The sequence below is a fragment of the Rhodomicrobium sp. Az07 genome (assembly GCF_018619475.1).
GTDB lineage: Bacteria > Pseudomonadota > Alphaproteobacteria > Rhizobiales > Rhodomicrobiaceae > Rhodomicrobium.
The window spans coordinates 1-56860 of record NZ_JAHFZG010000007.1 but is presented as its reverse complement, the minus strand read 5'-3'; the positions used below and the strand labels follow the sequence as shown (position 1 = coordinate 56860).

Genomic DNA, 56860 nt, shown 5'->3' with positions numbered 1-56860 from the left:
GTGCGGCCTCGCGAGTATTTTACCGCGCCGCGATGCTGCGCTAAGGTCGCGAAGCTTTTCATTCGGCCAATCCGCAACCGCCGCCGGTTGCCGACACGGGATTCTTGCATGCGCGCGCTGCCCGTCCTCGTTTCGCTTGCCTTCGTGCCGCTCGCCGCGCTGGCGATGCTTCACGGCGGGCCGTGGCTTCCGGCTCTCCTCGTTTACGGCCTCGTTCTCGTTCCGGCCGCCGATCACCTCATCGGGTTTTGCGCGCAAGCCGCGCCCGCGAGCCGGATACAGCGCGCCTTCGCCTTCGCGTGGGTGCCGGTGCAACTCGCGGCGGTGCTCGGCCTCGCGGCGTCGGCGGACACGCTCGGCGGCTCGGCGCTGTTCGTCGCGGCCATCGGCGTCGGCCTCGCGACCGGCGGCGTCGGCGGCGCATCGGCCCTTGCGCTCCTCGAACGCGGCGGCCGCCTCAATCGCGCGGCGGCCGAACTCCTGACATGGCCGATCCTCTACGGCTCCCTCGCGGTCCGCCATGGCGGCGAAAACTCAGCGCTTGTCGCGACGCCCAAAGACCCCGCCACGCCGCGCTTCGGCGAAGGCTTCTACGGCTATTTCCTGCGCTCCACCTTCATCGGCCTGTTCGCGGCCTGGGACGCGGAGGAGGAGCGGCTTCACGCGCAAGCGCGCTCCACATGGAGCCTGTCGAACGCGTTCGTTCGCGCGTTCATCGCCTATGCCGTGCTGATCGAGGCGGCGTTCCTCATCGGCGGCGCGCTCGGCGCGATGGCGCTCGCCGTGCAGGCTTTCGTGGCGTGGGTGGCGATCGACGCGGGCGCTTATGTCGCGCGGTACGGGCTGCTGCGCCGTCCGCTGGGGCAGGGGCATTTCGAGCCGCTCGGGCCGCAGCATGCGTGGAGCGCGACGGGCGACGCGCCGCGCTTGCCCGGCGGCTTCTGCGCGATGGCGCTGCTCGCCACGCTCTGGCCCGAGCGCTTCGTCCGCCTCATGAACCCGCGCGTGCTCGCATGGCATGCCCGCTTTTGGGAGACGGCCACGCCGCCCGCGGCGCCCGAAGCGGCACTTGCGCCGGAACCCGTCGAAGCGAAGGCGTAAGCGGTTCCTGCGGCGCGCTACTTCACCTTCAGCATGTTGCGGAGCGCGAGGCCGAACAGGAAGATCATCAGCGCCGAGAACAGCTTTTGCGCGGCGCTCATGCTCGACACCGCGCTCGGCACCACCGCGACCGGGTTCGACCCGCCGTAAAGCTCCACGCCGTAGAGGCAGCCATAGGTGCGGTGCGCCGCGTCGCTCGACCCGTCGAGCACGATCAACGCGTTGCGGAACGCGAGGTGGAGGGCTTCGGCGGCGATGCCGGTATCTTTACGCAGCGTTTCAGTAAGCGCGCCGATATAGGGCGGCGCCTTCTCCGGATCGGCGGGCCGCGCCTCGCCCTCGTAGCAGCGTTTATCCTCGGTCCATGCGTCCCACGCCGCGCCGACGGTGGCAGCGAGCGCGGAACTGCCGCCCGAGCGGTTGGTCTCGCGCGCTTTCACGAGGTCCGGGCTCTGGCTCGCATAGACCACCGCGCCGATGGCAATGGCGGCGAGCCACCAGGCGAGCGGTAGCGCGAGCGAGCGCCCGTAATTCGAGGACAGGCCATAGGCGAGGCCGGCCCAGAAGCGTAAGAAGCCGACCCAAGAAACTCTCGGAAGTAGCCAGAACAGCGGCCAGTCGCTGAGATAGCGTTGCGAGCGGATTTCGCGCGTGTTGAACTCAAGCTCGCGCTCGGTGTCGTGGCCCTGCACGGCGAGCCGCTGCAGCGCGCGCCAGCGGCCCAGATTGTTGCTGTCGCCATAGCGGAGGAGTGTCCAAATACCCGCGATCTTGCGGCGCGGCGCGGTGCGGATGCGTCCGCCGACATGGCGGACTTTCCGCCACTGCCGGGTACGCCATGATGGGTCTTTGCCCTTCTCCTCCTCATACACCGGGCGGGGATGCTTCTCCGAAACGCGGCCCACAACCATTATATCGTCGAGGCGCGGCGCTTCCGCGAAATGCGCCTGAATGAAATCCGGCACCTTCTCGAACGTCGCTCCCGCCATGATGAAGGCCCCTTCGCAGTGGATAGCGCGGAACGAGGCCGGACCTTCGATGCTTACGCACTCGAAAGAAGCGTATTTCCTGAACCCGGCGAGCTTGAAGATCGCGGCTTTGTTGAACCGCGCATCGTCGAACGCGCTGTTGCCGGAAAAGGTCGCGCTCCGGAAGTTGGCGTCGCCGATGAAGGTCGCGCTCTGGAAGTCGGCGTCGCCGGAAAAGGTTGCGGTCAAGAAGCGGGCTTCGCCGAAAAAGGTCGTACGCTCGAAAGAGGCGTATCTTGAAAAGGTCGCTCTCTCAAAATAGGCGATGCCGGAAAAGGTCGTACTCGGGAAGACAGCTTCGCCGGAAAAAGTTGCTCTCCAGAAGGAGGCGGTATCGGAATAGGTCGCGCTAACGAAGGTGGCATAGCCGGAAAAGGTCGCCCTCCGGAAGGAGGCTTCGCCGGAAAAAATCGCCTTCCGGAACCTCGCGGGGCCGGAAAAGGTCGCGCTCAGGAAGGATGCGGGGCCGGGAAAAACGAAGCCGCCAAAGTCGATCAGATCGGCATCAACAGAAATCGTTTTGAAAGGCTCGCTGCCCGAAGCGTCGCCATATAAACGGATGCCGCCGAAGTCGATTCGGTCTGCATCAACGGAAATCGATATGACGGGCACGCTGGCCGAAGCATCACCTTCATTGTCTTTTTCCGGCGCGTCTTCGGTCTCCGTTTTCCCCCTTACGAGAAAGACGCAGCGGGAAAAGTCGGCGCGGGCATCTTCAAGCCATTGTCGCGTGTCGTCGTTTTGCGATTCCAACTCACCCCAAGGCAGTTTCCGCGCAGCCCACTTTCCTGCCCCTTGCAGCGCCTTGCGCTCGGCGAGCATGCGGTTTGCCCACGCGTTCCACGCCTCGCGGCCTCTCAGAAACAGCGCAACAGTCTCGTCCCGGTTCATGGCGGTCCCCCTCGCGCCGCGCAGCCGCGCGGCATCGCCCCCGGCTATGGTTAAGCCAGAAACTGCTTAGGTTCGCAATGGGGAAAGTAACTATTCGCTAAAACAGGAACGGCGGCGGCGCGCCGTCCGCGAACACCACGCGGTCGCCTTCGAGCCGCGCCGCGCCGGACGCCACGAGCCGCAGCGCCAGCGGGTAGAGCCGGTGCTCCATCGCGAGGATGCGGGCGGAGAGCGAATCTTCGTCGTCGCCGGGCAGCACCGGCACCGCGCCCTGCGCGACGATCGGCCCCGCGTCCATCTCCTCGCTCACGAAATGCACGGTCGCGCCCGCGATGCGCGCGCCCGCGTCGATGGCGCGCTGTTGCGGGTGCAGGCCGCGAAACGACGGCAGCAGCGAGGGGTGAATGTTGAGCTGGCGGCCGTGCCACGCGCGCACGAAGACGGGCGAGTGCAGCCGCATGAAGCCCGCGTTGCAGACGATGTCCACGCCCGCCTCGCGCAGCGCCGCCACCATCGCCTCGTCGAGCGCCTCGCGCGCAAGGCCCTTGTGCGAGATGATTCGGGTCGCGATTCCGGCGTCGGCGGCGCGCTGAAGGCCGCCCGCGTCCGCCTTGTTCGACAGCACGAGCACGATTTCGGCGGGGAAGTCGGGCGCGCGCGTCGCCTCGATCAGCGAGACGAGGTTCGAGCCGCGCCCCGAGATGAGCACGCCAATGCGTTTTTTGGCCGTCATCGCCCGCCCCCGAGCGAGCCGGAGAACAGCACTTGCGGCGCGCCTTCGCCGCGCGCTTCGATCTCGCCGAGCGGGAACGCCGTTTCGCCCGCCGCCGTGAATGCGTCGATCACAGCGCCCGCATCCTCGCGCGTCGCCACCGCCACGAAGCCGACGCCGCAATTGAACGTGCGCAGCATCTCGCTTTGCGCGACGCCGCCCGCCGCCGATAGCCAGCGGAACACGGGCAGATATGGCACCGCGCCGAGGTCGATGCGCGCGGCGAGCGCTTCCGGCAGCACGCGGTTGACGTTGCCGGGAAGGCCGCCGCCGGTGATATGCGCGAAGGCTTTCACCAGGCCGGTCTTATGCGCGGCGAGCGCGGGCTTCACATAGATGCGCGTCGGGTCGAGCAGCGCGCGGCCGAGCGGCCGCGCGGGATCGAAGGGCGCGGCGTCGGCGAAGGACAGGCCGTGGTCGCGGATAATCTTGCGCACGAGCGAGAAGCCGTTCGAGTGGACGCCCGAGGAGGCGAGGCCGATCACCACATCGCCCGCCGCCAAATCGTTGCGCGGAAGCAGCGTGCCGCGCTCGGCCGCGCCCACCGCGAAGCCCGCGAGATCGTAGTCGCCATCGGCATACATGCCAGGCATTTCGGCCGTCTCGCCGCCGATGAGGGCCGCGCCCGCGCGCTTGCAGCCCTCGGCGATGCCCGCGACGATGGTGGTGGCGGTGTCGATATCGAGGCGTCCGCTCGCGAAATAGTCGAGGAAGAACAGCGGCTCCGCGCCCTGCACGACGACATCGTTCACGCACATGGCGACGAGGTCGATGCCCACCGTGTCGTGAAGGCCCGTCTCGATGGCGATCTTGAGCTTGGTGCCGACGCCGTCATTGCCCGCGACGAGCACCGGATCGGTGAAGCCCGCCGCCTTGAGATCGAAAAGGCCGCCGAACCCGCCCAGCGCCGCGCCCGAACCCGCGCGCGCCGTGGCCTTCGCCAGCGGCTTGATGCGCTCCACCAGCGCCTCGCCCGCGTCGATGTCGACGCCCGCGCTTTTGTAAGAACCGTCCGAATCCGTTGTCATGCTTTCCGCAAGGCCGCCTTAATGCCCCGGCAAAGGCTTGCGAGGGCGTGGTCCACGATTTAAAGACAGGGGCTAACATCTTAGCCGCATGGTACACAAGCGCCACAAGCCTTACGAGCGGGGAGATCCTTTCATGGCGATGAAAAGGGCATTGACGAAGGCGGGTGCGTTGATCGCGCTCGCGTGCTTTGGTCTGGGGCTGACCGCCGCCGAGGGGATCGCGCAGACGCGGCCCGCGAGCGTGTTCGCGGTTTCGAACGTGAAGGTGTCGGCCGAGGCCGAGAATGCTGTCGAGGCGAAGAAAATCGCGCTAGGGCAGGCGCAGAGCCGCGCCTTCCGCAAGCTCGTGTCGCGCATCGTGGATTACCGCTCGCAGTCGCACATTCCCGACCTCGCGCTCAACGAGATCGAAGCGCTTGTTTCCGATATGGATGTGCGCGGCGAAGGGGTGAGCGGCACCCGCTATGTCGCGACCTTCGGCGTGAGTTTCTCGGAGCGCGCGGTGCAGGCGCTGCTTGCCCGCTACGGCGTTGCCGCGATCACCGACCGAGGGCCGGAAATCCTGATTGTACCCGTCTATGTCGAGGGCGGCGCCGCGCGCACCGCCGACCGCAACGCCTGGCGCATGGCGCTCACTTCGCTCGATCTTACGCACGCGCTCGTTCCGGCGAAGGTCGCGCCCGCGCGGTCCGACATCACCGCCGCGATCGCGAGCGCCTACATCGCAAGCCCCGCCGCAACCCTCGAAACGCTGAAGACGCAATATCGGACGCAGCAGATCATGTTCGCGCTCGCCGAAACGGAAGGCGATGGCGAGACCATCTCCCTGAAGTTGATCGGCCTCGATTCGGGTGGCCAGTTCACGGTGCAGCGCAAGGTCAAGGGGAGGGGCGCTGGTGAAGGAACGGCGCTCGACGCGGCGGCCGACCTTGCCTTCGACACGGTTCAGGAGCGCTGGAAACTGGCGCGCGAGGCGTCGGCTCCGGCTACGCCGGACGGCTATGGCGGCACCGCGCCCGGTCCTTATGACGGAAATTCCGCCCCGGCCTATGCCGGAAGCATGGAGACGCTTCAGGTAACCGCGCTTTATGCGGGCCTCAAGGAGTGGCAGACGATCCGCCGCCAGCTTCAGGGCCTTCCCGGCGTGCAGAATTGGGATTTGCGATCCGTCAATCCGAGGAGCGCCTCGATTGCGTTCGACTTTCCGGGCGGCGCGGCGCGGCTGACGGCGATGGCGGCCGGGCAGGGGCTGGACGTGGAGAACGGGCCGGACGGACTGGTGGTGAAGGTGCGTTGATTAATCCTCGCCCCCGCGTGCGGCACATACGGGGGGCGAGAATTGGTCGGAAAGCTTATTTCTGCACGCCCGGGATCGCCGGACCCATGCCGATATTGCGGAAGATTTCCTTCAGCATGCCTTGATCGCGCGTGTAGACGGGCGTTTCGCGGCGGATGAAGTCGAACACCTTGCCGTCCTTCAGCCCGTAATTGGCGATCTGCTCGACCTTGTCCTTCTTGTCGAAGTATACGGCCACGACGTGCCGGTCGATAACCTCCGGCTTCATGAAGGCCATGGGCTGTTGGGCGGTCTGGGACACGTAGTAATAGGTGCCGCCCGCGATGGCCGACTGCGTGTCCGGCGTGCCGAGCGCCAGGACGACCTCATCCTTGCCCATTCCGACGCGGACCTGATTGAGATCTTCTTCCTGAAACTGATGTCCCTGCTTGATGACGTTACCCGCGCAGCCGGGGAGCATGAAGCATCCGGCCGCCAGTGCCGACGAAATGGCGACAGCCCTGACGACCGTCTTCGCCCGCCGGCATTTTCGTCCGAATTCCTTCGAGGATTGATTTGACATTTCGCCCTCAAATTTGCTGTCTGCTGTCAGCGCCTCGCGTTCTGACCAAACATGCCCCGACGTGATTGCACCCTTTTTGGATGCGATTAAGGCTTTATAAGGTACGTTGCCCCAAGAGCGCAAAACTGGAGTCAGGCCGAACGATGTTCCGCTGGTTTGCAGAACGCTCAGCCCGCCGTGAGGCCGCTGAGAAAATATACGATTCGATAGTCGCGCAGTCGCGCAATCCGGTTTTCTATGTGCGATGCGGGGTGCCCGATACGCTGTCGGGACGATTCGACATGCTGGTGATCCACATGTTCATCGTCATGCAGAACCTGAAGCTCGGTGCGAACGAGGGGAAGCTCCTCGGCAAGGAAATCATCGAGGCTTTCGTGCGCGAGATGGATAGCATGGTGCGCGATCTGGGCATCGCCGACGCTTATGTGGCGCAGGAAGTCCGCAAGATCGCCGACCTTTTCTATCGCCAGCTCGTTGTCTATACGAATGCCGTCGAGCAGAAGAACAAGGCGGCGCTGGCCGAGGCGATCTGGAAGAGCTTCCAGTCCGGCGACGAGAACGCCGATGTCGCGGCCGACGAACTCGCCGATTACATCTTTCATTCCATAAAGAATGTTGGGGAAATGCCGCTCAACATGCTCCTGCAGGGGCACCTGAACTTCCCTGAAGTCTACGGCTTGAAGCAGGCGGTCTGACGATGCCGAAAACACCGCCGCTTCGCTGGTCGATCGATACGCATACGCTGACGCGCGCCGTCGAGAAGCTCTCCTTCGAGGCCGACGCTTCCGAGCGCGAGGCTCTCGCCACCTACGCCGAGGTGCGCGAGATCAAGAGCTTTTCGGCGTCTGTGCAGGTCGTTCTGCTGAACGGGGGCCGCTTCAGGGTCAGCGGACGGCTTGAGGCGGACATCGTGCAGGCGAGCGTGGTCGACCTCGCCGACGTGCCCGCGAGCCTCGACGAGAGCTTTCAGGTGGAATTCTGGCCGCCGGAGATGATCCGGGGCAATGGCGACGATGAGCCGTCTTTCGAGCAGGAGCCGCCCGAGGCGCTCTCGGGCGCGCAAATCCCTGTCGGCGCCTTTCTCTGCGAGCTGTTTTCGGTTTCGCTCGAACCTTATCCGCGTAACGAGGGCGACAGCCTCGCCTGGCAGGCGCCCGACGAAAGCAACGCGCATCCCTTTGCCGAACTTATCCGCCTTCGGCCGCGGACCGGCGACAGCGGGGATGGATAAGAAGACGCAGACCTAAATCGCGGCCATCTTTTTCGTTGTCACAAAACCGTTATACAGTATGGTGCCGCGTCTGTTGGACACGGTTAGAGCCTAGTCGGGGCAATGCGGGGCTTCTGGTTTCAAGCATGGGAACGCCAATCACGATTGCGCTCGACGCGATGGGAGGAGATTTCGGCCCGTCCGTGGTGATACCGGCCGCGGCGCTCTCGCTCATCCGGCATCCCGATACGCGCTACATCATATTCGGCCGCGAAGACGAGATCCGCGCGCATCTGTCGAAGGATTCGCCGCTGGCCGCCGTGTCGAAGATCGTTCACTCCGACATCGCCATTGCGATGGACGACAAGCCGAGTCAGGCGCTGCGCTACGGCCGCTGGAAGAGCAGCATGTGGATGGCGCTCGAAGCGGTGAAGCAGGGCGAGGCGCAGGCGGCGGTTTCGGCCGGGAACACCGGCGCTCTGATGGCGATGGCGAAATTCTGCCTGCGCATGCTGCCCGGCATCGAACGCCCCGCCATCGCCGCGCTCTGGCCGACGCTCAGGAGCGAGAGCATCGTGCTCGATGTCGGCGCGAATGTCGGGGCGACCGCCAAGGGGCTCCTCGATAACGCCAATATGGGCGCGGCGCTGGCCCGTGCGCTGTTCCAGGTGGAGAAGCCGACAATCGGCCTTCTCAACATCGGCTCGGAGGAAGTGAAGGGGCTCGAAGAGATCAAGCGCGCGGCGGCGGCGCTGAAGACGCCGGGACTGCCGATCAGCTATTACGGCTTCGTGGAGGGCACCGACCTCGGCAAGGGTGTCGTCGACGTGGTCGTCACCGAGGGATTCGCAGGCAACATTGCGCTCAAGACGGCGGAAGGCACAGCGAAGCAGATCGGCGCCTATCTCAAGGCCGCGATGACGCGCTCGCTGATGTCGAGGCTGGGCGCGGTTCTCGCGCAAGGCGCGTTCAAGGCGCTCCGCGCAAAGATGGACACGCGAACGATGAACGGCGGGATGTTCCTCGGTTTGAATGGCGTTGTAATAAAAAGTCATGGCGGTGCTGACGCGGTGGGCTTTGCAAGCGCCATCGACCTGGGCTACGACATGGCAGCCAGCGGTCTGGTCGCGGATATCCAGCGCGGCGTCGAGAGCTTCCATAACTCTCTTCAGGCCCAACCGGAACAAGTCCTGAAAGCGGTTGCCCAGTGAAACAAACGAGATCGGTCGTTCTAGGCTGCGGGTCGTACCTCCCGGCGCGCATGCTTACCAATCAGGATATGGCTCGCATCGTCGATACGTCGGACGAGTGGATCAGCGAGCGAACCGGCATCAAGACGCGCCACATCGCGGCCGACGGCGAGAACACCTCGGACCTCGGCATTGCGGCGGCGCGCGCGGCGCTCGATCACGCGGGGATCGATCCGCAGGCGATCGATTTCATCATTCTGGCGACGTCCACGCCCGACAACACCTTCCCCTCGACCGCGACGACGATCCAGGCAGCCCTCGGCCTCAACCACGGCTTCGCCTTCGACATCCAGGCGGTGTGCTCGGGGTTCTCCTATGCGCTGGCGACGGCGGATAATTTCATCAGGGCGGGGCAGGGCAAGCGTGCCCTTGTGATCGGCGCGGAAACGTTTTCCCGCATCCTCGACTGGGAGGACCGCGGCACCTGCGTGCTGTTCGGCGACGGTGCGGGCGCGGTGGTTCTCGAAGCAACCCAGGTGCAGGATCCGATGCGCGAGCGCTGCATCATCGGCTCGATGCTGTTCTCGGATGGCCGCCACAAGGACAAGCTCTATGTGGACGGCGGACCGTCTTCCACGAAGACGGTCGGTTATCTGCGCATGCAGGGCAAGGAGGTTTTCCGCTTTGCCGTCAATGCGATCTCGGACGTGGTCGAGCGCACGCTCGCTGCTCACAACCTTCGTCCAAGCGATATCGACTGGTTCGTTCCGCATCAGGCCAACAAGCGCATCCTTGATGGCACGGCGAAGAAAGTCGGCATAGCCGAGGACAAGATCGTCATCACGCTGGATCGCCATGGCAACACGTCGGCGGCGTCGATCCCGCTTGCACTTTCGACGGCCGTTCAGGACGGCCGGATCAAGCGCGGGGATCTCGTCCTGCTCGAAGCAATGGGCGGCGGGTTCACCTGGGGCGCCAACCTCATCCGGTGGTGAGCCGGGAATTTTCACAACATAAGGTTAACGTGCAGCGTCCCTGCGGCATTTTTGCCCAAAAATAGCTGTTTCCAAAGGGATTTTTACAAGATTAGTGTTTGCTATGGCACAGGCCGAGCGTTAACATTGTCTGCGCTTCGTTCTATGGGGAGGGACACGGCGCGTCATGGCGCTTAACGGGAAAACACTGACCCGAGCCGACTTGGCCGAGGCAGTCTTCGAGAAAGTCGGCCTACCTCGCAACGAGGCAGCTGAACTTGTAGAGTTAGTTCTCAAACAAATCGTTTACGCGCTTGAGCGTGGCGAACCAATCAAGCTTTCTTCCTTCGGTTCATTCGGACTTCGTCAGAAATCCGAGCGCGTTGGACGCAACCCGAAAACCGGCGAGATCGTTCCGATCACGCCGCGACGCGTGATCGTGTTCAAGGCCAGCAACATCATGAAAGACCGGATCAATGCCGGTCTGGCAAAGGTTGTGCCTCCTCCGCCTGCGGTGAAGGTTGCGCCGGCGAAGGCATCCGCTAAGGCGGGGGCGAAAGCGGCGGCCGCACCAAAGGCCGATGAAGGGCCGAAACCGAAGCCCGCGAAGGCGTCGGCGAAGGCGGCTCCCGTCGAGGAGAAGGCCGCGCCCGCGAAGGCGGCGCCGAAGGCGGAGAAGGCGAAGTCCGTCAAGGCTGCGCCCAAGCCCGCCGCGAAAGAGGCCGGCGTGAAGTCGGCTGTGCCGAAGGCAGCAGGAGGCGACGGTAAGGCCAAGGCCGAAGCCGCGCCGAAACGCTCGGCCACACCGAAAACCTCGTCGTCGAAAAAGCGCGTCGTCTCATCCTGATCGGCGCGTCATAGTGAAATCGGCCCGTTACAGTGCTTGACGGGCGGGCCGATTGCCCGCAAAGTGCGCGGCAACGGAGCGTAGCGCAGCCCGGTTAGCGCACCGGTCTGGGGGACCGGGGGTCGGAGGTTCAAATCCTCTCGCTCCGACCAATAAAATAGAGACTTAAGCTGGCTCGCTAAAAATCGCCGAAACACCCCTGCGGAGCGCCAGCGAAATAGAAGCCGCGTATGCGGCAGACCGCCTTACCCGCCATTTGGGCAGCCTACCCCCTCAGCCACGAGACGCCCCCGCGCTGGTTTCGAGCTATCCCCAACATCCGAGAGATCGACGATGGCGATTCTGAAGCCGTCGCGCCCGCCACACTGGCGGCAGCGGAGCTTGAATTGCAGATCGAAGATGAGCGTGTCCGAGGGCAGTCCACGCTTGCGCTGAAGGTAGCCATTGGGAAAATGGACGATCTTGCCGCATGGGCACTGGACTTCGATAACCTCACGCGGGGCGAGGTCGAACAGGCGCAGGAGGCGGGTTTCCTTATCGGGCATTCGGGCAGCATAGCACTTGGACTGGCGAGAACAATACACGAACGTCGTAAACGGCAAGCGTGGGGTGGGAGAGGAAGCGCGCTCCGCCGGGTCGGACATGGCTTCGCGCTTACGAGTCGGTGACTAAAACGCTCTCGCGTCGAGTTCCCGCTCAATGGCCGCGGCACACGCGCCCTTTTCACCGCTCGCATCGACGCGAAGCCAGTCGGCGGGCGGTTCGATCATCCGCAACTGGTGTTCGACCACCGCGATGTCGGCGTCGGAAGCATCGCCTTGGCGTGCGATGACACGTTCGCGAAGTATCTCGGGTCCAGCGTCGAGCCAGACGCCAAGGAATCCGGCGCCCGCCCGCTGCGCGACTTCCCGAAGCCGACTGCGCTGCATCGCTTCCGGGAACACCGCGTCCAGGATGACCGAATGCCCGCTGTCCAGCGCAACCTCGGCCTTCTTGATGACGCGGCGATAAACCTCATCGCGGCTTTCCGGGGTGTAGGTTTCGCGCGGCAGGCGGTGCGTGAGCTGGACGCCATGCATGCTTTTGCGCTCGACATCCGTGCGGATATGGAGCGCACCCGGGGCCGCGCCGATGAAGGGCGCCGCTTCGCGCGCGACCGTCGTCTTACCCGTGCCGGACAGGCCGCCGATTGCGACAAGTCGGGGCTGCCCCGGCTCGATCACACGCGTGGCGAAGGCAGCATATTCGCGAACCTCGCGCAGAATGCGCCCGTGGTCGCGCGGCGCGCAAACCGCCAGCCCGTGAATGCCGGTCATCGCGCGGATCGCCGAGCGGAATGACAGGAACAGCGGGAGCAGCGCCAGCCCCTTCACCTCACTGATCGCAGCCATTTCAAGGTAATGGTTGAGAATGATATTCGCCTGAAGTTTCAGCCCGCGTTGCCACAAGTCCATCAGGAGAAAAGCCAGATCGTAAAGCACATCGATTGTGGAAAGCCTGTCGTCGAATTCCAGCGCGTCGAACAGCGCGGGCTTTCCGTCCCACAGCACGATGTTCTTGAGATGGAGATCGCCATGGCAACGCCGCACGAAGCCCTCGCGCTGCCGCGCCTCAAGGAACGCAAGATTGTCGTCGAGTTCGCGCCTGAGTGTCGCGATGTAGGGGCAGACTTCCAATCCGTGGGATTTCGGTCCCGGGCCGCAAAGGGTGGCTTCCAGCGTATCCGCGACGCCGAGCAGCGACCGGGCGAAGCCCGAATTCGTCACGACGGACGCGTGCCGGTGGAAATGCTCCACCGTGTTGGCGAGGTCAACGGCAATCGCGCGGTCGAAGAGGCCGTCGCGGGCCAGCGCGTCGAGCAGGAGTGTCTCGTCGAAACGGCGCATGACCAGCACCCAGTCGACCGTCTCGCCGGGACCGCCGAGCGCGAGCGCGCCGTTCTCCCTGCGGGTCACCGGCTGGATCGACAGATAAAGTTCAGGCGATGCGTGGGAATTGATGCCGAACTCGCGTGAGATGATGGCGTGGCGCTTTTCGAGCGTCGAGAAGTCGAGATAGGGAAGCTTGACCGCGCGCTTGAGCTTGTAGGCGCGATCCCCGGCCAGAAAAACGATGGCCCCATGCGTATCGACACGCTCCACTTCGGAAACGCCGTAGGTCTCCGGCTCGGACAGAAAGGCGATGACGGGTGCCTGTCCGTCGCTTTCCGGATTGCCGTGGTGCGTGGCGTTCGACAAGGAAGATCGGCTCCCTTTCAATGACACCGGCCATCATCTTCGCGTTCACGCCCGCGCGCAACGGGAATCCCTGCGGCGTAGCGCGACGATTTCGGCTCCGCCCCGCAGCGGCGAAGATTCGGGGAAGCGCGTTGGTAAAAAAGAAAGGCCCCCGGAGTGGGGGCCTTCATTTTGGCGGTACGGGACCAGCCTACTTGAGCGGCGCGTAGACAGGAGCTTGCGACAGCTTGTAGTTGACGCCGAGCTTGACGGTGTCGACGGTGTAGCTGTCGTCGAGCAGGCGCCAGTCGTTGAAATCGTTCCAGCCCCAGCGATTATTGTCGAGTTCGAAGTTATAGTGCAGATACTCGACCTTCACCGTCCAGTTCGGGTTCAGCATGAACTCGAGACCGCCGCCAACCGTCCAGCCGGTGAGCGTATCGTCATAGGTGCGACGGAAGTACTCCGTTTCCCCCGGAATACCCAGCAGGTAGGGCGTCTCGGCAATAGAAACTTTGATCTCCGGCTGGATCCAGGCGAAACCGCCCTTCGCGTAAAGCAGCGTGTTGCCCCAAGTATAGCCGAGACGACCCGTCACGTCCCCGTAGAAGCCACCTTCGGATTTGACATTCACGATTGCCCGATCCGAGAGAAGACCACCCAAGATAAGCGTGTCGGCAACAAAGGTCCGCTGGTTCTCGCCACCGAGACCGCCGATGTCGACTTCGATACCGAACACGAAGTTGCCGCCCGTCTGCCAGTTGTAGCCGAACTGACCGCCACCGAAGGCGTTCTGGTCATTCATGCTACGTCCGCCGACGGTGCCGTAGGTGAAGTCGGTAATGGGCTCAAGGTCATTATAATACCAGTTGCGCTTCGTATCGAACGAGCCCCAGCCGGAACCGAGATGTCCACCGAAGTAGAAGCCGGTCCATGTCGGAGGAACAACGATGATCGGAGCGTCCTTCATGCTGGGCGTGTAGATGTCGGCAGCGTTGGCCTGAGCAGCGATTGCAAGCGTGCCGAGGGCCACAGTGCTGGCCAGAGCGAATTTCGTGAGAGTCATGTCTCTCCTCTTTCCCCGCGAGAGTTGTAACGTGATGTGAACTCAACTGGAACTTGTGATCGCACGACGTTTTTCTAAACTCAAGATTGTTGGGGTTGGTTGGCACACTTTTTCAGAGGCGGGGAAAGGCGACCTCGTGGAAAGCGCAATTATTTCAATCTGTTATAAAATGGTGTGACAAAAATCTGTTGAAAAACTGCAACAGTTTTCGTCCTCGCCGCAACCCCAGGGCCGGTAACAACGAGGCCAAATTCCAAGCGCGACCTCCCGTTCAGCGGCGAAAAGCCCCGGATTTTGAGTCGCAGACTCTCAGTTTTCGAAAGAAGAGATTCGGTTTCAGTATGCGTTTTCGGTAAAGACCGGGCGCACGTCGCCACCCCATTCGAGATGATAGCGCCGAAGCAGGACATCGGCCTGCGTGAGACCGCTTTCCAGAATGTCGTGAAGCGGCTTCAGAAAGGGGCTTTCGTCCCTGAAGCCGTGCTCGCGGGCGCGGGAGGTCAGGCCCGCTTCGGCGATCCTTACCGTTGCGCTGGCCAGCTCGCGCAGCGTGCCGCCACGGAACGGCGTGGCGAGGCCGAGGCGCGGAACATCGTCGCGAAGCTGCTGGCGCTCTTCGTCCGTCCAGTCCTTTACGAGATCCCACGCCGCGTCGAGCGCCGATTGATCGTAGAGAAGTCCGGCCCATAGCGCGGGAAGCACGCAGAGCGTTGCATGCCACGGGCCGCTGTCGGCCCCGCGCATTTCGAGGAAGCGCTTGAGGCGAACCTCGGGGAAGATCGTGGTGAGGTGGTCGGCCCAGTCCTCGACGGTGGGCTTTTCGCCCGGCAATTGCGGCAGCTTCCCTTCGAGGAAGGCTCTGAAGGACTGGCCCGCCGCATCGATATATTTGTGATCGCGGCGCACAAAGTACATCGGCACGTCGAGCGCGTAATCGACATAGCGCTCGTAGCCCATGCCGTCTTCGAAGGCGAATGGGAGCATGCCCGCGCGCGCGTTGTCCGTGTCGAGCCAGATGGCGCTGCGGAAACTCAGATAGCCGTTGGGCTTTCCATCCGTGAACGGGGAATTGGCGAACAGCGCCGTCGCGATGGGCTGAAGCGCGAGCGAGACGCGCATCTTCTTCACCATGTCCGCCTCGCTCGCGAAGTCGAGGTTCACCTGCACCGTGGCGGTGCGGTACATCATGTCGAGGCCGTAACGGCCGACCTTCGGCATGTATTCGGTCATGATCTTGTACCGGCTCTTCGGCATGCGCGGCGTTTCGGCGATGGTCCAAAGCGGCGAAAAGCCGAGCGCGAGAAACGAGATGCCGAGCGGATCGGCGATTTCCTGCACCTGCTCGAGATGCCGGCCGACTTCCTCGGAGGTTTCGAACAGCGTCTTCAGCGGCGCGCCGGAAAGCTCGAACTGCCCCCCTGGCTCAAGCGTGATGGAGCCGCCCGCATGATCGGCGGGCGCTTCGAGCGCAATCACTTTGTCGAGATCGTAGACCGGCTGCCAACCGAAACGCTCGGCGAGGCCATGAAGAAGGGCCGAAATTCCCAAATCGCCTTCATAGGGCACGGGTCTCAGCGTATCGCGATAAAACGGAATCTTCTCGTGTTCCGAGCCGATGCGCCATTCCGACTTCGGCTTTTCGCCCTTGGAAATCTCCGCCACAAGGTCGTCGCGGCTTTCGATCAAAGGCGCTTTATCGTGATTCGCTAACATGAAGGCCCGCCTTGTCGCCGCCTGGGGTTCCGGATTTGGCGACACTATAGTGAATCGTGCGACGCTTTTTCAACGCCGCCAGTCTCCCGCTGTCGCGTTAAGCAATGCGAGCACCGCGACGGCCGCCGTGTCCGCACGCATGATGCGCGGCCCGAGCGAAATCGGGCAAACGAAACTCCGCGCGAGGAGATCGGCGCGTTCATTTTCCGAAAAGCCCCCTTCAGGCCCGATAAGCGCCGTCACCTTCTTGCCCGAGAGCGCCTCAAGCGCGTCGAGGGGGGAGGCGACCTCCGCGCGTTCGTCGCAGAAGACCAGCGCGCGCTCCTTGTCGAACGCCTGGAGGAACGCCGCAAGCTTCATCGGCGCACCGATCTCCGGCAAGGTGAGCACGCCGCATTGCTCCGCCGCCTCGATGGCGTTCGCCCGCATCCGATCCGCACCGATGCGAGATACGGCGGTGTGCTGTGTGATCACCGGCTGCAAAAGGGACGCGCCCATCTCCACGGCCTTCTGCACCATGTAATCGAGCCGCGCCTGTTTCAGCGGCGCAAACGCATAATGAATGCCGGTCGGCGCGGTTTGTTCGCGCACCTTCTCCGTGAGGCGGATCGAGCAGGTGCTTTTTCTTGCCTTGACGATCTCGGCGAGCCATTCTCCGCTCGTACCGTCGAACGCCAGAAGCTCCGCCCCCTCCGACAGGCGCAAAACATGCAGCAGGTAGTGCGCCTGCGCGGAATCCAGCGCGATTTCCCCGTCGGGATCGAGTTTATTTGCGACAAATATCCGTTGCATGGTCATGGCGTCAAAATTTGATGCTTGGGTGTTGTGAGGACAGTGACTGAAACTTAGCATAGGAGTTGCTGCAATTTCGCGCGACGGGGAAAAAGCGGCCGGGAACGAGGATTCGATGCCAGCGACATGGCCTGAAACGGGAAACAAGGTGAGCGCGGGCGCGTCCCCCGCCGAGACGATTCCCGACGCGCCAAACCGCAATTTCGTCGACCGTCTGGCGCCCGAGAGCCTCAAGCCCTGGCTCCGGCTCATGCGGGCCGACCGGCCCATCGGAGTGTGGCTCCTGATGTGGCCCTGCTGGTGGTCGGTGGCGCTGGCCGCCCGATATCTCAACGACTTCCCGGACGTCGCATCGACGCTTCCCTATGTGTGGCTCCTCGTTCTTTTCGCCATAGGCTCCTTCGTCATGCGGAGCGCGGGCTGCGTCTATAACGATATCCTCGACCGCGATATCGACGCGAAGGTTGCTCGCACGCAAAGCCGACCGCTCGCAAGCGGACGCATCTCCGTCAAGGCCGCGTTCGCGCTGATCGTGGCGCTCTGTCTCGTCGGCCTCGCGGTGCTGATTCAATTCAACGCCTTCGCCATCGCGCTCGGTTTCGCGTCCATCGGCATCGTGCTCATCTATCCTCTGATGAAGCGCGTCACCTTCTGGCCGCAGGCGGTGCTTGGACTCGCCTTTTCCTGGGGCGCGCTCATGGGCTGGGCCGCCATTTTCGGCTCGCTCGGCGTCGCGCCGATCCTGCTTTACGCGGCGGCGGTGGCGTGGACCATCGGTTACGACACGATCTACGCCCATCAGGACAAGGAAGACGACGCCGTCATCGGGTTGAAATCCACGGCGCTGCGCTTCGGCAAGAACACGCCCGCGTGGCTCGCGCTCTTCTATGGCATCACCATCGTCGGGATCACGCTGGCGGGCTCGCTTGTGGGCGCGGGCTATGTCTTCTATACCGGCATGGCGCTCGCAGCCGGACATCTCATCTGGCAGATCGCGACGCTCGACATGGACGACGGGCAGAATTGCCTCGACCGCTTTCGGAGCAACCACTCGTTCGGCGCAATGGTCTTTTTCGCCCTGATCCTCGACATGATACCGATCCCGGGTTGACGCACATGACGGATGACCTCGCACGGGATTTCGACCTGGTTCGCGAGACGGCGCGCGAGGCAGGAAATCTTGCGCTGTCCTACTGGGGGCAGGGTATCCGCAGTGAAACGAAGGCGGACGGAACGGCCATCACGGAAGCCGACCGCGCGGTGGACGCCCTCTTCGCGCAGAAGCTTCGCGAGGCGCGCCCCGATTACGGCTGGCTGTCCGAGGAGAGCGCCGAGCATGAGTCGCGGCTTTCGGCGCGGTGCGTTTTCGTTCTCGATCCCATCGACGGCACGCAGTCCTTCATTCAGGCGCGGGACGACTGGACCGTCGCGCTGTCGCTCGTCGAGGATGGCGAGGTCGTTCTTTCGGCGGTAGTCAACCCCGTTCGCGGCGAATTCTATGAAGCGCGCCGCGGCGGCGGCGCCTTCCTCAACGGCCAGCCGATCTCCGTCGGCACGCGCGACGCCCTTGCCGGCTCGACGCTTATGGTCTCGCCATGGCACCTGAAAGGGAGCCGGTGGACCCGCCCGTGGCCTGAGGTGAACCCTGTCCACATTTGCTCGATGACCTATCGCCTTTGCCTTGTCGCCAGCGGCGTAGGCGATGCGTCTTTCGCGCTGCCGCCGAAATGGGAATGGGACGTTGCGCCCGGCTCGCTCCTCGTCGCCGAGGCTGGCGGCACGGTCACCGATGCGAACGGCAAGGCGTTCCGCTTCAACAACCAAAGCGCGAAGGTGCCGGGCTATCTCGCGGCGGGGCCGCTCCTCCATCCTCTCCTCGCGGAACGCATGGGCGACGCCCTCTGAGTCGCTCAAAATGAATAAGCGGCGCGCGCCGAAGCTTAGGGCTTTCATGCCGCTAACCTTTGGGCTAACACCGTCCATGCCTCAGGACATGATTGCAGCGATTGATGACGTCAGCTCCCCCAAAGCCAGAGAAACTCCTCCGACGGGTGCAGCAATCGAGTCTGTTCCTGGACACGATCAGCGGGCTGGCGGCAAGGCACGTCCGCATGGTGCTTGCCACGTCGAAGGTCGTTCGCGACCCCGTCGACACCGACGCGCGCCTGCTGGCTCACCATCCGTCCATCGTCGCGATGTGGCACGGCCAATTCCTCTGCGTGCCGCTGATCAAGCCGAAAACGATGCCGGTCAGCAACATGGTGGCCAAGCACGCTGACGGCGAGATGATCGGCCGGACGCTTCTGCACTTCGACATGGGGCTGATCCGCGGCGCGGGCGCGGGCGATTCCGGCAAGGATCGCGGCGGCGCGGGCGCGCTTCGGGCTGCGCTGAAAGCGCTGAAAGGCGGCACCACCGTCGCTATGACGACCGACATTCCGCCGGGGCCCGCGCGTGTCGCGGGGCTTGGCATCGTCACCATAGCGCGCATGTCCGGGCGGCCCATCCTCCCGGCCGCCGTCGCCACGGGGCGCTTTTTTACGCTGCCCACGTGGAGCCGCATGACGATCAACCTGCCGTTCACCCGGCTCGCCCTGGTCGTCGGCGATCCGATCCACGTGCCGCGCGATGCGGACGAGGCCGAGTTGGAGCGTTACCGCCAGTTGGTGGAAGACGCGATGAACGCCACCACGGTTCGCGCCTATGAACTCGCGGGAGGCGATATGACTCGCACGCTGCCGCAGGAAAAACGGCCGCCGCGCAAGTCGGGCTTCCTGCTTTCAGCCTATCGCGGCGCGACATGGGCGGCTCGCCCCGCAGCGATGACCCTCCTCAAGCGGCGCGCCGCGCGCGGCAAGGAAGTCCCCGAGCGGCTTGGCGAACGCCTCGGCATCGCGTCCGCGTCGCGCCCCGAAGGAGCGCTCGCGTGGTTCCATGCGGCGAGCGTCGGCGAGACGAACTCCGTCCTTGCGCTGATGGACGAGTTGAAGCGCCGCCATCCGTCACTGAACCTGCTCCTGACAACTATCACGGCGACCTCGGCGAGAATCGCGAAGGAGCGGCTTCCCGATGGCGCGATCCATCAGTTCGTGCCGCTCGACAATCCTGCGTTTTGCAAGCGCTTCGTCGAGCATTGGCGCCCCGATCTCGGCCTTTTCGTCGAATCCGAAATCTGGCCGAACCTCATCGTCGAGGCGAGCGACGTGGGCGTGCCGCTCGCGCTCGTCAATGGGCGCATGTCGCTGCGTTCCACGCAACGATGGCGGCGGCTTTCGAGCCTAAGCCAGCCGTTGTTCTCGCGCTTCGACCTCGTGCTTGCGCAGAACCGGCGGTTTGCGAAGCGGCTCAAGAGCATCGGCGCGCGCAAGATCGTCGTGACCGGCAATCTGAAATACGATGCGCCGCCGCCGCCTGTCGATGCCGCAGCGCTGAACGCACTTCGCCGCGCCATCGGCGAGCGCCCTGTCTTTCTCGCCGCGAGCACGCATCCGGGCGAAGACGAAATCGTGCTGCGCGCTGCCGAGATTCTTCGCGCGGCCATCCCGTCGCTTCTGACCGTGATCGCGCCGCGCCATCCCGAACGCGGCGAAGACGTTGCGGCGCTCGCCCGCGCGCGCGGCGATGCGGTCGCGCGGAGGACGACGGGCGACACCATCGACGACGCCACGCGCATCTATGTCGCCGACACGATCGGCGAGCTTGGGCTGTTCTATACGCTGGCTGAGGCTGCCTTCATCGGCGGCTCGCTCGTGAAGCATGGCGGACAAAACCCCATCGAGGCGATCAAGCTCGGCGCGGCCATTCTTTCCGGGCCGCATACCTTCAACTTCAGCGAAACCTACGAGACGCTTGCGCGGTTCGAAGGTTTCCGCCTTGTGGGCGACGCAGCCGAAATCGCCGCCGCCGCGCAACAGATTTTCGCCGATGCCGAGGCGGGCGCGCAAGTGAAGGGCAACGCTTCCGCCGCGATTGCCACGCTCGGCGGCGCGCTGGAAAAGACGCTCGAAGCGCTCGCGCCGTGGCTCCCGGCGTCCGCGCCGCGCGAAGCCGCGCCGCAACCCGAACTTCTCCCGCACGATGCGCCTTGAGCCGCCTCGCTGGTGGTACGGCGGCGCAACGCCGCTCGCGGCGTGGGCGCTCTGGCCCGTCTCGGCCGCTTATGGCGGCATCGCCGAACGTCGGCTTCGCAAGGCCGAGCCTTATCGCAGCACCTTGCCCGTTCTTTGCGTCGGCAATTTCACGATGGGTGGCGCGGGCAAGACGCCGGTCGCGCTGAAACTCGCCGCTCTGCTGCAAGGGATCGGTCGGCGCCCCGCCTTTCTCACGCGCGGCTACGGCGGCAGCGAACGCGGCCCTTGTCTCATCGACGGCGAGGCAGACGGCGCGGAACGAGTCGGCGACGAGCCGCTGCTTCTGGCCCGCGCCGCGCCAACCGTGGTGAGCCGGGATCGGCGGGCGGGGGCGCGGCTCATCGAGGCGATGGGCGGAGGGAGCGAGCCTCTTGCGGCGAGCGGAACCATCGCGCGCGGCTCGCAGGAAACGGCGCCGCCCGACACGATCATCATGGACGATGGCTTTCAGAACCCGTTGCTCGTCAAGGATTTCTGCGTTGTGGTGGTGGATGGCGGCGTAGGGATTGGCAACGCGCGCGTGTTTCCGCTGGGGCCGTTGCGCGCGCCGCTCGATGCGCAACTCGCTCGCGCCGATGCCATCGTCATCCTCGGCGGTTCGGCGGGGGCCTTTCCCGGCGACGACCGATTGAAGCGCGCCGGTGTACCCGTCTTCCGCGCGGAGATCGTGCCGCTGATCGACGACGCGCTACGGGGGCAGCCGGTGCTGGCCTTTTGCGGCATCGGCAGACCCGGCAAGTTCTTCGATACGCTGAAAGAGGCGGGCGTCCCGGTGGCGGAGGCGCGCGCGTTCCCGGATCATCATCCGTTCTCGGAGGCCGATGCGCGCGGGCTGCAATCGCGCGCTCGGGCACTCAGCGCCCTTCTCGTCACGACAGAGAAGGACCGGGCGCGGCTGAAGGGCCGTTCCGGCGCGCTGGCCGAGCTTTACGAAGCCGCCGCCGCGCTGCCCATCGACGTGCGCTTCCGGGCGGGCGACGAAGCCGCGCTGCTGGCCGCCATCGCGCGCTCAGTCCCGCGTCGCGACGCGTAAGATAAGGAGCGTGTCAGCCCTTCGCGCGCTGGCGTTCGAGATGGCGACGCAGCGAGGCCGCCGCGTTGATATACGGCTCCTGATACGCCACGCTCCAGTATTTCAGTTCCTCGACGCGGATCGGCTCGCCCGTGACAGCGCAGCGCACATAGGCGCCGTGCTTCAACACCTGAAACTCGCCGTCGAGATAGCGGATTTTAGCTTCCTGCCCGAAGGCGAAGGGGCGCTCCATGCGATTCATCTCTGTCGGTCCCTAAAGCAGCGTGCCCTGCCCGTCCTTGTCTTTGGAAGTCGCGCGCCGGGGTGGCTGTTGCGTGGTCGAGCGTCGACGCGTCGGCGCAGGCTCGGCTTCCGCATCGGCGGCGGCCCTGTGAGCCTGAACGTGACCATCCGCGAATTCGATGTCAAGGGCGGCGGCGGCGGGCACCGATGCGGCGCGGCGTATCACCCGGCCGTCAGCGCCGCGCACGAGCGCGAAGCCGCGTTCGAGCACGCTCTTGTGGCTAAGGCTCTGGAGAAGCTGGCTGAGTGCCGCAACCCGCTGCCTATGGCGCTGCGCGAGGTTCGTCACGGCCTGATCGGCGCGCGCGGCGAGCATGAGCATCCGCTCGATGCCGCGCTGGGTCGGCGTGGCGAGAAGGCCCGCATTGAGCCGATCGGCGCGCACAGTCCAGCGCTCGCGCTTGCGGACGACGACATCGCGGAAAGCCCGCGCGTTGAAGGTGGCGGCGCGGTCGAGACGCTCGCGAGCCTCGACGATGGGGCGAGCGACAAGGCGCGGCGAGAGGCGCACGGCGGACCGTTCGAAGCGTCCGCGCGAGCGCTCCGTGAAATAGATGAGGGCGTGGCCGAGCCGCGCGCCCGCCGTGTCGAGGCGCTGGCGCGGCACCTGAAGAAGCGTGTGCGGGCGTGGCAGCCCTCGTTCCGCGCCGCGAAATTCCGCGCGCATGCGTTCGAGGTTGCGGCGGACGCAGCGTCGCGCGCGCTCGATGCACTCGGCGAGGCGGAGGACGAGATCGGCATGCTTCGGCACGGCCCACTCGGCGGCCTTCGTGGGCGTCGGCGCGCGCGCATCGGCGACGAGATCGATCAGCGTCCAGTCGGTTTCATGGCCGACGGCGGAGATCAGCGGGATGGCGCTCTCGGCGACGGCGCGGACCACGGCTTCCTCGTTGAAGCCCCAGAGGTCTTCGAGGCTGCCGCCGCCACGCGCGACGATCAACAGGTCGGGCCTCGGCAGCGGGCCGAACCCGTCGAGCGCGTTGAATCCGCGGATCGCGGCGGACACTTCCGCGCCGCTGGTTTCGCCCTGCACGCGCACGGGCCACACGATGACGCGCGTCGGGCAGCGCTCGGTGAAGCCGTGCAGCATGTCGCGGATCACCGCGCCCGTGGGCGACGTGACGATGCCGACCACCTCGGGCCAGAACGGCAACGGCCGCTTGCGGCTCTCGTCGAACAGCCCTTCGGCGGCGAGCTTCTTCTTGCGCTCTTCGAGCAGCGCCATGAGCGCGCCCGCGCCCGCCGGTTCGAGTTGCTCGATGACGATCTGATAGCTCGACTTGCCGGGGAAAGTGGTGACGCGGCCGGTGACGATCACCTCAAGCCCTTCCTCGGGCTTGAACTTCAGGTGATTGAACGTGCCGCGCCAGATCACCGCGTCGATGCGCGCCTTGTCGTCCTTGAGGGAGAGATAGGCGTGGCCGGAGGAGTGCGGCCCGCGATAGCCGGAGATTTCACCGCGCAGGCGTACAAGGCCGTAAGCGTCCTCCACCGTGCGCTTGATGGCGAAGGAAAGCTCGGAGACTGTGAATTCCGCGATGTTCGAAAGAAGCTCCGCCTGCATGGGCGATAACATGGACGCGCCCGCGCGCGATGTCCAGAGACGGCGGCGTGTGAGGCGGTGGGTGGCGATGCGCGGCGCGGCGTGCGGTGGTACCGGGCGCTCGCCGCCGAGCGGGGAAGTGGGGAGCGGGCGCGCGCCCGCATCGTGCCTTCGCAGACACCCGGAAACAAAAGACGGCGCCTCTCGGCGCCGCTTCCGAAGTCCGGATGGGGTACGGACTATTTCAGGGGCTCGTAAACGTTGCCGCCGAACTTGTAGTTCAGGCCGAGCTTAACGGTGTGGAAGGTCACGTCGCCCTTGTAGTGGTCGGTGTCGAAGACATTACCGTTAGTTTTTTTGCCTATGACGTGAAAATCTTCGTCTCCAAGATCGACATACAGGTATTCCGTTTTCAGACTCCAGTTTCCGGTGAGTGCGGCTTCCAATCCGCCGCCAGCCGTCCAGCCTGTCAAAGTAGCGTCGGCGTTGCCCTTGTCGGTGACGGCGCCTTCACCATTGCCGAAAACGGTGTTATCCAACTCAACATGGCCCCAAGCGAAGCCACCGGTGACATAAGGCAGCACACCGCCGAACGCGTAGCCGATACGTCCACGCACTGTCCCAAAATAGTCGACCGTTGCATCAAAGGTCTTGGAGTAGGTGCCGGCCCCATTTCCCCAATAGGATTTAGTTGTGAAGGTGTCTTTCCCTTCGATGGCGCTCCCCGAAATGTCGGCTTCGATACCGAGGACAATGCTGCTGATCTGCTTGTTGTAACCGATCTGGCCGCCGCCGAAGCCGCCGTCAAACTGCGTCTTCTGCTTGTCAGCAATGTCGTAAACCGGGGTGCCCGGGTTATAATATACGCGACCATCGAGATCGCCGAAGCCGTAGCCACCATGCACGCCGAGATAGAACCCCGTCCAAGTCGCCGGAGCTTCGTAAACGGGCGCGTCCTTCAGGCTGCCGCCCTTGTAGAGATCGGCCGCGAAAGCCGAAGACGAGAGCGCAACGACGCTCGCCACACCCAAAATGATCTTTTTCATAAATCCCCCAAAAGCCGAGATTGCCACGCACAGGCGTGAGCTATTGAAAGGATTAGCCTCGGGGACATCGGGCGGTTACTAACGTGGGGTTGCGCAACAGGAGCGAGTTGTGCAACCTAAAATTGCCAAGAAAATACCTGCAAGAATTAGAAAGACTTACGCTGTCATGATAGGCCGCGCCTATGATGCAAATGGGCCACAGCTTCGGCTGAATAGTGAAGGTCTTTTGCATACCAGCTCATGGCGCGCTTGCGCGTCCTCATCCCGTTGATTTCGATCAAGAACTTTAGCGCCAAATCTATGGCCACGCCCGCGACCGGACTCCGCGATCAGAATCGTCTTCCCAATCTTGTCGACATGGGCTTTTGTAGCGGCATGTTTTCCCCTCGTCCGCGAGCCGTTCGCCGGGCGAAGCAAGCTTGCGCGCGAGCGCCCAACATCCGCGAAGAGCCCGAAATGTCCGACAAGAAGAGCATCAAGAAAGTCGTCCTCGCCTATTCCGGCGGCCTCGACACGTCGATCATCCTGAAATGGCTGCAAGTCACCTATGGCTGCGAGGTCGTGACCTTCACCGCCGACCTCGGGCAGGGCGAGGAGCTTGAGCCCGCGCGCCGGAAGGCGGAGCTGCTCGGCATCCAGCAGATCTACATCGAGGATCTGCGCGAGGAGTTCGTGCGCGATTACGTGTTCCCGATGTTCCGCGCGAACGCCGTCTATGAAGGCATCTACCTGCTCGGCACGTCGATTGCGCGGCCGCTCATCGCCAAGCGCCAGATCGAAATCGCGCATGAGACGGGCGCTGACGCGGTCTGCCATGGCGCCACCGGCAAGGGCAACGATCAGGTGCGCTTCGAGCTGTCCTATTACGCGCTCGACCCGAACATCACCGTCGTTGCGCCGTGGCGCGAGTGGGATTTCAAGTCGCGCACGGCGCTGATCGACTTCGCGGAGAAGAACCAGATCCTCGTGACGAAGGACAAGCGCGGCGATGCGCCGTTCTCGGTGGACGCGAACCTGCTGCACACCTCGTCCGAGGGCAAGCTGCTCGAAGATCCGGCCATCGAAGCGCCGGACTACGTCTATCAGCGCACCGTTTCGCCCGAAGACGCGCCGAACACGCCCGAAATCATCGAGGTCGGCTTCGAGAAGGGCGACGCGGTGTCGATCGACGGCGAGCGGCTTTCGCCCGCGACGCTGCTCACGCGCCTCAACGACTACGGCAAGAAGCACGGCATCGGGCGGCTCGACCTCGTGGAAAACCGTTTCGTCGGCATGAAGTCGCGCGGCGTGTACGAGACGCCCGGCGGCACGATCCTGCTTCAGGCGCATCGCGGCATCGAGAGCATCACGCTCGACCGAGGCGCGGCGCATCTGAAGGACGAGCTGATGCCGAAATACGCCGAGCTGATCTATAACGGCTTCTGGTTTTCGCCCGAACGCGAGATGCTGCAAGCCGCCATCGACAAGAGCCAGGAGTTCGTCACCGGCACCGTGCGGCTGAAGCTCTACAAGGGAAGCGCGCATGTGGTCGGCCGCGAAAGCCCGTTCTCGCTCTACAATCAGGAGCTTGTGACGTTCGAGGAAGGCGCGGTGGCCTACGATCAGCACGACGCGGCGGGGTTCATCAAGCTGAACGCGCTCAGGCTCCGCCTCACCGGCGCGCGCCGGAACAAGAGCGCGCTGTAAGGCATCCGGTTAGTCCGCCGCGATCGATTTTCATGCAATTCGAGCGTGAGGTCGGAAGGAGGAGGCCGCAGCACGAAGTGCGCATCGCCAAACCGTTCGCGGCGCACAAACGGACCCCGACTGGCAGCGGCACAGCGAGCCGGGATCAGGCCCGTCGAAAAAGACGGGGCGGGCTATCGGCTGGAGGTAGCAGAACGGTTCACCCGCCGGAGGAGGCCGCGTTCACGCTGCCGCCTCTCGCGTCTTGCACTGGCCCTCGGCTTGGCGTACCCATGCGAGCAAACGAGTTTCAGCGGCTCCGCCGTTCGGCGTGGAACGGGCGCGCCGCGGAGGCGGGCAAGGGAGCCGGAAATGGGCCGTTCAATTCTCTCGATCATCTTCGGATCGCGGTCTCCGACCGCCGATGACCTTCTTGCGTTCGCGCCCGTAGTGGAGGCTCCGGCCGCGCCCGTCCGCGTCGAAACCGGGGAGGAGCGCGCCGAGCGCGACCGGCTGGAGGCGCTCTACAAGGATGAAGGCCGGATCGAGGTCGACACGCCGCACCCCACGAACGAGCACGGGCAATGGTTCCTGCCGGGCGCGGGCAAGACCGAGTGGTTCAGGGACATCGAGCAAGGGCCGGAACTGGTCCTCGTGCCGTCGGGCCGCTTCCTGCAAGGCGCGCCGAACGACGAGCCGCAGCGCGAGGCGTGGGAGGTCGGCGCGGAGAGCCCGCAACACGAGACGACGATCCCGAAGCCGTTCGCCATCGGGCGCGCGGCGGTGACGCGCGGAGAGTTCAAGGCGTTCGTCGCGGCGACCGGCCACGACGCGGGCACGCTTCGCAGTCACGGCTTTGCGCAAGACGACAGTCACCCCATCGTCGGCGTGAGCTGGAAGGACGCCACTGCCTATGTCGAGTGGCTCGCCAAGATTGCGCGCAAGCCATACCGGCTGCCCTCCGAGGCCGAATGGGAATATGCCGCCCGCGCAGGGACGACGACGCCGTTCTGGTGGGGCGCGTCGATCACGCCGAATCAGGCGAATTACGACGGCACGCATGTCTACGAAGGCGGCGGCGAGGCGGGCGCGCACCGCAAGGGCACGGTGCCGGTGCTGGAGTTCGAGGCGAACCCGTGGGGCCTGTATCAGGTTCACGGCAATGTCTGGGAGTGGTGCGCGGACAAGTGGCACCGCGGCTATTGGGAGAAGAAGGACCACCTGAAGGCGAGCGGCGGCCCGCAGGTCAACGGCAATTCCGGTCATGTGCTTCGCGGCGGCTCGTGGAACGACGGCCCGCAATTCCTTCGCGCGGCGAGCCGCAGCCGCCTCTACGCCGACATCCGCCTCGGCAATTTCGGCTTCCGCGTCGCGCGCACGCTCGCCTGACGCACGCCGCCCGTCAGAGCGTCACGCGCTGACGGGCAACCGGTGCCGCTGCCTACCCCCGCAACTCCGCCCCCGTCGCCTTCTGCACCTGCGCGACGACCTTCTGCGATACGGCCTCAATCTCGGCCTCGGTGAGCGTGCGGTCCGGCGGCGTGAGCGTCACCTCGATGGCGAGCGACTTCTTGCCTTCCGGCACGCCCTTGCCCTCGAACACGTCGAACATTGCGACGCGGCTGATGAGCGCCTTTTCCGCACCCTCGGCGGCGCGCAGCACCGCGGCGGCCTCGACATCCTTGTCGACGAGGAAGGCGAAGTCGCGCTGGACGGGCTGGAAGCCCGAGATGACGAGCGCGCCCTTGGCGGTGCCCTTCTTGCGTGGCGCGGGCACGGCGTCGAGGACAATTTCGAACACGGCGACCGGGCCGGAAATGTCGAGCACCTTCAGCGTTTCGGGATGAAGCTCGCCGAAATGACCGAGCACGGTTTTCGGCCCGAGCTTCAGCGCGCCCGACCGGCCGGGGTGATACCACGCGGGCGCTTCGCGCGTGACCTGCACGCGGGCCGGGTCGAGCCCAAGCGCTTCGAGCACGGCGAGCGCGTCCGCCTTCGCGTCGAACACGTCGACCGCCTTGCCCGCGCCGTCCCAGTTTCGGCCAGCGCCGCCGAGCCGCGCCGTGCCGGTGCGGACGCCGCTCGCCGCGTTCGCCTGATCCTCCGGCTTCGCGCCCCGGAAAAACTGGCCGACCTCGAACAGCGCCGCATCGGCGAAACCGCGATTGGCGTTCGCGCGCGCCGCTTGCAGAAGGCCGGGCAGAAGGCTCGGCCGCATGTCGGTCATTTCGCTCGAAATCGGGTTGGCGAGCTTCAGCGCGGCCGCGCCGCCGCCGAAGTGCCGCGCCTCGGCCTCGGCGATGAAGGACCAGGTGACGGCTTCGACGAGGCCGCGCGTGGCGAGCGTGCGGCGTGCGGCAAGCACGCGCTTCTGGCTCTGCGTGAGCACGGCGCGCGCGATGCCGGGATCGCGCGGCAGCGGCGTTGACGGGATCCGCTCGGCGCCTGAGAGCCGCACCACCTCTTCCACGAGGTCGGCCGCGCCGTTGATGTCCGGGCGCCATGACGGCGGCGTGACGGTGAAAGTGGGCCCGGTGCCCGCGATGGTGAAGCCGAGATGCTTGAGCGCGGTGGCGATTTCCGCCCCGGAGAAGCGCGCGCCGGACAGTTTTTGCACAAGCGCCGGGTCGAACGCCACGGCGGGCTTGCCGGACGGCGCCACACCGGCCGAAACCGCGTCGCTCGGCTCGCCGCCGCAGAAATCGAGGATCAGCTTCGTCGCCAGCGCCAGCCCCTCGAACTGGCTTTGCGGGTCGATGCCGCGCTCGAAGCGGAAGCGCGCATCCGAATTGATGCCGGTCTTGCGGCCGGTGGCGGCGGTGCGCGCCGGATCGAAATAGGCGCTTTCGATGAAGATCGATGTCGTCGCTTCGGTGGTGCCCGACGCCTCGCCGCCCATGACGCCGCCGAGACCCAGCACGCGCGCCGCATCGGCGATCACGCACATCGTGTCGTCCACTTCATAGGTCTTGCCGTCGAGCGCGACGAAGCTTTCGGCTGGCCGACCGAGACGCGCCGCGATGGGGCCTTCGAGCTTGTCCGCGTCGTAGACGTGGAGCGGGCGGGCGCGGTCGTAGGAGACATAGTTCGTCACGTCCACCGCCGCATTGATCGGGCGCAGGCCGATGGCCTTCAGGCGGCGCTGCATCCATTCGGGCGAGGGACCGACCTTCACGCCGCGCACGAGACGGCCGACGAAATGCGGGCAGGCGTTTTCCGCGCCTTCGGGGAACGGCAATTCGATGGCGATGGGGGAGGGGAATGCGCCGCCCTCGAAGCCTTCCGGCGCGGGCTTCAGCGTGCCGAGCCCAGCCGCCGCGAGGTCGCGCGCAACGCCGCGCACGCCGAGGCAATCGGGGCGGTTCGGCGTGATTGCGATTTCGATCACCGGATCGTCGAGACCGGCGAAATCCACGAAGCGCTTGCCGACATGCTCCGTTGCCGCCTCCGGCAGTTCGATGATGCCGTTATGCTCGGTGGACAGCAGAAGCTCGCGCTCGGAACACATCATGCCGAGCGATTCGACGCCGCGAATGCTCGCCTTGCCGAGCGTCACGTCGAGGCCGGGAACGTAGGTGCCGGGCTGGGCAAACACGCCGAGGAGGCCCGCCCGCGCGTTCGGCGCGCCGCAGACGACCTGCAACACTTCGCTGCCGTTGTCGACCTTCAGCACACGCAGCTTGTCGGCGTTCGGATGCGGCTCCGCCTCCACGACGCGCGCCACGATGAAGCTTTCGAGCTTCGCGGCTTTGTTCTCGATGCCTTCGACTTCGAGGCCGATCAGCGTGAGCTTCGCCGCGATCTCGTCGAGCGTGGCGTCGGTGTCGAGATGGTCCTTGAGCCAGGAAAGCGTGAATTTCATGGGAGTGCGTGCCGTTGGAATATGGGCGGAAATTTCCCGACAGCTTTCCCACGAACGCCCGGCGCTTGCAACAGCGGCGGCACAACGCGCGGTTCAAAAGTGTCGCGTCAGCGTTTGCGCGCCGCCTCGATTTCGGCAATCGCGTCTTCCACCGCGTCGAAAACGAGGAGCGTGGACGCGTGCCGCGCCTTGTATTCGCGCACCATTTCGAGGATCGCGAGGTCGGCCCAGCGCCCGGACGGCGGCTCCCCGCCCTCCTTCAGCATACGCCGCATCTTTGCACCCACCGAGCGAAGCTCCGCCGCCGTCGAGCCGACGATGTTCGCGCCCATGACTGCGGCCGACGTCTGGCCGAGAAGGCAGGCGCGCACGTCCTGCGCATAATCGGTCACGCGGTCGCCCTCCATTCTGAGGTCGACTGTGATGCGCGAGCCGCAAAGTCTCGAATGCGCCGAGGCCGTCGCGTCGGGGGTTTCGAGACGCCCCGAGCGAGGCATGTTCGCCGAAAGCTCAAGCACTCTGCCGGTGTAGATGTCTTCCGGATTGGCCATCTTTGTCCTGAACTGGCGTGCCCGCCCGCCTGAAGCGCGGCGTTGCGGGCTTGCCGCCCTCTGCGTTACGATTATATGCTGTTTTGACGCGATGCATGCAATCGCCTCCTCTTCGAGGTGGTTGCGCGTCCGGTTTCACATCATGCGAGGCCCGTTTCGGGCCCTGTGCAGAGGTTCGCTTCATGGAAAGAAAAGCGTCAGAGCCGGTACCGCCAACGCGGGGACCGCAGGTGGGCTTGCGCGAACCAGGCGACAGGCTCCGTCCGACGCGCGAGGAAGCCGAAGCCGCCGTCCGCACGCTGCTCGCGTGGACGGGCGACGATCCGGCACGCGAAGGGCTGCTCGACACGCCGAAGCGCGTTGTCGACTCCTATGCCGAATATTTCTGGGGCTATGACGGCGATCCGGTCGACGAGCTTTCGCGCACCTTCGAGGATGTGCAGGGCTATGACGACATCGTCATGCTGCGCGACATCGATTTTGCGTCGCATTGCGAGCATCACATGGTGCCGATCATCGGCGTGGCGCATGTCGCCTACATCCCGGACCGGCGCATCGTGGGGATCTCGAAGCTCGCCCGCGTGGTCGACATCTACGCCAAGCGGCTGCAAACGCAGGAGACAATGACGGCGCAGATCGCCGATTGCATTCAGGAGACGCTGAAGCCGAAGGGTGTCGCCGTGATGATCGACGCGCTGCATCAATGCATGACGATGCGCGGCGTTCACAAGAAGGGCACGACCACGATCACCACGCGGTTCACCGGCGTGTTCGGTGAAGACAAGGCCGAGCGCGACCGCTTCATGCAGCTGGTGAACGGCACACGCGTTTTGGCGAGCCGATGAGGGAACAATGAGCACCGATAGCAAACTATCGTTCGCCGCGCCGTCTGCCAGCAAGGCGGAGCTTGAGGAAGGCGCCGCCTTCACGCCGCGCTTCGACGAACACGGCCTGATCGGGGCCATCGTGACGGACGAGGACGGCGGCGACGTGCTCATGTTCGCCTTCATGAACGCGGAGGCGCTGCGGCTCACCATCGAAACGGGCGAGGCGCATTTCTACAGCCGCTCGCGCAAGTCGCTGTGGAAGAAGGGCGAAACGAGCGGCAATGTCTTGCGCGTGCGCGAGCTTCTCACCGACTGCGATCAGGATGTGCTCTGGGTGAAGGTCGAGCTTCAGGGCGAAGCCGCCTGCCACACGGGCCGCCGCTCCTGCTTCTACCGGCGCATCGAGGCGGGCACGGACGGCGTCGCTCTCGAACTCGTTACAAAATAAGATGCTGCGGCAAAGACGTTTAATCCGTTTGTTATCGCAGGATCGGTTACAGTGCGGAGACACCGGTCGAAACGAAGGACCAATGTCAAGTCACCGAACTACAAACCACCGAACCGCGAACCACAGAACCGTCGTCAGAACGTCGCACTTGCTCCTTAAATCCCGTTTCTCATCCGCCGGGATGGCGATTCAGAAGCGGGAAAGGGCATGAGAAAGGCGCAGGTCGGACTTGCTCTCGGAGGCGGCGCAGCGCGCGGACTCGCGCATATCGGCGTGCTGGAAGTTCTGATCGAAGCCGGGTTCGAGCCGGACGTCGTCGCGGGCACGTCGATCGGTGCGGTCGCCGGCGGATATTACGCGGCGGGGCAGCTTGGCGACCTGAAAAGTTTCGCGCGCGAGATGACCATGCGCAAGCTGATCCGGTATCTCGACGTCAACCTCGCGGGATCGAGCCTCGTGTCCGGCAAGCGGCTGGAGAAGACGCTCGCGTCCCACATCGGCGATCTTCACATTGAGGAGCTTCCGAAGAAATTCGCGGCCATCGCCACCGAACTCGGCACTGGGCAGGAGGTGTGGCTTACGAAAGGTTCGCTCGCGGCGGCGCTTCGCGCATCTTACGCGCTGCCGGGCATTTTCAAGCCGGTGCGGATCGGCGGGCGTTGGCTCATGGATGGCGCGCTCGTGAACCCGGTTCCGGTGACGGCGGCGCGAGCGATGGGCGCGAATTTCGTGATCGCGGTAACGCTTCATTCCGGCCACTACGTCCGCAACACCCTGTTCCCCATCGAGGCAGAGGCGTCTTTCGACCAGCCAACGGAGCGAACCGATGTCGACGAGCGAGCGCGGAGAAGCCGTTTCGCGCTGGTACGGCGTCAGATGTGGGGCGGCGGCGGGCGCAAGCGCGACCGCGATGCGTCGCCCGGTATTCCGCGTGTGGTGCTCGAAGCGTTCAACATCACGCAGAACCGCATCGCTCGATCAAGGCTTGCGGGGGATCCGCCGGACGCCACCATCCAGGTTCATCTCGACGGCATCGGCCTGTTCGACTTTCACAAGGCGGAATTCGCCATCGAACAGGGGCGCCTTGCGGCGCAGCGTTATCTTGCGTCGCTTCGGCGCGAAGGCGTCGAGCGGCCGAGCATCAGCGCATAGAGGCGCTTTCGGATGACACGAAACCTCTTGAGCGACATCTTCGCAAAGCCGACGTCCATTTGCGGATCGTGCTCTACACAGCGTCGTGCCGTAAGCAGATGCGGCACCACGCTGTAATCCGCGCCCGCTTACCCGGCGGCGAAATACTGCCGCATCTGCGCCGCTTCGGCCTCCGCCACCTGAAGTTTCGCCTTCACCACGTCGCCGATGGAGACGATGCCCACGAGGCGCTCCTTCTCGGTGACGGGAACATGCCGGAAGCGATGCTCCGTCATCTCCGCCATGACCCAGTCGATGCTGTGATGCTCCGAACAGGTCGAAACGGGGCGCGTCATGTGGTCGGCGACGGTTTCATCGAGGGCGGCCGCTCCGCGCTCGGCGAGGATGCGCACGATGTCCCGTTCCGAGACGATCCCAAGCACGCGGTGCTGCTCGTCAACCACCACGACGGCGCCGATGCGGTTGGCGTGAAGCAGATGAACGATCTCGAAAACCGTTCGATCCGGCAGCACGCTGAGGACCTTGCGGCCTTTGCCTTTGAGAATTCCTGCAACGCTCATGGTATTCCTCCCAGAATACGGTAGCGGCGAGCCTGTTGCCGCGGTGCCCGCCGCATTTTTGCGTTTCGAGCAATCGTCATGATGCCCGCGAAGCGGGAAACGCGCAAGCGATGCCATCGCTCGGGTGTCGCTGACGCGCGCGCGAGGTGAACTTTCCTGTCTCTGTTCGGAAGCAATTCCCGGAACCGAGGAAAGCATTTCGCCCATGGCACTCTGGTGATGCGGTCGGGCTTCGCGGTTGAATGAGTTCGAAGATTTTTCGAACGTGCCGGAACCGTCGGGCGGCGGGGGCGTTATTCACGAAACCGATGGCGTCGGCTCCCTTGCCCCCCAAGTCCCGTCCCCGCCGGCGTCAAAGGAAAAGGCCGGTGCCTTACGCCAAAGCACCGGCCGCTTTTTTGTGTTCAGCTTTCGTGGGTGCCCGCCCACGGCAAACGCGCGATAGGGCTCTTGCGTTCAAACGCTCGCCGCGGCGAGTCCGGCCCGGAAGCGGCGCGCATTGGCCATATAACCTTCCGCCGAACGCCTGAAACCTTCGATCTCGGCCGCCGTGACGTCCCGCGCGATCTTGCCGGGCGCGCCGAGCACGACCGACCCCGCCGGGATCTGCTTGCCCTCGGTAATGAGCGCGCCTGCGCCGATGAGACAATTGTCGCCGATCACGGCGTGGTTGAGGATTGTCGCGCCCATGCCTATGAGGCAGTTGTCGCCGATCATACAGCCGTGCAGCGTGACATGGTGGCCGACGGTGCAGCCACGGCCGACACGCACCGGCGCGCCGAGATCCGTGTGAATCATCGTCATGTCCTGAATATTGGTGCCGTCGCCGATTTCGATGGGATCGTTATCGCCGCGCAAGACCGAACCGAACCACACCGAGGCTTCGCGGCCGAGCAGGATGCGGCCGAGAAGCACGGCGGTCGGGGCGATCCAATAATCGCCTTCGGGCGGCAGCTCGGGAGAAATACCGTCGAGAGCGTAGATCGCCATGGGGCGCCTTTCCTAGTCTTTCAGATCGTCTTCGAGGATAGCCATCTGGAATTGATAGCTTACTTCGTCGTCCTCGTCGTCCTTGTAGATGACGCCGATAAACTCCTCCTTGACGAATACTTCGACGGAGTCTTGCTTTTTCGTGCGTTTCTTGACCTCGATGGCCTCCAGACTGAAGGTTTTCCTGAGGTACTTTTCGAGGGTCTTGATCTCTGCGGGCGTCATTGTGTGCCTGTCTGTTCGGCGCTTTGTTCATAGCAGCCGCAATCACCGTTGAGGGCCTGATCCATCATCCGTGAGGGCTGCGCACAGCCCGCTTCGCCTACCACTCTCGCAGGCACCCCTGCAACAGTCGTTTTCGGCGGCACGTCCTTCAGGACGACGCTGCCGGCTGCGATGCGCGCGCAGTCGCCGACGCGGATGTTTCCGAGGATCTTCGAACCCGCGCCGATCATCACGCCACGGCCGATCTTCGGATGGCGGTCGCCCGTCTCCTTGCCGCTGCCGCCGAGCGTTACGCTATGCAGAAGCGAGGTGTTGTCGCCGATCTCCGCCGTTTCGCCGATGACAATGCCGGACCCGTGGTCGAACATGATGCCGCGCCCGATTTTCGCGGCCGGGTGAATGTCGATCCCGAAGACGCGCGACGACTGGCTTTGCAGATACATCGCGAAATCCAGCCGCCCCTGTTGCCAAAGCGCATGTGCGAAGCGCTGGGTTTCCAGCGCGTGGAAGCCCTTGAAATAGAGGAGCGGGTCGATGAGGCGGCTGCAAGCGGGGTCGCGGTCGTAGACGGCGGAAAGATCCGCGCGGAAGATCGCGCCGAGTTCTCTCTTCGACTCGATCACGCCGAGAAAAATCTGGCGGATGAGATCCGCATCGACATCCTCATGGCCGAGGCGCGAGGCCAGCCGGTGGCAAACCGCCTGTTCGAGCGTGCGCTGGTTCAGCACGGTGGCGTAGATGAATGCGGTAAGTTCCGGTTCGCGGCGCGCGATGTCGTGCGCCTCCTCGCGGATCACTTCCCAGACTGGATCGCAGGCCGCCACACCCGCAGATTTGCGCCTACGGTCGGTTTTCAGCATGTGGCGACAGTCCTCTTGACCCCGAAAAAGTTCCGCGCAGTCTATCCGATCGCGCGGAACTGTGCAAAGTTTTGCCAGTCCTAGACGTTGCATAGAAAATAATCATGGCTGCTCCCGCAGGAAGGCCAGCACGCCGTCCTTGAAGGCGCGGTCGCCGACAGCCTTCATGTGATCGCGGCCGGGAATGTCGAGCGCCCGCGCGCCGGGAATAGCGTCCGCGAGCGGCTTTGCGGGTCCGGCAATGGCGTCGTCGGTGCCGACCGCGACGAGAACCGGCATTTGCAGCAGAGCGAGTTCATCGCCGGAGACCCGGTCGCGCGATGCCACGATACAGGCGGCGAGCGCCGCGCGGTCGCTTCTTGTGCTGTCGGCGAAGATGCGGAATCCGCGTGCGTTCGGGTCGGCGATAGTGGCCGGATCGTCAGCGAGCAGCGCATCCGCGATGGGCTTCGGGTCGCCGACGCCGTGGATCATGTTCGCGCCGAGTCCCGCGAAGATCGCGCGCTTCACCCGCTCGGGATGCGCCAGCGCGAGGAAAGCCGCGATGCGCGCGCCCATGGAATAGCCCATGACATCCGCGCGCGCGATATCGAGATGATCGAGCAGGCGGCGCGCGTCTTCCGCCATCGCGGGCCCGGCGTAGGCGTCGGGTTCGTAGAACTTGCCGCTTGCGCCGTGGCCGCGATTGTCGAAGGTCACGACGCGAAAGCCGTTGCCGGTGAGCCACCCTACCCAGCCGGTATCCTTCCAGTTCGTGGCCGCGTTCGACGCGAAGCCGTGGACCAGCAGGATCGGGTCGCCTTCGCCCTCCACCGTATAGGAGATGTCCACGCCGTCGGACGTAAATACGCTCATGAAAGGGCCTCCAGCCGCGCCGCCGGAATTTCGGCGATGGCGGCGGAAAAGTAAAGCGGGCGGACCATCGTTGAGCGCCAATGTCCCCTTCCTATGCTTCCAAGCCATTTTTTTGCAGACCTGTGTTCAACTTGCTTGAAAAGCCTCTATTGTGGCGGACAGGGAAACAATGAAGCTGCCGCATGCACGGACATGATCACGGAAATGGCCACGGCCATTCGCACAACCACGGCCACATCCACGCCCCGCAAAACTTCCAGTCGGCTTTCGCCATCAGCGTGGCGCTTAATATCGCGCTCGTGGCGGCTCAGGTCGTCTATGGGTTGATCGCGAACTCGGTCGCGCTCCTCGCCGATGCCGGACACAACCTTTCCGACGTCTTCGGCCTTCTGCTTGCCTGGGGCGCGGCGACGGCGGCGAAAAGGCCGCCGACCGAGCGCTTCACCTATGGCTATCGCTCCACCTCGATCCTCGCCGCGCTCGCGAATGCCATCATTCTCCTTATTGCGGTGGGAGCCATCGCGCTGGAAGCGGCGCGCCGGTTTTTCTACCCCGAGCCGGTCGCGGCGGGCGGCGTGATGATCGCGTCCGCCATCGGTATCGTGATCAACGGCGGGACCGCGCTTTTGTTCATGCGCGGCCGACATGGCGACATCAATATTCGCGGCGCTTATCTTCATCTCGCAGCGGACGCGGGCGTGTCGGTCGGCGTGCTGCTGTCGGCGTTTGCGATCTGGCAAACGGGCTCGATGTGGATCGATCCCGCCGTCAGCCTCGTCATCGCCGGCATCATTGTGGCTGGAACCTGGGGATTGTTGCGCGATTCGGTGAACATGGCGCTGCAAGGCGTGCCGCCCGGGATCGATCCGGTGGCGGTGCGCCGTCATCTGGAAGCGCTGCCGGGCGTCGCCTGCATCCACGATCTGCATATATGGGCGATGAGCACCACCGAAACCGCGCTGACCTGTCATCTCGTCATGCCGGAAGGCCATCCGGGCGACGCGTTCATCGCGCGCGCGGCCCACGATCTGCGCGACGAATTCGGCATCGAGCATGTCACGCTGCAAATCGAGCGCGGCGATGCACAGTCCTGTGCTCTCGCGCCCGACAATGTCGTGTGAGCGCCCGAGGCTCGCCCCGCGCTCGCGTCCGTGAACGCTACAAGAGTTCGCGGCGATAACGGCCAAGCAGCCACAGGAAGAACGGTCCGCCGAGCGCGCTCGTGAGGATGCCGACCGGCAGTTCCGCAGGCGCTACGGCTGTCCGCGCGATGAGGTCGGCCGAGACGAGCAGCAACGCTCCGAGCAGCGCCGAACCCGGCAGCACCACGCGGTGATCCGCGCCCGCGAACAGGCGCACGATGTGCGGCGCGGCGAGCCCGACGAACCCGATGATGCCGGAGACCGCCACGGCCGCGCCCGCGCCGAGCGCCGACAGCATGATGACCTGATTCTTGAGGCGGCCCGCGTTCACGCCGAGATGTTCCGCCTCGCGCTCGCCGAGCAGATAGACGTTCAGCACCGGCGCGAGGCGCAAGAGCAGCACCGACGCCGCGATCATGGCGATTGCGGCCGGGATCAGGCTCGCCCAGTTCGTGCGGCCGAGGCTGCCGAGCGTCCAGAACGTCACCTGGCGAAGCTGTTCGTCCGTGCTCGCGAAGGAAAGATAGCCGAGCGCTGCGCCCGCAATCGCGTTGATCGCGATGCCTGCGAGAATCAGCGACGAGCCGGACAGCGCGCCCGCCCGCCGCGACAGGGTATAGACGCCGAGCAGCGCCGCGATGCCGCCGCCGAACGCGGCCACGGGAAGGGCAAACGGTCCGGCGATGGCAAGCGCGCCCGGCATGACGGCATTGCCAAGTACGATCACGAACGCGACGCCGAGCGCCGCGCCGCTCGACACGCCGATGATGCCGGGATCGGCCAGCGGGTTGCGGAACAGCCCCTGCAGCGCAGCGCCGGACAGACCCAGCACCGCGCCGACGCACAAGCCGAGCACGAGGCGCGGCATGCGGATCGATTGCACGATCTCGCCATATTGCCCTTCAGCGTCGTGAAAGGGCGAGAGCGAGCCGAAGACGTCCCCGAGCGGAATCGGAACCGCTCCGATGACCAGGGCCGCGAGGGATGCGACGCACAGCCCCCCCGCGAGGCACACGAGGAAAAGCCGTCTTGTCCGGATCTGCGCCGCGCGCATGTCGCGGATGCGGGCAGTCACGTCGATGGCGGCGCTTGTCACAGCGCTCCTTTCTCCGCCGCTTTCTCGCGGATGGCGTGGGCGAAGTCGGACAATGCCTGCGGCAGGCGCGGGCCGAAGCTCAGGAGATAACTGCCTTCGCGGCCGAAGATGCGCTTTTCCTTCGCGGCGGGTGTGAGCCGGAGCGCGGCATTGCTTGCGACGGCGTCGACGCCGCCCATCTCTCGAAGCGTCTGATCCATCAGCCCGATGGCTTCGGGTGATGCTGCTGCGGCGGCTTCGAGCGAGATCGGCTTGTAGCCTGTGTGCGCGGCGAAAACGTTCTCGCCGCCCGCGAGCTTGATCAGCGCGTCCGCCGCGGTTCCGGTCCCGGCGGCCATCGGCGGCCCGCTCCCGGCGGTGATGATGAAGAGAACGCGCGGGTGGCCCGGCATGCCGGCAACCTCGGATCTCGCCTTCGTGAGGTCTTGCTGAAGCTTTGCGGTGAGCGCGGCGCCCGCCGCCTTCGCGTCGAGCGCATCGGCGATGGCCGTCACTTTCTGGATAAGACCGTCGACGCTGTGCGGATCGGGGACGCGCACGACGCGCACGCCTGCGGATTCGATCTGTTTCAGCACCTCGGCGGGACCGGCCCCGGCGGAAGCGATCACGACGTCTGGCCTGAGCGAAAGCACGCCCTCCGCGCCGAGCTGGCGCATATAGCCGACATCGGGCACGCGTCCGGCCTCCGGCGGAAAGGTGGAGGTGGTGTCCCGCCCGACGACGCGCTCCCCTTCGCCGAGCGCGAAGACGATCTCGGTGACGTCACCGCCGACGGTGACGACCCGCTTTCCGCTTTCGGCCGCGCGTGCGGCGGGGAGCGTGGCCAGAACAAAAGCGGCCATAAGCAAAAGGAGCCGCAATGAAGTCGCAGGCTTCATTCGAACCTCTCTAAGCAGCATGAGGAAGGGGGAGGCTTGCCACGATCGCGTGCCAAACCGGGGATTGAGGGTGACCGGGGGCAAGGATCCGCACGATGCGGAGCCCTTGCGCGTCAAAAAGTTCGAGCGAGGTAACGATCCCGTCGGCGTATGGTTCGTGCACCACCCACGCGGCATCGATGGCGTCTTCATGCAGGTGCATGTTGAAGCGCGGGTCGAGGATGTTGTACCAGGGGCCGGTGGCCATGACCTTCGAGATCGGTCCGGTGTAGCTCTGGATCGCACCGGAATTTTCCACGACGACGCTGATCGGCGTGGCCGTTTCCGCCGCCTTTTCGAGCAGGATGCGGAGTGCGCGCGGCGCGACGCGGGTGCGGTCGCCGTCTGCGGGAGCGGCGGGCCTAGGCGCGTCCGCCGGCATCACGTCGAGTTCATCGGACTGTTCGGCATGCATGAAGCGCCCGACGATGGCATCGAAGGCGTCGCGGTCGGTATTCTCGGTGAGATAGACCTTGTGCACCGCAATGCCGCCTGCGTCGAAAAACTGAAGGCTGGTCATGATCATGCCCATCTCGCCCTCGTCGGTGAGCTTGTAGGCGTGCCGCCAGCGGTGCAGGAAGAGCTGGAGGTCCAGACCTCCGCCGCGCACGATGCCCCGCTCGCCTTCGATGGCGACGGTTTCGAACGTGCCGTGCTTCTCGTGGACGCAATGCTCGTTGCGCGTGAGCGCCAGCACCTCGCCCACGCCGGAAAGCGCGAGAAGCATACCGGGGAAATCGGGTTGCAGGCGGATCGCCTCGTGACCGACCTTCGCCGCCACGAACTCCGCCTCGCTGACGCCGAGACGCGTGGCGGCATCGCGCGCGCGAAGCTTTTCCTCTTCCCTCAGCCGAAGCATGGCTTCCCTGAGTGCGCCGCCCCGAAGCCGCTTGCCACGGGCCGGGATGTCGTCGTCCAACATCCGGTCCTCCTCGCCCTGAATTTGCGGCAGTATAGTCTGCCGCGAGGGCAGTTTTCAATGGTAAATATCTAATTTAGAACGATAATATGTTTAATATAGAGCAAATACTGCGTGGACCGGAAGCGCCGTCAGGCTGCGAAACTCGGCGCTCGGGCGAGGAGGGACGTGTGCTCAAAGATTTTGAACGATGGATCTTGCGTGAGGTTATCGCGCGGATGAGCGCGACCGCCGGAACGCCAAGCGTCAACCGCCGGTTGGCGGTCGCTCCGTCTCCTGCTAAAGCGGAGCTAGCGAAGCGCGCGGAGGCTGACGATGGACCTGATGGCGATTGCGTTCCCGTTCAACGACCCGGTGGCGGTGCATATCGGGCCGCTCGGCGTGCGCTGGTATGGCCTCGCCTACATGGCCGGGCTTTTGCTCGGCTGGCTCTATATGCGGCAGCTCTGCGCGAACGCGCGGATATGGGGTGGGTCATCGCCGATCACATCGTATCAGGCCGACGATTTCCTGTTCTGGGCGACGCTCGGCACCGTGCTGGGCGGGCGGCTCGGCTTTTTCCTCCTTTATGAACCGTCGACGCTTCTTGCCGATCCCTTGCGCTTTTTCCGCATCTGGGAAGGCGGCATGGCGTTTCACGGCGGGCTGCTTGGCGTCGGCTTCGCGATCTGGATTTTCGCGCGGCTGAACCGCATTCCCGTGCGCTCGCTGATGGATTTGTCGGCGGCGGCGGTGCCGTTCGGGCTGTTCTTCGGGCGGCTGGCGAATTTCATAAACGGCGAGATTTACGGGCGACTCGCCGATGTTCCGTGGGCGGTGGACTTTCCCGCGCGCGTGCTGCTGGCGGGCGACGCCGCCGGGCCGCGCCATCCGACGCAGCTTTACGAGGCCGCGCTTGAGGGCGTCGTGATGTTCCTTCTGCTGCGCTACTTCACGCACACGCGGCTTGCGCTGCGGGCGCCGGGGTTTGTGACCGGCGTCTTCCTCGCGGCGTATGGCGTATTCCGCATCATCGCGGAGTATTTCAAGGAGTGGGACTACGGCCAGTTCTTCACGACGGCGTATTTCTCGGAGGGCGTGGTGTATTCGCTGCCGATGATCGCGCTCGGGGTTTGGTTCGTGGCGACGGCGCGGCGGGGGAGGGCGGTTGAGCCCGTTCGAGTCTGAAAAGAGCAGGGAGGCAAGCAAGCGCGCCGGATTTTCCCACCTGCTTCTTTCGCGCTGCTGACCGGCGAGAAAGTTGCAGTTCATGCGTGACGCATCCAACCTTTTCAAGGCGCATCTGCTTTGGACGATGGCCTGAAGGGGCGCCAGTCTTGATCTCGCGCGCGCATGCCGGGTGCCGTGAACCAGCGCGCCGCCTTGCGATGGGTCTTTGTGGAAAGATTGGAAACGTCCCATTTTCGGCTTGATCGCACACGCGCAAGCCTAATCAATTATATTGATGATAAGATTTTAAGGAAGATAACCAGTGAATATGTTTTCTTTCTGGGCCAAATCGCGTCTCAAAGTTGACGGCTCGCTCGATTTGCACGCGCTCCCGTTCCATCTGCTCGATGTCGCGGCCGTTGCCGATGTCCTGCTGGATCGGCTTCCGAAGCACCTCGAACGGCTCGCGGAACTTCTCGATGCGGACCGCCAAGCGCTTCGCGGCCTTATTGTGCGGCTCGCCGCGCTGCACGATCTCGGCAAGTTTCATCCCGATTTCCAGTCGAAGCTTCCCGATCGCTGCCCGGAAGAACTGCGCCGCTTCGCGGGCACGGGAGAGGCACCGCTGCACCACACCGAACTCGGTTTCGGAATCGCCCGAGAACTCGAACTTGCGTCTCTTTTCAAGGAACAACTGCCGGGAGTCCGCGCCAGCGGCATTTCGCTGCTGTTGACCGCGGTTATGTCGCATCACGGGCGCCCGAAGGAAATCCCGGCCAACGCAACCCTCTGGCGCCGGAGCGTCGAAACGATCGCGCCTCCGATCAACGATTTTCTCGACCGCGCCTTCGCGCTGATTCCCTGCGATGGCCCCGTGCTTCGCGGCAAGCCGTCCGCAAAGCAACTCGCGGCATTTTCATGGGCGCTTGCTGGCCTCGTGGTTCTCGCCGACTGGATCGGCTCGAATGAAGAATACTTTGCATATCGCGAGACCGCCGACGATCTTTCGAGCTACTGGCTGCATGCGCGCAGCCAGGCGACCAAAGCAGTCGAAAAAGCCGGGATTTTGCCCGCCGCCGCGCGCGAGGCTTTCGATGCTTCGGACCTGCTGCCTATAAGCAGGGGGCATGCCGAACTGAGCCCGCTGCAAAAGGGTGCCGCAGCCATCCCGATTGCGGCCGGGCCGAATTTGTTCATCGTGGAAGATATGACGGGCGCGGGAAAGACAGAAGCCGCGCTGATCCTGGCCGAGCGCCTGCTCGCCGCCGACGCCGCAAGCGGCATTTACTTCGCGCTGCCGACCATGGCCACATCCAACGCCATGTACGGCCGAATGGCTGACGTTTATCGTCGGCTGTTCGCGCAGAATGCTGCGCCGTCTCTGGTGCTCGCGCATGGCCGCCGCGATCTCGACGACCGGTTCACCGGCTCGATCCTGGACGCCGACGCCTCAAAGCCCGTGAGCCATCCGGCAAGCGACGACGCCAATGAGACGGCGCAGCATGCCTGTGCAAGCTGGATCGCGGACGACCGGCGCAAGGCGTTCTTCGCGCATGTCGGCGTCGGCACGGTCGATCAGGCGCTTCTGGCGGTGTTGCCGCGCAAATATCAGGCGCTTCGCCTCTGGGCGCTCGCCGACCGCGTGCTGATCGTGGACGAGGCGCACAGCTACGACGCTTACGTTTCGCGCGAGCTTGAGCGTTTGATCGAGTTTCACGCGGCACTCGGCGGCTCCACGATCATCCTTTCGGCCACTCTCGCGGAGGATACGCGCAACAGGCTCGTCAACGCGTGGCGCAAGGGCTCGGGCGGTGAGCCCGCATTGCTGTCGAGCGCCGCCTATCCGCTGATCACCGCCGTGTCGCGCGGCTCATGCGAGGAGACGCCGGTCGAAGCGCGCGCGGAGCTTTGCCGAAGCGTTCCGGTCCGTCGCATCGCCTCGTTCGAGGAGGCCGTCGCGCATGTGGCGGCGTTCGCCCGTGACGGCGCGCCGGTCGCCTGGATCAGGAATGCGGTGGACGACGCCATCGAAGCCTGCGACGCGCTGGAGAAGGCGGGGCTTCAGCCGCTTCTTCTGCATGCGCGCTTCGCGATGGGCGACCGCATCGACCGCGAGGCGAAAATTCAGGCGAGGCTGGGGCGCGACAGCACGCCGGACGAGCGTCGCGGTTTCGTGCTCGTCGGCACGCAGATTCTGGAACAATCCCTCGACTACGATGTCGACGCGATGGTGAGCGACCTCGCCCCGGTCGACCTCATCATCCAGCGCGCGGGAAGGCTCTGGCGGCATCCCGGCCGCGAAGGCCGCCTCGCGCCGCGCGAACTGCTGATCTTCTCGCCGGACCCAAACAGCGCGGTGGATGCCGACTGGTATCGCGGCATGAGCAAGCGCGCAGCAGCCGTCTACGATCATCACGGCATTGTCTGGCGTTCGGCCAGCGCGCTGTTCGACGCAGGCGAGATCCGCGCGCCCGAGGGGCTGCGCGACCTCATCGCGAAGGTTTACGGCCCTGATCCGCTCCAGTTTCCGGACGCCTTGAACGCCGCGTCGATAAAAGCGGAGGCTGGGGCGATATCGGGCAGGTGCGTGGCCGGAATCAACCTTCTGACTCTCAAGGAAGGCTACGGCATCGACAACACTGCGTGGACCTCGGACGTGGAAATTTCTACGCGCCTCGAAGACGAACTATCGGTGACGCTCAGGCTCGCGCGGCTGGAAGGCGGGGCGGTGGTGCCGTGGTGCAAGCCGACAGGCAACTGTGCGTCGGCGCCTCGGCGTGCGTGGGCGCTGTCCGAGGTGCGCGTGCAGGAACGGCTTGCGAAGGGTGTGCCGAAGCCGGAGGGCGAACTCGCCCGCGCCGTCGACGCCGCGAAGAAGGACTGGGGCAGGTGGGAGCAGGAGATCCCGCTGTTGCTTCTTGAGGAATGCGGCGAGGGCGAACCGTGGCGGGGAGCCGTGCTGCGCAAGGATGGCCCGGCAGCGACGGCGGTTTACGATGATCGACTGGGGCTGCGGTTCGAGGTGTGAGCGGACGGGGGACGCGGAGGTGGATTCTGGGCTGCCGCTTTTGGAGAGAAGCCACCGGCAGCAGAGGTCATCGAATCGGTCAGCGTCCGGGCAGCCGCTTTTGGCGCACTTGCCTCGTGGCATATGCCGCACATCCCACTGGATGCCAGCTCGGCGTTTGACAGGTTTGCAGGAAGGCTTTAGCGTCCGACTTGTCCTCGCCCTCGCGGGGATGAACCGGCATACAGCGTCAACGATATGTAAGGCTGGTCTACGTTCCCCGCCCACGCGGGGAAAAACAGAAGGCATAGAGCGTAAGCGAGTAATGATGGGCTTGCGTTTATCTAAAATGCTGGCTATAAGAAAATGGTCGGCGAAATCCGGCACGAAAAAGCCGGATGGGAGTGGAGTCCCATTCCGGCTTGTGACCTCAAATTGATTGCGCAGCCAGCACAAATCGAAAAGGAGGTATCTCTTGGATACCGTCATCGACGTAGAACCGCAATGCAATTTTGCGGAAAACATCATTTTGTCTGAAGAACAGGTCGCGGAAATCAAGGCGCGGCATGAACGTCGTGAGACTCCGGCTCAGATCGGCATCGCAATGGAGTTGGCGCCGGAATTTGTATTTGCGGCCCTGACAGACGAGCGATACGCATACATTCGTGCGGTTGATCTCGGCCGCCTGCCACAGCCCGATGTCCATTTCCCGGATCCTAATCTCGTTCAGTTCCGGCAGTCGTTCCAGCTGATGAGCGAGGCGGCGCATCGTCTTTGCCTCATCTGACGACGCTCGCCTGATATACCAGTCGACAAGCCTGATCCGAGGCTTTCCGGTGAGCGCGACTCAGCGCTCACTGGCTGAATATTCGCGCCCATTTGACAAAAGAGAGTTTCATTATGACCGAGCCTTATTCGCTCGCAGTTGAGCCGTGGCTGCCCGTCGCCACGGTCGAGGGGGAGCGCAAGTTCGTCCGCCTTCGCGATATCGGCCGCGCCGACTTGCTGCGCATCGACACAGGCCGCGCCGACTGCGACATCAGCGTGACCGAATTTGTGATCGGCCTCATCGCCATCAGCATGGGGCCAACCGACAATGACGACTGGCCGGACCGCTTCGAGACGCCGCCCACGCCCGACGAGATCGAGGCGGCCATCGCGCCGTTCGCCCATGCTCTCGTGCTCGACGGAGACGGCCCGCGCTTCTTCCAGGATTTTGAAGATCTGGAGTTGCTGGCTGACGCCGCCCGAGAACCCATCGCTTCGCTTTTCATGGAGACGCCGGCTGGTCATTTCGTCAAGGAAGGGACAGTCTCGGCGCTGTCGAGGCGGGGGGCGGCAATCGCGCTGATAACCTTGCAGACGAGCGCGCCCACGGGTGGGCGAGGGCATTTCACTTCTCTCAGAGGCGGGGGAGGAGCCTCCACTCTCGTCATACCGCGTCCTGAGAAAAGATCCCCGACGCTCTGGCAACTGATCTGGGCGAATGTGCCCGACGACTACGTGATCCCGAAGGAGGAGGTCGAAGCCGCACTGCCGTGGCTTGCGCCTACGCGTTGCGCCGACAAGCTCGGCGGGACGACGACCGAACATGTGCACAAGTCCCAAGCGTTGTTCGGCATGCCACGCCGGATACGCCTCACCTTTGTGCCGGGCAACGGTGAGCGCTGCGCCATTACGGGCGATACCGACGATGTTGTCGTCAGGTCTTACGTTACTCGGCCGAATGGAACGAAGTATCTCACCCACACCTGGCGGCACCCGCTCAGTCCCTATTACAAGACGAAAGACAAGGTGCTTGGCGAAATATGGCTGCCGTTGCATTTCAAGGCATCGGGCGTCGGCTATCGCGATTGGGTGGGGCTGACGCTCAAGGAGAGGTCCGCCGAGTCCGACGTGGCGTCGCTCCCGGCGGATATCGTCACCGCTTTTTTGAGGAAGCGCGCGGCGGATATCGGCCTTGACGTCAGGCAGCCGAACAGCGTCGGCCTTCTCGCCGCGGGCTACGCCATGGACAACATGAAGCCGCTCGACTTTACCGAAGCGATGCTGCCGCTGATTTCCACCGGCGACGAGAAGCGCGACTATGACCTCGCAGGCTGTGCGACGGCGATGGTGCAGGCGGCCGAAGCGGCTTCGCAGTTGCTTCTCGCCGCCCTGAAGACGGCGCTCTACACCGACAAGAAGAAGGCTCAACCCGAAAGCGGCAAGGCGCCGCTCGCCGCTGCCCGCGCGCGGTTCTGGGCCGATACGGAGAACGCATTCTACGATACGCTTCGCGATCTCGCCAAAACCACCGAAGACGCCGACGGCAAGGTTTACGTCGAGGCAAGAAAGGCGTGGCGAGGGATGATTCGCGCCGCAGCGCTTGCCATTTTCGATGACCTGGCGCCGATCGAGGCGCCTGACAGCCCCGACCTCAAGAACATCGTCAACGCGCGCAGCATGCTGTTCTTTGGCCTGAGCGGGCCAATAATCTGGAAGGCGCTTGGCCTCGCGCCGCCGGATAAAGGAGAGAAGAAGGCCAAGCCGAACGGGACGCGGAGGAAAGCGGCATGAGCGAAGCATCGGCGAATACAGCGGAGGCGCAAATCGGCACAGCCGCCCCCAAAAACGGCGCGACGAAAAAAAACGCGATTGGAGACGAAGCCCGCAAATGGTGGGAGAGCCTTCAGCCCGCAAAGAGTGGCGAAGACGCCAATGGCGGCGGCAACCGCGCGGCGCTCGCCAAGCTGAGGCGTTGTTCAACCTGGATTGAGGCGGCGGCCGAGCGCGAAACGGCGTTGCTGTTCAGGCGCGTCGGCAGCGGCAACGAGCAAAGGCTCTGCCGCGCAGCGGTTCTGGCGGCTGTGCTCGCCCACGTCCGCGAGAACGAAACGACAAAAATTGCCTCTTCCGTCGGCCCGCAGAAGGGTGACGAGGCCACGGCGCAACTGAGTCAGCTTCGCCTTCGCCGGCTTCTCACCGCGAGCGGAGACGACGAGATCCTGACCGCGTTTCGCCGCCTCGTCGCGCTGAAGGGCGGCAAGGCCAACGTCGCCGATCTGGCCGAAATCATCCTGAACTGGCATCGCGAAGACAGGCGCATGCGCTTCGCCTTCGACTACTGGCAGGCGGGCGAGGCGGCCCCTCGCGAAACTCCGAAAGACGGAGCCTCCAACGAAACGCCCGCAGCCTGATCCCACGTCATTTCAAAGGAACTCATCATGACGAAATTCATTCAGCTTCACGCCCTCACTGTTTACGCGCCGTCCAACCTCAACCGCGACGACACCGGGCGCCCGAAAACGGCGAAGTTCGGCGGCGCAGAGCGGCTTCGCATTTCAAGCCAGGCCCTGAAGCGCGCCATCCGAACCTCGGCCAATTTCAAGGACCGGCTCGCGGGCAATCTCGGCGAGCGGACGCAGCGGCTCGGCGATTTCATTTCCGCGCATCTCAGGAAGAACAACGTGGATGACGCGAAAGCGCTCGAAATTGCGCGCCTCGTTGCAGGAGCCTTCGGCAAAATCGAAGACGCGAAGGATAAGCCGCAAACCTATATCAAGCAGCTTGCCTTCGTATCGCCGGAGGAGCGGATCGCCGCGTTCGAGCTTGCCGACAAGCTGGTCGCGGAAGGCGCGGACGCACTGAAAGATGTGAAGTCGTCCGACCTCGCGGCGAAGCTTCTGCGTCGCGCCGACACGGCCGCCGACATTGCCATGTTCGGGCGCATGCTCGCCGACAACCCCGACTTCAACCGCGAGGCAGCGGTGCAGGTCGCCCACGCCATCACCACGCACAAGGTCGTGGTCGAGGACGACTATTACACCGCCGTCGACGATCTGAAGACGAGCGCTGAAGACGCGGGCGCGGGCTTTATCGGCGAACTGGGTTTCGGCTCAGGCGTCTTCTATCTCTATGCCTGCATCGACCGCGAGTTGCTGCTGAGGAACCTCGGTGGCGATCCGGCGCTGGCGCGGAAGGCGATCGAGGCGTTTGTGGAAGGCTTCGCCAAGGCACGGCCATCCGGCAAGCAGAACAGCTTCGCGGCGCTCGCGCTCGCCAACTATCTGCGGGTGGAGAAGGGCGCGCAACAGCCGCGCAGCCTCGCGGCGGCGTTCTTCAAGCCGATCTGGGGCGACGATCTCCTTGCAAAGTCGGTCGAAGCGCTCGAAGGCGATGACCGCAAGGGCGGGCTGATCGCGCAGATGGACACTGTCTACGGTGCTTGCATCGAGGATTCCCGCACCATGCGCGTCATCCCCGGCCGCCCGTGGGATCACGCTCACGACCATACGCTTGAACAGATCGTCGCCTTCGCGGCGGGCGAGTAAAGCTCATGCGCAATTATCTCGTCTTCACCATCGCCGCGCCGATGGCGTCCTTCGGCATGAAATACGATCCGGGAGAGTGGCGCAACTCGTCGAACCGGCCATCGAAATCGGGCGTCCTCGGGCTCATCGCGGCGGCGCTCGGCATCGAACGCGACGAGCAGCATCGTATCGATGCACTCCAGGTGCTGAACTTCGCAGTGCGCGTCGATCAGCCGGGCCAACCCGCCTACGACTATCACACCGCGCAGGTGCCGCCGCAAAAGCGCAATCGCCGTTTCGCAACGCGCGCGGACGAACTCGCCGTGTCAAAGCATGAACTCAAGACCGTCCTCTCAACGCGTGAATATCGGACGAACGCTTTCGCGACATCCGCGCTGTGGTTCAGGGCGGGCGTCATCGAGGCTCCATTCTCGCTCTGGAGCATCTCCGCCGCGCTCAAGGCTCCCCGCTTCAATCTTTACGCCGGTCGGAAGTCGCATCCGCTGATGCTGCCTTGCGCGCCGGAGGTGGTCGCGGCTGGCGATGTGCTAGCTGCTTTCGCCGCCTACGATGACGCGACGAAGCGCGTAGCGGAGTTCAAAAGGAGTTATTTCGAGAGCGAGGGGCAGGCCGCACCTCAGCCGACCATCTATAGCGACGCCGACGACCCTGCGGCGGCTTCGAGCAGCCGCATCGAACAGCGCCGCGATGTGCCGGAAAGCCGGACGAAGTGGCGGTTCGGCGTGCGGCAGGAGGCGGTGATCGCGCCGCGAGGGGGGCAGACATGAGCGCTCTCTATTTTTCTCGCGCGCGGCTTCGGGCCGGGCGCGGCGAGGCGCTTGCGCCGCTCGCCCGTGCGCTTCTGGGCGCCACCAAAGGCGACGTCATCGCGCAGGCGCACCGCATCGTGTGGATGCTGTTCAACGACGGCAGCGACCGGCCCATCAACGCGGGCGGCGAAGACCGGTTGTTCCTCTGGCGCGAGAAATCTCCCGGCGAATATTACATCCTGTCGCGCGAGGCCCCCGACAACCGTCACGGCCTGTTCGATCTCGATACGCAGGAGTTCACGCCGAAGCTCGCAGCGGGCGACACCTTGCGTTTCACGCTCCGGGCAAACCCGGTTGTTTCGCCCAAGAGCGGCTGGGACGAAGGCAAGGAGAAGCGCGACGGCAAGGGACGCGTGCGCGGAAAGCGCTGCGATATCGTCATGGCCGCGCTGAAACCGTTCGAGGGGAAGCGGGACCGCGACAAGCGAACGGAACCGACCGACAAGGAAAGGCTGGAGCCCACCGAGCGGGCAGAAAAACGCGAGGCCGAGACCGCGAAGGCCGCGCGAGTGTGGCTCGAAGCACAGGGGCGCAAGGCTGGCTTCGCGCTGGTCCCGAATCCCGATGCGGATGAGGCAGACAGCGTTTTCCTCGCCGCCTCGAACTACGAAACCGTCCGCATCCCGCGCATTCGCGGCGACGGCGCAACCTTTGGCGTGCTCGACTTCGAGGGGCTGATCGAGATCACGGATCCGGCGCTGTTCCTCGCGCGGCTCGTCGACGGCTTCGGCTCGGCCAAGGCCTTCGGCTGCGGGCTGATGCTCATTCGCCGGGGGTGAGCCATGGCCGAAGCCGCGCCAGCGCCTTTCATTCCGCTGCGCCCGATCCCCATGCGGGACCGGGCCAGCATCGTGTTCCTGCAATATGGCGAACTCGACGTGCTCGACAGCGCGTTCGTGCTCGTCGACCAGAACGGCGTGCGCGTGCAGATCCCGGTCGGTGGGCTCGCCTGTCTCATGCTCGAACCCGGCACGCGCGTCAGCCACGCCGCCGTGGTGCTCGCCGCGCGCGTCGGCTGCCTGCTCGTCTGGGTGGGCGAAGGGGGCGTGCGGCTTTACGCGTCCGGCCAGCCCGGCGGGGCGCGCGCGGACAAGCTCCTCTATCAGGCGAAGAACGCGCTCGACGAAACGGCGCGGCTCAACGTGGTGCGCAAGATGTACGAGCTGCGTTTCGGCGAACCCGCGCCCGAGCGCCGATCGATCGATCAGCTTCGCGGCATCGAGGGCGTGCGGGTCCGCGAGATGTACAAGCTGCTTGCGCGCCGCTACGGCGTCGAATGGAAGGCGCGCAACTACGATGTGAAGGCCTGGGACAAGGGCGACCTTCCGAACCAGTGCCTTTCGGCGGCGACGGCGTGCCTCTACGGGCTTTCCGAAGCGGCCATCCTCGCGGCGGGCTATGCGCCGGCCATCGGCTTTCTGCATCGCGGCAAGCCGCAGAGTTTCGTCTACGACATCGCCGACATCGTGAAGTTCGAGACCGTGGTGCCGACCGCGTTCGAGGTAGCGGCGCGCGTCGCCAAGGGCCGGGGCGACGGCACGCCCGCCGAGCGTCAGGTGCGCGTCGCCTGCCGCGACAGCTTCCGCCGCGCGAAGATTCTCGACCGCATCATTCCGCTGATCGAGGACGTGCTCAAGGCGGGCGGCCTTGAGCCTCCGGAAGAAGCGCCCGAGGGCGTGGAAGCGGCAATCCCGCGCGAGGAGGCATCCGGCGATGATGGTCATCGTAACTGAGAACGCGCCGCCACGTTTGCGGGGTCGGCTTTCGCTCTGGCTGCTGGAGGTGCGCGCGGGGGTGTATGTGGGAAATTACTCCCGGCGCGCGCGAGAGCGAATGTGGGGCGAGGTTTGCGCGATGATCGGCGAGGGCAACGCCGTGATCGCCTGGACGGCGGTGAACGAGGCCGGGTTCGACTTCGCAACCGTGGGTGCGAACCGGCGGGAGCAGGCCGATTTCGACGGGTTTCTGCTGGTGAAGTTCAAGCCCGCGCCGCCTGCCGAAGACCCGCTGAAGCCGCCGTTTTAAACCGCTGGAACGAAGCGGGAACTTCGGTGGCGTTCTTTGACATCGTGATTCGTTCGTGCGATCAATTCGTTACGAGGAAGAGTGTTCCCCGCCCACGCGGGGATGAACCGCGCTTCGCGAGCTTCGGTTACAACATCGTCGGGTGTTCCCCGCCCACGCGGGGATGAACCGCGCAATCTGCTCGACGTTCGCCTTGCCGTAAAGTGTTCCCCGCCCACGCGGGGATGAACCCCACTCATGGCGCAGCATGGCGCGCGCGACAACGTGTTCCCCGCCCACGCGGGGATGAACCGGCCGTGGCGTCCTCCCGGGATAGGTATAGGCCGTGTTCCCCGCCCACGCGGGGATGAACCGGTCAACCATGCGCTGGCGGGCGTCGAAGGCGTGTGTTCCCCGCCCACGCGGGGATGAACCGCAATGACTTTCGTCCTAGGCATAGACCCGGGGGTGTTCCCCGCCCACGCGGGGATGAACCGTCCTCGAAATCCTCGTGGAAGTTTGGGGCTTCGTGTTCCCCGCCCACGCGGGGATGAACCGCCATAGCCGTGATACGTGACCTTGATCTGCGCGTGTTCCCCGCCCACGCGGGGATGAACCGATCCATGGGGATTTCGTCGAGCAGCATGTAACGTGTTCCCCGCCCACGCGGGGATGAACCGCAAAAAGAAAGCTCGCAAACGTTACCGCTTGCGTGTTCCCCGCCCACGCGGGGATGAACCGCACGCGGCAGAACCATTGTGCATCATTAACAGGTGTTCCCCGCCCACGCGGGGATGAACCGCGCGGGGCGAGTCGCGTGGAAGGCCAAGACGGGTGTTCCCCGCCCACGCGGGGATGAACCGGACACGGGCACAGCCTGGCAGGGGCTTAACACGTGTTCCCCGCCCACGCGGGGATGAACCGCGCTCGGCGTCAAGGCGTGGGCAAAGCACGACGTGTTCCCCGCCCACGCGGGGATGAACCCAACAGCAAAGGAATAAGACCATGGCACTCGACGTGTTCCCCGCCCACGCGGGGATGAACCGTCGTGGAAAACTATGTTCCGCCGCTCGCACAGGTGTTCCCCGCCCACGCGGGGATGAACCGATTAACAGTCAATGTATTAGTTGTGATTAAAAGTGTTCCCCGCCCACGCGGGGATGAACCGCTCATTTTCGCTCTGTATTTGAGCAATATTGCGTGTTCCCCGCCCACGCGGGGATGAACCGGCGGCCAAGTGGGCGCGGCACTTCGCGGACCTGTGTTCCCCGCCCACGCGGGGATGAACCGCCCTCGGCCGTCTTGGACCCGATGTCGCCGCGGTGTTCCCCGCCCACGCGGGGATGAACCGGTCTTGCCGTCGTAGCTGTGGGGCTGAATGATGTGTTCCCCGCCCACGCGGGGATGAACCGGTGGTGGTGATGGGCTTCCACATCGCTGCGCTGTGTTCCCCGCCCACGCGGGGATGAACCGGAATTGCTCAAGTCATGCCGCCTGAAAAAGTGGTGTTCCCCGCCCACGCGGGGATGAACCGCGTCGATGACTGGGCGCGCCGTCCAGAATTCGGTGTTCCCCGCCCACGCGGGGATGAACCGAACATGACGGCAAAGGCGCATTTGGCGTCACAGTGTTCCCCGCCCACGCGGGGATGAACCGCGAGGATCGTCGCATGACCAGCAAAATAGTCGGTGTTCCCCGCCCACGCGGGGATGAACCGACGATGTCGAGACCTGTTGGCGGGCGATGGCCGTGTTCCCCGCCCACGCGGGGATGAACCGAACGGGGACGCTATCGCCGACACGGCGGACGGGTGTTCCCCGCCCACGCGGGGATGAACCGAAACTTTTTGCCGACAGCCTGTGCGCCGCCCGGTGTTCCCCGCCCACGCGGGGATGAACCGGAGCACATTCCGCCTGAGAAGGTGGATGCTGTGTGTTCCCCGCCCACGCGGGGATGAACCGGAACGGTAGTTAGAGCAACTGTTCGTGTTTTCGTGTTCCCCGCCCACGCGGGGATGAACCGACCGCTACCGCGCCTGTTGTCGAAACCGCCGCGTGTTCCCCGCCCACGCGGGGATGAACCGACGAAACAGGACGCTCTTTACGAACGGGCTTGGTGTTCCCCGCCCACGCGGGGATGAACCGTGATCACGCGGAAAGACGCCGCCGATCTTGCAGTGTTCCCCGCCCACGCGGGGATGAACCGGCCAAGGGCGACCAGGCGGCGCAAAAAGCCGAGTGTTCCCCGCCCACGCGGGGATGAACCGGTTATTTCCATCGTGGACGCAGTTTTAGTGCTGTGTTCCCCGCCCACGCGGGGATGAACCGCGAACTGACCCGCTGAAGTGCCCTCGGCTGTGGTGTTCCCCGCCCACGCGGGGATGAACCGCGGGTGAAGGATGCTGACGGTCACTATATCAAGTGTTCCCCGCCCACGCGGGGATGAACCGCCCATCAGCGCACCGCATACGCGACGACGAAAGTGTTCCCCGCCCACGCGGGGATGAACCGAGCGGATACTACGGATTCCGAACCGTTCCAAAGTGTTCCCCGCCCACGCGGGGGGGAACACAGTTGCAGCCCGTTGCGCCGCGATCCGGGCGACGGTTCATCCCCGCGTGGGCGGGGAACACATCGTAAAGAGCCGCCTGAATCGTGTTTGTCACGGTTCATCCCCGCGTGGGCGGGGAACACTGCGGACGCGGAAGCAGCGAAGAAGAAAAACACGGTTCATCCCCGCGTGGGCGGGGAACACGCGCCATGGTCCGCAAGTTCCAGGGCGACAAGCGGTTCATCCCCGCGTGGGCGGGGAACACGCCCGAATGTGAGCATGCTCACCGCCTCTTTGCGGTTCATCCCCGCGTGGGCGGGGAACACTTTCGACTGTCATTTTCGTCTCCATCGTCGGGCGGTTCATCCCCGCGTGGGCGGGGAACACGACTGCATTGCAAACCGGATTTGGACCCTACGCGGTTCATCCCCGCGTGGGCGGGGAACACGAACGAGCAGCTACCCCTGTCCCATAGCGCACCGGTTCATCCCCGCGTGGGCGGGGAACACCGGATACCGCGCCAACCCCTATGAGGTCGAGGCGGTTCATCCCCGCGTGGGCGGGGAACACAAGCGCAACGCTTCGCCGACCCCGTTCAAATTCGGTTCATCCCCGCGTGGGCGGGGAACACGTGTCAGCGTATGACAGGAACAAGGCTGACGCCGGTTCATCCCCGCGTGGGCGGGGAACACGGTTTGTGTATTTTCGTCGTAGAATCAACGTCCGGTTCATCCCCGCGTGGGCGGGGAACACATCAAGGACCGTTTCCTTCGGGAACCGCTGTGCGGTTCATCCCCGCGTGGGCGGGGAACACTCCCCTAGACGGTGGGGCGGGTGATTAGCCCACGGTTCATCCCCGCGTGGGCGGGGAACACGAGCCGAAACAGATCGCGGTTGAGGATGAAGCCGGTTCATCCCCGCGTGGGCGGGGAACACACTCGTTGAGTTCAGCTACAAGGATTACCTAGCGGTTCATCCCCGCGTGGGCGGGGAACACGGTTTGCCAATCGCGGCCAACTCTGCAATCGTCGGTTCATCCCCGCGTGGGCGGGGAACACGGTTCTTCGACCCGCAGCGCGGCACGCAGAAGCGGTTCATCCCCGCGTGGGCGGGGAACACTCCGGTCGACGCGAGGACCGAAAGATATTCGGCGGTTCATCCCCGCGTGGGCGGGGAACACCCGGCAGCAACCGCTTCAGACCTAACCCATTCCGGTTCATCCCCGCGTGGGCGGGGAACACAAGAGATGGAAGACACGCTTCGTACAGAGAACCGGTTCATCCCCGCGTGGGCGGGGAACACGCTCTTATCTCGTGCTGCTACAGAAGCGCGGCCGGTTCATCCCCGCGTGGGCGGGGAACACCGTGCTCGCGGCAGCGATTTCGGTAGACCCGGCGGTTCATCCCCGCGTGGGCGGGGAACACGACATGGCCAAGATCAACGCACTGACGCACAGCGGTTCATCCCCGCGTGGGCGGGGAACACGTGATGTACGAAAGTAAACCAGGGGACGCGGCCGGTTCATCCCCGCGTGGGCGGGGAACACGTCGTAACGTTTAGTATTTTCAAGCGACAAATCGGTTCATCCCCGCGTGGGCGGGGAACACCAACTCGAAATTAGGTGTACCTCGCTCACGGACGGTTCATCCCCGCGTGGGCGATGAACCGGACGCCGATTTCCAGGTCATTCCGACAGCGTGGTGTTCCCCGCCCACGCGGGGATGAACCGACGACCGCTTCTGAGAAGAACTACATGTTCCAGTGTTCCCCGCCCACGCGGGGATGAACCGAGATCGGGCTAGTCGTCCGGTCATTGCCGCGCGTGTTCCCCGCCCACGCGGGGATGAACCGCTCGGCGGCACGACACGCAATGCCGTCATCGGGTGTTCCCCGCCCACGCGGGGATGAACCGGTCACTTGCCGAGGGCGTCGCTGATATAGGTGGTGTTCCCCGCCCACGCGGGGATGAACCGCCGCCGTTTCCCCATGAACAACATCGCACACGGTGTTCCCCGCCCACGCGGGGATGAACCGTGCATGGCGAAATCAAGATCGAAAGCAAGGAAGTGTTCCCCGCCCACGCGGGGATGAACCGACCTGCCCGCGCGCATCCTCACGACCGGCCATGTGTTCCCCGCCCACGCGGGGATGAACCGCAACAGCAAACAAAACTTAGCGAAGATGCAGAGTGTTCCCCGCCCACGCGGGGATGAACCGGCTAGTCCGATGCCGAGGTCC

Annotated in this window: 48 protein-coding genes, 1 tRNA gene, 1 pseudogene and 1 CRISPR repeat array; of the genes and pseudogenes, 28 read left to right on the top strand and 22 right to left on the bottom strand. The window is 64.5% G+C overall.

The genetic code is table 11. From position 1 onward, the window contains the following. Window positions 1-108: 108 nt before the first annotated feature. Window positions 109-1101, top strand: coding sequence for a hypothetical protein (locus KKP04_RS07010; protein WP_215028445.1), 993 nt, complete (start codon window positions 109-111; stop codon window positions 1099-1101). 17 nt (window positions 1102-1118) lie between these two features. Here the strand turns inward: KKP04_RS07010 and KKP04_RS07005 are convergent, their stop codons facing one another. The 3 genes from KKP04_RS07005 to purM form a co-directional block, all read right to left on the bottom strand. After that, window positions 1119-3020, bottom strand: coding sequence for a pentapeptide repeat-containing protein (locus tag KKP04_RS07005; protein ID WP_215028442.1), 1902 nt, complete (start codon window positions 3018-3020; stop codon window positions 1119-1121). A gap of 97 nt (window positions 3021-3117) precedes the next feature. Then, on the bottom strand, window positions 3118-3753 hold the full coding sequence (purN, locus tag KKP04_RS07000) for a phosphoribosylglycinamide formyltransferase (RefSeq protein WP_215028440.1): 636 nt from the start codon (window positions 3751-3753) through the stop codon (window positions 3118-3120). Next, entirely contained in the window at window positions 3750-4820 is a 1071-nt protein-coding gene (gene purM, locus KKP04_RS06995; protein ID WP_215028438.1) for a phosphoribosylformylglycinamidine cyclo-ligase, read from the bottom strand. The genes purN and purM overlap by 4 nt, the downstream gene beginning before the upstream one ends. Before the next feature lie 133 nt (window positions 4821-4953). Here purM and KKP04_RS06990 point away from each other — a divergent pair, with 133 nt between their 5' ends. Further along, window positions 4954-6117 carry a DUF2066 domain-containing protein gene (locus tag KKP04_RS06990; protein ID WP_215028436.1) on the top strand — a complete coding sequence of 388 codons (1164 nt, stop codon included), beginning with the start codon at window positions 4954-4956 and terminating at the stop codon, window positions 6115-6117. A gap of 55 nt (window positions 6118-6172) precedes the next feature. Here KKP04_RS06990 and KKP04_RS06985 read toward each other — a convergent pair whose 3' ends face one another. Beyond that, window positions 6173-6679, bottom strand: a complete 507-nt coding sequence (locus KKP04_RS06985; protein ID WP_215028434.1) for an outer membrane protein assembly factor BamE — start codon at window positions 6677-6679, stop codon at window positions 6173-6175. Window positions 6680-6930: 251 nt separating this feature from the next. On the opposite strand from KKP04_RS06985, the gene KKP04_RS06980 reads away from it, so the two are divergent. The 6 genes and pseudogenes from KKP04_RS06980 to KKP04_RS06955 all read left to right on the top strand — a co-directional run bounded on the left by KKP04_RS06980 (window position 6931) and on the right by KKP04_RS06955 (window position 11052). After that, a complete protein-coding gene (locus tag KKP04_RS06980; RefSeq protein WP_215028432.1) occupies window positions 6931-7374 on the top strand; it encodes a ubiquinol-cytochrome C chaperone family protein in 444 nt (147 codons plus the stop codon). A 2-nt stretch (window positions 7375-7376) separates the two neighbouring features. Next, window positions 7377-7910: a hypothetical protein gene (locus KKP04_RS06975; protein WP_215028430.1), complete on the top strand. Its 534-nt coding sequence runs from the start codon at window positions 7377-7379 to the stop codon at window positions 7908-7910. A gap of 125 nt (window positions 7911-8035) precedes the next feature. Beyond that, window positions 8036-9100 carry a phosphate acyltransferase PlsX gene (plsX, locus tag KKP04_RS06970; RefSeq protein WP_215028429.1) on the top strand — a complete coding sequence of 355 codons (1065 nt, stop codon included), beginning with the start codon at window positions 8036-8038 and terminating at the stop codon, window positions 9098-9100. Continuing rightward, on the top strand, window positions 9097-10074 hold the full coding sequence (locus KKP04_RS06965) for a beta-ketoacyl-ACP synthase III (protein WP_215028420.1): 978 nt from the start codon (window positions 9097-9099) through the stop codon (window positions 10072-10074). Before plsX ends, KKP04_RS06965 begins: the two co-directional genes overlap by 4 nt. A gap of 166 nt (window positions 10075-10240) precedes the next feature. After that, a pseudogene (locus tag KKP04_RS15495) lies at window positions 10241-10543 on the top strand (integration host factor subunit alpha); the annotation flags it as partial. Window positions 10544-10974: 431 nt separating this feature from the next. Beyond that, window positions 10975-11052, top strand: a tRNA-Pro gene (locus tag KKP04_RS06955). A 93-nt stretch (window positions 11053-11145) separates the two neighbouring features. On the opposite strand, the gene KKP04_RS06950 is transcribed toward KKP04_RS06955, so the two are convergent. The 5 genes from KKP04_RS06950 to KKP04_RS06930 all read right to left on the bottom strand — a co-directional run bounded on the left by KKP04_RS06950 (window position 11146) and on the right by KKP04_RS06930 (window position 16693). After that, window positions 11146-11445: a hypothetical protein gene (locus KKP04_RS06950; protein WP_215028415.1), complete on the bottom strand. Its 300-nt coding sequence runs from the start codon at window positions 11443-11445 to the stop codon at window positions 11146-11148. Window positions 11446-11568: 123 nt separating this feature from the next. Continuing rightward, window positions 11569-13137, bottom strand: coding sequence for a bifunctional aminoglycoside phosphotransferase/ATP-binding protein (locus KKP04_RS06945; protein ID WP_215028414.1), 1569 nt, complete (start codon window positions 13135-13137; stop codon window positions 11569-11571). Between the two features lie 190 nt (window positions 13138-13327). After that, the gene (locus tag KKP04_RS06940; protein ID WP_215028412.1) at window positions 13328-14182 is read right to left on the bottom strand and encodes an outer membrane protein; all 855 of its coding nucleotides are present in this window, start codon (window positions 14180-14182) and stop codon (window positions 13328-13330) included. A 336-nt stretch (window positions 14183-14518) separates the two neighbouring features. After that, a complete protein-coding gene (locus KKP04_RS06935) occupies window positions 14519-15895 on the bottom strand; it encodes a glutamate--cysteine ligase (RefSeq protein WP_215028410.1) in 1377 nt (458 codons plus the stop codon). A 69-nt stretch (window positions 15896-15964) separates the two neighbouring features. Beyond that, window positions 15965-16693 carry a 16S rRNA (uracil(1498)-N(3))-methyltransferase gene (locus tag KKP04_RS06930; RefSeq protein ID WP_215028408.1) on the bottom strand — a complete coding sequence of 243 codons (729 nt, stop codon included), beginning with the start codon at window positions 16691-16693 and terminating at the stop codon, window positions 15965-15967. Window positions 16694-16802: 109 nt separating this feature from the next. Between KKP04_RS06930 and ubiA the strand changes: the two genes are divergently transcribed. The 4 genes from ubiA (at window position 16803) to lpxK (ending at window position 21850) form a co-directional block, all read left to right on the top strand. Further along, window positions 16803-17798: a 4-hydroxybenzoate octaprenyltransferase gene (gene ubiA, locus KKP04_RS06925; RefSeq protein ID WP_215028406.1), complete on the top strand. Its 996-nt coding sequence runs from the start codon at window positions 16803-16805 to the stop codon at window positions 17796-17798. Between the two features lie 5 nt (window positions 17799-17803). Next, the gene (locus KKP04_RS06920) at window positions 17804-18592 is read left to right on the top strand and encodes a 3'(2'),5'-bisphosphate nucleotidase CysQ (RefSeq protein WP_215028399.1); all 789 of its coding nucleotides are present in this window, start codon (window positions 17804-17806) and stop codon (window positions 18590-18592) included. Window positions 18593-18738: 146 nt separating this feature from the next. After that, complete coding sequence (locus tag KKP04_RS06915) at window positions 18739-20775, top strand: glycosyltransferase N-terminal domain-containing protein (protein ID WP_371818726.1); 2037 nt, start codon at window positions 18739-18741, stop codon at window positions 20773-20775. Beyond that, window positions 20765-21850 carry a tetraacyldisaccharide 4'-kinase gene (gene lpxK, locus KKP04_RS06910; protein ID WP_215028395.1) on the top strand — a complete coding sequence of 362 codons (1086 nt, stop codon included), beginning with the start codon at window positions 20765-20767 and terminating at the stop codon, window positions 21848-21850. Before KKP04_RS06915 ends, lpxK begins: the two co-directional genes overlap by 11 nt. Window positions 21851-21863: 13 nt before the next feature. Here the strand turns inward: lpxK and KKP04_RS06905 are convergent, their stop codons facing one another. The 3 genes from KKP04_RS06905 to KKP04_RS06895 form a co-directional block, all read right to left on the bottom strand. Beyond that, window positions 21864-22091, bottom strand: coding sequence for a DUF2093 domain-containing protein (locus tag KKP04_RS06905; RefSeq protein WP_215028393.1), 228 nt, complete (start codon window positions 22089-22091; stop codon window positions 21864-21866). A 12-nt stretch (window positions 22092-22103) separates the two neighbouring features. After that, window positions 22104-23708: an exodeoxyribonuclease VII large subunit gene (xseA, locus tag KKP04_RS06900; RefSeq protein WP_251133954.1), complete on the bottom strand. Its 1605-nt coding sequence runs from the start codon at window positions 23706-23708 to the stop codon at window positions 22104-22106. Between the two features lie 206 nt (window positions 23709-23914). Continuing rightward, window positions 23915-24721 carry an outer membrane protein gene (locus KKP04_RS06895; protein ID WP_215028391.1) on the bottom strand — a complete coding sequence of 269 codons (807 nt, stop codon included), beginning with the start codon at window positions 24719-24721 and terminating at the stop codon, window positions 23915-23917. Window positions 24722-25177: 456 nt separating this feature from the next. On the opposite strand from KKP04_RS06895, the gene KKP04_RS06890 reads away from it, so the two are divergent. Together KKP04_RS06890 and KKP04_RS06885 are read left to right on the top strand one after the other, a co-directional pair. Further along, window positions 25178-26407, top strand: a complete 1230-nt coding sequence (locus KKP04_RS06890) for an argininosuccinate synthase (protein WP_215028389.1) — start codon at window positions 25178-25180, stop codon at window positions 26405-26407. Between the two features lie 351 nt (window positions 26408-26758). Beyond that, window positions 26759-27775, top strand: a complete 1017-nt coding sequence (locus KKP04_RS06885; RefSeq protein WP_215028386.1) for a formylglycine-generating enzyme family protein — start codon at window positions 26759-26761, stop codon at window positions 27773-27775. 52 nt (window positions 27776-27827) lie between these two features. Here the strand turns inward: KKP04_RS06885 and pheT are convergent, their stop codons facing one another. Beyond that, the gene (gene pheT / locus KKP04_RS06880) at window positions 27828-30248 is read right to left on the bottom strand and encodes a phenylalanine--tRNA ligase subunit beta (protein WP_215028384.1); all 2421 of its coding nucleotides are present in this window, start codon (window positions 30246-30248) and stop codon (window positions 27828-27830) included. A 107-nt stretch (window positions 30249-30355) separates the two neighbouring features. Beyond that, window positions 30356-30799 carry an iron-sulfur cluster assembly scaffold protein gene (locus KKP04_RS06875; RefSeq protein ID WP_215028382.1) on the bottom strand — a complete coding sequence of 148 codons (444 nt, stop codon included), beginning with the start codon at window positions 30797-30799 and terminating at the stop codon, window positions 30356-30358. A gap of 182 nt (window positions 30800-30981) precedes the next feature. On the opposite strand from KKP04_RS06875, the gene folE reads away from it, so the two are divergent. The 3 genes from folE (at window position 30982) to KKP04_RS06860 (ending at window position 33226) form a co-directional block, all read left to right on the top strand. Continuing rightward, window positions 30982-31644 (top strand): GTP cyclohydrolase I FolE, encoded by a 663-nt coding sequence (gene folE, locus KKP04_RS06870; protein ID WP_251133953.1) that lies wholly within the window; start codon window positions 30982-30984, stop codon window positions 31642-31644. A 7-nt stretch (window positions 31645-31651) separates the two neighbouring features. Further along, a complete protein-coding gene (hisI, locus tag KKP04_RS06865; protein ID WP_215028380.1) occupies window positions 31652-32074 on the top strand; it encodes a phosphoribosyl-AMP cyclohydrolase in 423 nt (140 codons plus the stop codon). A 207-nt stretch (window positions 32075-32281) separates the two neighbouring features. Continuing rightward, a complete protein-coding gene (locus KKP04_RS06860; RefSeq protein WP_215028378.1) occupies window positions 32282-33226 on the top strand; it encodes a patatin-like phospholipase family protein in 945 nt (314 codons plus the stop codon). 128 nt (window positions 33227-33354) lie between these two features. On the opposite strand, the gene KKP04_RS06855 is transcribed toward KKP04_RS06860, so the two are convergent. From KKP04_RS06855 to KKP04_RS06835, 5 genes are all read right to left on the bottom strand, one after another. Next, entirely contained in the window at window positions 33355-33786 is a 432-nt protein-coding gene (locus KKP04_RS06855; RefSeq protein ID WP_215028376.1) for a CBS domain-containing protein, read from the bottom strand. A 456-nt stretch (window positions 33787-34242) separates the two neighbouring features. Beyond that, window positions 34243-34776 (bottom strand): gamma carbonic anhydrase family protein, encoded by a 534-nt coding sequence (locus tag KKP04_RS06850; RefSeq protein ID WP_215028374.1) that lies wholly within the window; start codon window positions 34774-34776, stop codon window positions 34243-34245. A gap of 12 nt (window positions 34777-34788) precedes the next feature. After that, entirely contained in the window at window positions 34789-35001 is a 213-nt protein-coding gene (locus tag KKP04_RS06845; RefSeq protein WP_215028372.1) for a DUF3126 family protein, read from the bottom strand. After that, window positions 34998-35861: a serine O-acetyltransferase gene (gene cysE, locus KKP04_RS06840; RefSeq protein WP_215028371.1), complete on the bottom strand. Its 864-nt coding sequence runs from the start codon at window positions 35859-35861 to the stop codon at window positions 34998-35000. Before cysE ends, KKP04_RS06845 begins: the two co-directional genes overlap by 4 nt. A 102-nt stretch (window positions 35862-35963) precedes the next feature. Further along, entirely contained in the window at window positions 35964-36716 is a 753-nt protein-coding gene (locus KKP04_RS06835) for an alpha/beta fold hydrolase (protein ID WP_215028369.1), read from the bottom strand. 182 nt (window positions 36717-36898) lie between these two features. On the opposite strand from KKP04_RS06835, the gene KKP04_RS06830 reads away from it, so the two are divergent. Then, entirely contained in the window at window positions 36899-37837 is a 939-nt protein-coding gene (locus KKP04_RS06830; RefSeq protein WP_215028366.1) for a cation diffusion facilitator family transporter, read from the top strand. Window positions 37838-37874: 37 nt separating this feature from the next. Here KKP04_RS06830 and KKP04_RS06825 read toward each other — a convergent pair whose 3' ends face one another. Genes KKP04_RS06825 through KKP04_RS06815 form a run of 3 tightly spaced genes read right to left on the bottom strand, consistent with a single transcriptional unit; the run spans window position 37875 to window position 40793 of the window. Then, the gene (locus tag KKP04_RS06825) at window positions 37875-38954 is read right to left on the bottom strand and encodes an iron ABC transporter permease (RefSeq protein WP_215028364.1); all 1080 of its coding nucleotides are present in this window, start codon (window positions 38952-38954) and stop codon (window positions 37875-37877) included. Then, window positions 38951-39796 carry a hemin ABC transporter substrate-binding protein gene (locus tag KKP04_RS06820; RefSeq protein WP_215028362.1) on the bottom strand — a complete coding sequence of 282 codons (846 nt, stop codon included), beginning with the start codon at window positions 39794-39796 and terminating at the stop codon, window positions 38951-38953. Before KKP04_RS06820 ends, KKP04_RS06825 begins: the two co-directional genes overlap by 4 nt. A 46-nt stretch (window positions 39797-39842) precedes the next feature. After that, window positions 39843-40793, bottom strand: coding sequence for a ChuX/HutX family heme-like substrate-binding protein (locus KKP04_RS06815; protein WP_215028356.1), 951 nt, complete (start codon window positions 40791-40793; stop codon window positions 39843-39845). A 312-nt stretch (window positions 40794-41105) separates the two neighbouring features. Between KKP04_RS06815 and lgt the strand changes: the two genes are divergently transcribed. The 10 genes from lgt to cas2e all read left to right on the top strand — a co-directional run bounded on the left by lgt (window position 41106) and on the right by cas2e (window position 52093). Further along, entirely contained in the window at window positions 41106-41957 is an 852-nt protein-coding gene (gene lgt, locus KKP04_RS06810) for a prolipoprotein diacylglyceryl transferase (protein WP_215028354.1), read from the top strand. Window positions 41958-42267: 310 nt separating this feature from the next. Beyond that, window positions 42268-44967 (top strand): CRISPR-associated helicase Cas3', encoded by a 2700-nt coding sequence (gene cas3, locus KKP04_RS06805; protein ID WP_251133965.1) that lies wholly within the window; start codon window positions 42268-42270, stop codon window positions 44965-44967. 454 nt (window positions 44968-45421) lie between these two features. After that, window positions 45422-45733 carry a hypothetical protein gene (locus tag KKP04_RS06800; protein ID WP_215028344.1) on the top strand — a complete coding sequence of 104 codons (312 nt, stop codon included), beginning with the start codon at window positions 45422-45424 and terminating at the stop codon, window positions 45731-45733. A gap of 113 nt (window positions 45734-45846) precedes the next feature. After that, window positions 45847-47505 (top strand): type I-E CRISPR-associated protein Cse1/CasA, encoded by a 1659-nt coding sequence (casA, locus tag KKP04_RS06795; protein ID WP_215028342.1) that lies wholly within the window; start codon window positions 45847-45849, stop codon window positions 47503-47505. Then, window positions 47502-48125, top strand: coding sequence for a type I-E CRISPR-associated protein Cse2/CasB (gene casB, locus KKP04_RS06790; RefSeq protein ID WP_215028340.1), 624 nt, complete (start codon window positions 47502-47504; stop codon window positions 48123-48125). The genes casA and casB overlap by 4 nt, the downstream gene beginning before the upstream one ends. A gap of 27 nt (window positions 48126-48152) precedes the next feature. After that, entirely contained in the window at window positions 48153-49259 is a 1107-nt protein-coding gene (gene cas7e / locus KKP04_RS06785) for a type I-E CRISPR-associated protein Cas7/Cse4/CasC (RefSeq protein ID WP_215028333.1), read from the top strand. Between the two features lie 5 nt (window positions 49260-49264). Beyond that, the gene (cas5e, locus tag KKP04_RS06780) at window positions 49265-50026 is read left to right on the top strand and encodes a type I-E CRISPR-associated protein Cas5/CasD (RefSeq protein ID WP_215028327.1); all 762 of its coding nucleotides are present in this window, start codon (window positions 49265-49267) and stop codon (window positions 50024-50026) included. Then, window positions 50023-50847, top strand: coding sequence for a type I-E CRISPR-associated protein Cas6/Cse3/CasE (gene cas6e / locus KKP04_RS06775; protein ID WP_215028325.1), 825 nt, complete (start codon window positions 50023-50025; stop codon window positions 50845-50847). Before cas5e ends, cas6e begins: the two co-directional genes overlap by 4 nt. Before the next feature lie 3 nt (window positions 50848-50850). Next, complete coding sequence (gene cas1e / locus KKP04_RS06770; RefSeq protein WP_251133952.1) at window positions 50851-51801, top strand: type I-E CRISPR-associated endonuclease Cas1e; 951 nt, start codon at window positions 50851-50853, stop codon at window positions 51799-51801. Beyond that, window positions 51782-52093, top strand: a complete 312-nt coding sequence (gene cas2e / locus KKP04_RS06765; RefSeq protein WP_215028323.1) for a type I-E CRISPR-associated endoribonuclease Cas2e — start codon at window positions 51782-51784, stop codon at window positions 52091-52093. The genes cas1e and cas2e overlap by 20 nt, the downstream gene beginning before the upstream one ends. A gap of 81 nt (window positions 52094-52174) precedes the next feature. Beyond that, window positions 52175-56839: direct repeats of the CRISPR family, unit length 25 nt; unit sequence GTTCCCCGCCCACGCGGGGATGAAC. Between the last annotated feature and the right edge of the window lie 21 nt (window positions 56840-56860).

What these genes read in the sequence shown, in the direction of transcription:
- KKP04_RS07010 (WP_215028445.1), top strand. Translation starts at nt 109, where the DNA reads ATGCGCGCGCTGCCCGTCCTCGTTTCGCTTGCCTTCGTGCCGCTCGCC.
- KKP04_RS07005 (WP_215028442.1), bottom strand. Translation starts at nt 3,020, where the DNA reads ATGAACCGGGACGAGACTGTTGCGCTGTTTCTGAGAGGCCGCGAGGCG.
- purN (WP_215028440.1), bottom strand. Translation starts at nt 3,753, where the DNA reads ATGACGGCCAAAAAACGCATTGGCGTGCTCATCTCGGGGCGCGGCTCG.
- purM (WP_215028438.1), bottom strand. Translation starts at nt 4,820, where the DNA reads ATGACAACGGATTCGGACGGTTCTTACAAAAGCGCGGGCGTCGACATC.
- KKP04_RS06990 (WP_215028436.1), top strand. Translation starts at nt 4,954, where the DNA reads ATGGCGATGAAAAGGGCATTGACGAAGGCGGGTGCGTTGATCGCGCTC.
- KKP04_RS06985 (WP_215028434.1), bottom strand. Translation starts at nt 6,679, where the DNA reads ATGTCAAATCAATCCTCGAAGGAATTCGGACGAAAATGCCGGCGGGCG.
- KKP04_RS06975 (WP_215028430.1), top strand. Translation starts at nt 7,377, where the DNA reads ATGCCGAAAACACCGCCGCTTCGCTGGTCGATCGATACGCATACGCTG.
- plsX (WP_215028429.1), top strand. Translation starts at nt 8,036, where the DNA reads ATGGGAACGCCAATCACGATTGCGCTCGACGCGATGGGAGGAGATTTC.
- KKP04_RS06950 (WP_215028415.1), bottom strand. Translation starts at nt 11,445, where the DNA reads ATGCCCGATAAGGAAACCCGCCTCCTGCGCCTGTTCGACCTCGCCCCG.
- KKP04_RS06940 (WP_215028412.1), bottom strand. Translation starts at nt 14,182, where the DNA reads ATGACTCTCACGAAATTCGCTCTGGCCAGCACTGTGGCCCTCGGCACG.
- KKP04_RS06935 (WP_215028410.1), bottom strand. Translation starts at nt 15,895, where the DNA reads ATGTTAGCGAATCACGATAAAGCGCCTTTGATCGAAAGCCGCGACGAC.
- KKP04_RS06930 (WP_215028408.1), bottom strand. Translation starts at nt 16,693, where the DNA reads ATGACCATGCAACGGATATTTGTCGCAAATAAACTCGATCCCGACGGG.
- ubiA (WP_215028406.1), top strand. Translation starts at nt 16,803, where the DNA reads ATGCCAGCGACATGGCCTGAAACGGGAAACAAGGTGAGCGCGGGCGCG.
- KKP04_RS06920 (WP_215028399.1), top strand. Translation starts at nt 17,804, where the DNA reads ATGACGGATGACCTCGCACGGGATTTCGACCTGGTTCGCGAGACGGCG.
- lpxK (WP_215028395.1), top strand. Translation starts at nt 20,765, where the DNA reads ATGCGCCTTGAGCCGCCTCGCTGGTGGTACGGCGGCGCAACGCCGCTC.
- KKP04_RS06905 (WP_215028393.1), bottom strand. Translation starts at nt 22,091, where the DNA reads ATGAATCGCATGGAGCGCCCCTTCGCCTTCGGGCAGGAAGCTAAAATC.
- xseA (WP_251133954.1), bottom strand. Translation starts at nt 23,708, where the DNA reads ATGTTATCGCCCATGCAGGCGGAGCTTCTTTCGAACATCGCGGAATTC.
- KKP04_RS06895 (WP_215028391.1), bottom strand. Translation starts at nt 24,721, where the DNA reads ATGAAAAAGATCATTTTGGGTGTGGCGAGCGTCGTTGCGCTCTCGTCT.
- KKP04_RS06890 (WP_215028389.1), top strand. Translation starts at nt 25,178, where the DNA reads ATGTCCGACAAGAAGAGCATCAAGAAAGTCGTCCTCGCCTATTCCGGC.
- KKP04_RS06885 (WP_215028386.1), top strand. Translation starts at nt 26,759, where the DNA reads ATGGGCCGTTCAATTCTCTCGATCATCTTCGGATCGCGGTCTCCGACC.
- pheT (WP_215028384.1), bottom strand. Translation starts at nt 30,248, where the DNA reads ATGAAATTCACGCTTTCCTGGCTCAAGGACCATCTCGACACCGACGCC.
- KKP04_RS06875 (WP_215028382.1), bottom strand. Translation starts at nt 30,799, where the DNA reads ATGGCCAATCCGGAAGACATCTACACCGGCAGAGTGCTTGAGCTTTCG.
- folE (WP_251133953.1), top strand. Translation starts at nt 30,982, where the DNA reads ATGGAAAGAAAAGCGTCAGAGCCGGTACCGCCAACGCGGGGACCGCAG.
- hisI (WP_215028380.1), top strand. Translation starts at nt 31,652, where the DNA reads ATGAGCACCGATAGCAAACTATCGTTCGCCGCGCCGTCTGCCAGCAAG.
- KKP04_RS06860 (WP_215028378.1), top strand. Translation starts at nt 32,282, where the DNA reads ATGAGAAAGGCGCAGGTCGGACTTGCTCTCGGAGGCGGCGCAGCGCGC.
- KKP04_RS06855 (WP_215028376.1), bottom strand. Translation starts at nt 33,786, where the DNA reads ATGAGCGTTGCAGGAATTCTCAAAGGCAAAGGCCGCAAGGTCCTCAGC.
- KKP04_RS06850 (WP_215028374.1), bottom strand. Translation starts at nt 34,776, where the DNA reads ATGGCGATCTACGCTCTCGACGGTATTTCTCCCGAGCTGCCGCCCGAA.
- KKP04_RS06845 (WP_215028372.1), bottom strand. Translation starts at nt 35,001, where the DNA reads ATGACGCCCGCAGAGATCAAGACCCTCGAAAAGTACCTCAGGAAAACC.
- cysE (WP_215028371.1), bottom strand. Translation starts at nt 35,861, where the DNA reads ATGCTGAAAACCGACCGTAGGCGCAAATCTGCGGGTGTGGCGGCCTGC.
- KKP04_RS06835 (WP_215028369.1), bottom strand. Translation starts at nt 36,716, where the DNA reads ATGAGCGTATTTACGTCCGACGGCGTGGACATCTCCTATACGGTGGAG.
- KKP04_RS06830 (WP_215028366.1), top strand. Translation starts at nt 36,899, where the DNA reads ATGCACGGACATGATCACGGAAATGGCCACGGCCATTCGCACAACCAC.
- KKP04_RS06820 (WP_215028362.1), bottom strand. Translation starts at nt 39,796, where the DNA reads ATGGCCGCTTTTGTTCTGGCCACGCTCCCCGCCGCACGCGCGGCCGAA.
- KKP04_RS06815 (WP_215028356.1), bottom strand. Translation starts at nt 40,793, where the DNA reads ATGTTGGACGACGACATCCCGGCCCGTGGCAAGCGGCTTCGGGGCGGC.
- lgt (WP_215028354.1), top strand. Translation starts at nt 41,106, where the DNA reads ATGGACCTGATGGCGATTGCGTTCCCGTTCAACGACCCGGTGGCGGTG.
- cas3 (WP_251133965.1), top strand. Translation starts at nt 42,268, where the DNA reads ATGTTTTCTTTCTGGGCCAAATCGCGTCTCAAAGTTGACGGCTCGCTC.
- casA (WP_215028342.1), top strand. Translation starts at nt 45,847, where the DNA reads ATGACCGAGCCTTATTCGCTCGCAGTTGAGCCGTGGCTGCCCGTCGCC.
- casB (WP_215028340.1), top strand. Translation starts at nt 47,502, where the DNA reads ATGAGCGAAGCATCGGCGAATACAGCGGAGGCGCAAATCGGCACAGCC.
- cas7e (WP_215028333.1), top strand. Translation starts at nt 48,153, where the DNA reads ATGACGAAATTCATTCAGCTTCACGCCCTCACTGTTTACGCGCCGTCC.
- cas5e (WP_215028327.1), top strand. Translation starts at nt 49,265, where the DNA reads ATGCGCAATTATCTCGTCTTCACCATCGCCGCGCCGATGGCGTCCTTC.
- cas6e (WP_215028325.1), top strand. Translation starts at nt 50,023, where the DNA reads ATGAGCGCTCTCTATTTTTCTCGCGCGCGGCTTCGGGCCGGGCGCGGC.
- cas1e (WP_251133952.1), top strand. Translation starts at nt 50,851, where the DNA reads ATGGCCGAAGCCGCGCCAGCGCCTTTCATTCCGCTGCGCCCGATCCCC.
- cas2e (WP_215028323.1), top strand. Translation starts at nt 51,782, where the DNA reads ATGATGGTCATCGTAACTGAGAACGCGCCGCCACGTTTGCGGGGTCGG.